We start from the raw sequence: 57,671 nt of genomic DNA, 5'->3' as shown, positions 1-57,671 counted from the left end.
TCATAATCGTAGCCGACGATGTAAAGCTTGGTGCCCAGCGCGATCAGGCTCGGGTCAACCGCGACCGTTCCAACTTTAAGGGAATTGCCAAAGTAGTCGAGCGCGCCCCATTTGCCGTTCTCAGAGGCAGCCGCCGTATACGCGGTAGCGGTAGCTTGTACCGTTTTGGCTACGTCATACGTCTTGCCGCCAGCGATCAGCTGTTGGTCGCTCGTCGATTCCATCATCTTCATTGCAGTAGCCGTTTTCTCCTTCGCCGTATCCGGCGTCGGAATGGCGAGCCTTGAGCCGACCGCAATATTGTTCGCATCTACCGAAGGATTCGCTTTAGCAATTTGTTGAACAGTCAAGCCGTAATACTGGGACAACGTCCAGAACGTTGTCGTCTTGGAAGCGATGTGCGTTGTCGCAGCATCAGCGGACGCCGCGGACCAAGCAATAGAGATGCCTGCTAGTGCGGCAACCGCCGTTCGCGCCCATTTTTTCATTGGCATGGTCATACGAATATTCAATTATGTGTTCCTCCTTGTGTTTGGCCTACGAGGTTAGTTGTCGGATTCGGATGAAGGAGTCACCCTACGCGTCTGCAGCTATTGCTTGCTTAATGCGATTCACCCCGAGGAACAACGCAGCGTCATGCTGCGTTTTACCATAAATCTCCCCCGCACGATTGGTTGTTTCGGCTCGCGTTAAACATTAACACAATGCGTCGCGCCCCGAAACCGGTAAATGATGGCTATTGCCGCCCCCGCGCTTCGCCTGCCCGTACAAATGCCGTTACAGGACCGATTGGCAATTGAATACAATGGCATAACATTTGCATGAATACTGCTTGATTGCATGCCCTCGATTGGAGGTGTTGTCTCATCACGATAAACGTCGTAATTATGGCCGGCGGCAAAGGCACCCGGTTCTGGCCAAGGAGCGTCCAAGCGATTCCGAAACAGTTTCTCTCCTTCGGCAGCGGACCGACGCTCATTCAGCAGACCTACGATCGTTTTCGCCAATTAGCCGCTGCTGATCAGCTATTCGTCGTTGCGCCGCTTGCCTACATGCCGCTCGTTTACGAGCAACTGCCCGCACTTTTGCCTGAGCAAGCCTTCATCGAGCCGGAGCAAAAGGATACGGCAGCCTGCATGGCCTACGTTGCCCACCGCATGCTTCTCCGCGGCGACGACAGGCCCATCGTCTTCGTTCCTGCTGACCAATGGATCGCGGACGAAGCCCGCTTCCTTGAGGCGATTCGTCATGCAGCGGAAGCTGCTCGCACCCCTCGCGCGATTGCAACGCTCGGCATCACGCCAACCCGGCCTGAAACCGGCTATGGCTACATCGAGCTGGCGCTAGAGGAGGACAGCGCAGACGACGACGCGCAAAGCGCGCACGAAGCGGCAAGCGACCTCCTCGCATCCCGCCCTGCCCGCCGAGTTGCCCGTTTTCTCGAAAAGCCCGACGCTCACAAGGCAGTCGAGCTGCTGCAGCAAACTCACGTGTACTGGAACAGCGGCATTTTTGTCTGGAAGCCTTCCTCTATCGCTTATCATATGGCGCACGCCGTTCCGGAGCTATGGCGGCAGCTTAGCCAATTTCCCGATGACATCGCTGCTGCCTACGCAGAAATGCCGAAGCTCTCGATCGACTACGCCGTGATGGAGAAAGCGAGCGAAATCCGCTGCGTGCCCGTCGACTGCGGCTGGGATGATATCGGCACCTGGGCAGCTTTCCGCCGCCACTTCCCGATGGATGCCCATGGCAACGTCACCCAAGGCTCTGTCCATCTGTACGAAAGCGAAGGCAATACCGTCTACTCCGAGACGGAGACGCTGCTTATCGGCGTCCAGGATCTCATTGTCGTGTCTACCCCTTTTGGATTGCTCGTGTGCCATCGCTCCGAGGAGCCGCGGCTCAAGCACTGGCTTACTACTATTGCGAGGTGATATTCGCGTTGAAAGCTTTAATTACCGGCATTAGCGGCTTTGTTGGCAGTCATATGGCAGAATATTTGCTGGCGGAGGGCGTTGACGTCGTCGGTACAATCCGGCAGCGGAGCCGCATGGACCACATTGCCCATATTCAGAAGGACATCCATCTGGTCGAATGCGAGCTGCGCGACCCGCTTTCGGTCGAACAGCTGATGGAGAAGGAGCGTCCGGACTATGTGTTCCATCTCGCCGCGCAGAGCTTCGTCCCAACGTCCTGGAACTCCCCGATCGATACCATCCATAACAATGTCGTTGGCCAAATTCATCTATTCGAGGCAATCCGTCGATTCAACCTTCCCACCAAGGTGCAAATCGCCTGCTCCAGCGAGGAATATGGCGAAGTGCATCCGCATGAGGTGCCGATTCGGGAAGAAAACCCGATCCGCCCGCTCAGCCCTTATGCGGTGAGTAAGGTCGCACAGGACTATTTGGGCTACCAATATTACCGCAGCTACGGCATTCCCGTCGTACGCACCCGCACGTTCAACCATACGGGCCCGCGCAGAGGAGAAAACTTCGTTACCTCTAACTTTGCCAAACAAATCGCCGAGATCGAGAAAGGACTTCGTCCCCCAGTTATTCATGTCGGCAATCTTGAGGCCAAACGGGATTTCACCGATGTCCGCGACGTCGTGCGCGCCTACTGGCTGGCGCTGGAGAAAGGAACGCCGGGCGAATGCTACAATATCGCCTCCGGAAGCTGCGTGACGATCGATGAGATGCTTCAGCTGCTGCTTTCGCTGTCATCCGTCAACGTAACCGTTGAGCAGGACCCTGCTCGCATGCGGCCATCCGACGTTGAAATCCTGCTAGGCGATGCCAGCAAATTTATGGCGCATACCGGCTGGAAGCCGGAAGTGCCTTTTGAACAAACGATGCAGGATCTGCTCGACTATTGGCGCGCCAAACTGTCCTAACCTCTCCCGTTTAGGAGCGTCCGCTAAGGAGGCATGAGACGACTATGACCAGCAGCACGGCACTAAGCCGGAGCAAACCGAGCCGAGCGCAACGAAGCGCAAGCCGTCGGCGCGGCAACTCGGGCACCCCAAAAAGGTTCACGTCAACCAAACGGCGACTAAAAAAATCGCGCACGAGCGTTACGGGCAAGCGGAGACGGCTGGCCTCGAAAAAGCTGTCCAAAAAAAGAGCCGCATGGCTGGCCAGAAAACGCCGGGCTGCGAAGCGGCAAAAACCAGCGCCCCCTGTCCATGTCCACCACTGGGACCGTTATGAGAGCGACCCGCATTACGGAACCTTCAATCCCGGCCATACCGAGGTTGATCCTCCCATTATCGACAAGCAGCCGCTCAGCCGCCCCGTGACGATCATTATTTTGACGTGGAACGGCCTTGATTACACGCGCAAATGCTTCGAGCATCTGGCACCGACGCTCGAGCCCGGCTTGGTGGATGTCATCGTATTCGATAATGGCAGCACCGACGGCACCGTTGAGTATTTGCGCTCGATCCCGTGGATTCGCCCTATTTTTAACCCGACGAACATCGGTTTTGTCGCGGGCAACCACGCCGCGCTGCCTTATGCGCGCCCCGACAGCGATATCGTGCTGCTCAACAACGATATTCTAACCGAGCAGGGCGACTGGCTGTCCAAGCTGCAGGAAACCGCCTATCGTTCGCGCGATATCGGCATTGTCGGCGCACGGCTGCGCGGGCCGGATGGCTCGCTGCACCATGCAGGCACGTACATTTTGCCGGATAATCTAAGCGGGCAGCAGATCGGCGGAGAAGAGCCTGACGTGCGCCAATATAACGGCGTGCGCGATGTTCAGGGCATCGTGTTCGCCTGCGCCTATTTGAAGAGAGAATTAATCCAGCGCATCGGCTTCCTCGATCAAGACTACTTCTCCTATTTCGAGGATACGGACTACTGCCTGAAGGCGATTATGGCCGGCTACCGCGTTATCAATGACGGCCGCGTCACCCTCCATCATTACCACAATACCTCCACACACGTGAACGGCGTGGATTTCTGGGACATGTACAATAAGTCGCGTGAGGTTTTCCGAGGCAAATGGCAAACCCTGCTGCAAATGAGATACGAACGGCCGCTTAACTGGCGTTCCGTTGTGCATCTGCCTTTGTACGGCTACACGGAGACATCCAAAAACTTAATGCTTGGCCTGGAGCGGCAGCATCTGAAGGTTAACTATGAATATGTATATGGCCTTGGCACGCCTATGCCGTTCGAAGAGCCGGACACCGGTCCCGACATGCGGATCAACCTGTTCAAGCAGCGGTCGCAATCGCCTGAGGCTGTCGAGATCGTCTACGGGCAAGGCGACGTTTTCTATAAAAACAGAGGCCGCTACAAAATCGGATATACGATGCTTGAGGTCGACGGCCTGCCGCATGATTGGGTCGCCCAAAGCAATAGCATGAATGAAGTATGGGTTCCCTCGCACTTCAATGCGCAGACGTTTCGCAACAGCGGCGTTACCGTCCCGATCCATGTGATGCCGCTGGGCGTTGACACCGATTATTTTCATCCCGGCATTCGAAGCAAACGGTTCTCGGATAAATTCACTTTCCTCTCCGTCTTCGAATGGGGGGAGCGCAAAGCGCCTGAGCTGCTGCTGGAGACGTTCTCCCAGCAATTCGCCCACCGAGACGACGTATTGCTCGTATGCAAAATCATTAACAACGATCCCAGCTTCGATGTTCCGACTGAGATCCGCAAGCTGAAGCTGGGGGCGGCCGCTGATCGCATTCTCGTCCTTCATAACGATAAAATTCCTTCCGCTTGGATGGGCAGCTTATACCGTTCAGCCGATTGCTTCGTTCTGCCTACGCGCGGAGAAGGCTGGGGGATGCCGATTATGGAAGCTATGGCATGCGGCCTGCCTGTCATTGCGACCAACTGGAGCGCGCAGACCGAGTTTATGAATGAATCGAACGCTTATCCGCTCCGTGTCGAGAGGCTCATTCCCGCCGAAGCGCGCTGCGTCTACTACCACGGCTTCAACTGGGCGCAGCCGGACGCCGAGCATCTCGCCCATTTGATGCAGCATGTCGTTGCTCATCGCGAAGAAGCTGCAGAGAGGGGACGGCGCGCGGCGTTCGATATGCAGTCACGGTTTACGTGGGACCATTCGGCAGCTCGGATGAAAGGCCGCCTCGCGGGACTATGAGGGCGCAGCGCCGAAAGCAGCAGCCGCTAGCTTCCTCAAGGAAAACGAAGGGTCGGGCAAAACGTTCTCGCGCCGGCGCTCCTGCCAGACGCGTTGGGCGCCATGCGGGCTTCAGGCGCAGCCAGCGCCTGCGTCGGCAGGCGCGTTTGCAGCGGAAGCCTGCTCCGGCTCTTCAGCAGACGGCAGAGCCGCAGGCTCCCCTTTATGAAGGGGCGCCCGGCGTTCAGCTTATCGGGTTCAGCCGTGCCGAATCCGGCGTCGGAGAAGCGTGCCGGCTGCAAGCCGCTTCACTGCTTGCAGCCAACGTCCCTACTTCGATCGTTTCCTGCGATGCGCTCTCCTTGAATCGTACAACCGATCTCTCCACCGTATCGCTTGAACAAACAGAGCCGCTGCACCGATGCTCCATCCTGCAATTTAATCCCGATATGCTTCCTCATGTATTCGCGAGGTACGGCCATCGCCTAGTCGAGCGTAAATATACGGTCGGCTATTGGCATTGGGAGCTCCATTCCATTCCAGACGAATGGGCGAATTATTGGCCTTACTTTCAAGAAATTTGGACGCCCTCCGCCTTCGTTCGAGAAGCCATCGCTGCCAAAAGCCCTCTACCGGTCATCACGATGCCTTATGGCTGCATGCCCGACGACGGCTTCCGTCCGGGGCGCTTCTATTACGGACTGCCGCAAGAGCCTTTCCTCTTCGTCACCATGTTCGATACGTACAGCTTCATTGAACGCAAAAACCCGATTGGCGCGCTGGAGGCGTTCCTGCAAGCGTTCGGCCGCCACGATCCTTCCGTCGGGCTGGTTATCAAGGTAAACAACGCGCATAACAGCAGCCTTGAGCTCGAACGGCTGAAGCAGCGGATGGTCGGCAGCAGCAACGTCTATTATATAGAAGCCGGGATGACCCGCAAGGAAACAGGCGGCTTGCTAGCGGCTTGCAACGCTTATGTATCGCTGCATCGGGCAGAAGGCTTTGGACTCGGCATTGCAGAAGCGATGGCGCGCGGGAAGCCCGCCATCTCTACGGATTGGTCCGGCAGCACGGAGCTGGTCCAGCCCAATACCGGCTGTCCGGTCCGCTACACGCTCACCCCGATTACACAAACGATCGGCCCCTATGAAGCCGGAAATTACTGGGCAGAGCCTGACATCGAACATGCAGCCGGTCATATGCGCAGGCTTGCAAGCGACCGTGCCGCATGCGAGCGGCTTGGCACAATGGCCGCCCATTCCTTGCATGCCCGCTTCCATCCGCTTAGCACTGGCCAAGCGATGAAGCAGCGTCTGCAAACGTTAGGCTTGTTATCCTAAAAAAAGAGTTAACCTTCAGCATACAGCGCATCGCGCTTGCTGAAGGTTAACTCTTTTGGCTTGGCTAACGTTAGCCTGTAAATTCTTGCACCCATTCGCCGTTGTAATAGGCAACGCCGATTTTTTTGAAATTTTGGCTTAGAATATTCGCTTTATGGCCCGCGCTGTTCATCCAGGCCGTCATAACCTCCTGCGGCGTACGCTGCCCCTTCGCGATATTCTCGCCTGCATACGAATAGCTTACGCCGTAGGCACGCATCATATCGAATGGAGAGCCGTACGTTGGCGACGTGTGGCTGAAGTAGTTGTTATTGTACATATCCTTCGCTTTATCCGTCGCGACCGTCGTCAACAAAGAATCCGTCGATAAAGCAGCCAAGCCGACCTTAGCCCGCTCCTGATTAACCAACGTTACAACCTGCTGCGCAAATGCGCTCGCATTGGTCGTTGTGCCTGCTCCCGTACTCGGTTTCGTCGTTGTGCCTGTTCCCGTGCTCGGTTTCGTCGTTGTGCCTGTTCCCGTGCTTGGTTTCGTCGTTGTGCCTGCTCCCGTGCTCGGCTTCGTCGTCGGGACGCTGCCTCCTCCGTACCAGATCTGATTCCAATCGAGCGTAATGCCGAATTGCGCGGCAATCTGCTGCAGCTGGCTCGGATTGCTGATTGTGATCGTTTTATATGAAGTCGTCACTGGCGTCGCCGCCGAAGCCGATTGGGCTGCTGCTCCAATTCCTGCGAATGTCATTCCTGCGATAAGGGCAACTGCTGCCGTTTTGCGAATCAATAGCATGTTTTTCATGTGAGTCCTCCCCGTGTTCGGTTTATTCGCCGTTCGAATGGAAGCCCATGGCATCCGTTCTCTTCGACGCCAACATCGTAACACGTGGGGACCCTTACGTTCACAGATCAGTTTTTGGAAAAGATTAGAGCATTCTCAGATGCTTTCTCATCTTTCTCAACCGATTCAGCCCTTGAAGGTACAATAAATATCGACGACTTCACGCCCGCTATGGAATAAGCTCATAAGCTGCTCGAAGGAAACTAAACGAGGAACGGTGTAATTAAAGTCAATAATATACAAATTAGGATACAATCCGCGCAGCGTATCATAGAGAATTTTCGGGTTTTCTTGAAAAATAACTTGCTGGGCGCCAGGATTGAATTCCACAATCAGATCGGGCTTAAACTTCCCGATCGTTCCGGCCATGCCATGCAGGGCTGGCACTTCAGCGCCTTCCACATCCAGCTTAATCAGATCCAGTCGCGAAAGCTTCCGTTCCTTGACCCAATCATCGATACGAACGCATTGCACCGTCTCTTGAATGCCGCGCTCCGCATGCTCCGTCGTAATATGCGACCAACCGCCGCCAAAATCAATATAAGAAAACTTCAGCTTCGTATTGCGATCATAAACGCCAAGCTGCACCGGCTCCACCGTGCGAATCCCATTCTGCTGCACGTTATAAGACAAATAATTAAAATTCACCGCTGAAGGCTCAAATGCATATACCCGCCCCTGCGGCGCATAGGTGCTCATGCCAAGCGAAATCGCCCCAATATTAGCGCCTATATCCAGGCAAATGCTATCTGGCTTCACGATATGGCGAAGCACATTCATAATATGAGGCTCATAATAACCGCTGCTTTTCTCGATGCCCGCCAGAATCATATCCGCCGCGTTCGAGCTGATCGCATAGGGATGCGGATAATTCGGCAGCCGAAGAATCGTCGTTTTCGTTTGCATAGGCTGCATGGAGGCCCTCCTTCATCCAGTTGAATTTATAGCTAGGTTACGGCAACAGCATGAAACGCGATCGGTCCGTTCAAAATGGCGCGTCTCCCGTCAGACATCACGTTCATCCAATAAGAATGCTCCCCGCTGAATGGCGCGATAAGCTCGCAGTCCATCTGCATGAGCGCATTCCAATGGCACATCTCCGAGCCTCGAAACACCTCTGCGCCGGTAGACGACCCTTCTCGAATAATAACCTCGAACTCTCCTAAATCGGCCGTCGCCGGCTTGCTCCATCCGATTTCAAAGGTAAGGCGGATACGCGTATTCCGCCGATGCGTCTTCAGCGTAAGCGTCGCGACCGGCACCTCCCAATCCGTGAGCAAGAAAGGGACGATCTGGCTTTTGTCCAGCTTGAATGCCGCCTCTTCCATCATCGTCTATGAAATCCTCCTATCATCCATCCATCTTCCGTTTGTTATTCCCTCTATCTTATGCTTGGTCAAGGCAGCCCGTACGGGCGAACAATCGCGAACATAGAATAGGGTATCTGCTAGATGGAAAGCGAGGACTTTCGAATGGAACTAAACGAAATATCCGGCCAATACGACGCGATATTCAGCCTTGGCTTGAACTGCCTGCCCGCCATCCAGCTTGAGCGCAATGGCATTCGGCCCTATACCGGCGTATTGGATTGGGTAGAGGTCATCCGTTTAACCGATGTGAATCGCATGATTAACAATCGATTCAGCGATTTTGGACTCCGCCACAACCTCGTTTATCACGGCACCGCAGGCTACTTCCTGCTGCTGCGCGACGTTGTGAACGGCATGATCATCGTGCACGACTTCCCCCTGAGCCGCAACAGCGCAGGCTATTGGCCGGATTACGATGCATTTCGCACGAAGATGGATCGGCGAATCGAACGGTTTTTGAACAAAATGGCGAGCTGCCGCCGTATCTTGTTCGTACGAACGGGCGGGATGCCCGACGAAGCGTTAGAGTTGGAGCAAGCGCTCAAAAGGATCGTTAAAGGCGAGTTTCATGTGCTGCTGGTCAACCATAACCCGGTGCCCACTCTAATCGAAGACCATTGGCCGCACAAGCATGTCTGCGCGGTTACGCTGCCGGAGCAGCCCGACATTTGGAATGCGAATGATGTTTATTGGAAGCTGCTGCTTCAGCATGTGCACTACACGGGATGACCCGCGCATCTCGACATGAGATGACAGCGTTATCTGACAACCCCTTGCCAAATATCCGCCGATAGACGCACGACACTACCCAAAGACCCCCTAGCCTTTCGGCGGATACCATAATCCTTATAATTCCTATATGTTTAATTTAAAAAATGACGGCATACTGAGGAGATATATCCCCATCTATCTAAACTATATACATATTTATGTCGATATTATGGTCTATACGGTGCGTACTGTACCGATTCTGCTTGCATCATGCAAACAATCGGACTTATGACCTATCTTCTTTCTCCCCAATAATTGGTACGATTGATGTTAATAACAGGACATAAAGGAGGGACATTCATAATCTTGTAATACCCGGGGAATGAAACTAAAGATAGGAATAGGAGTGAATGATCCGATGTACAGACAAGTAGAAGACCAGCATGACCTCGCCATGTTTAACAATGTGTGGGTCTCCGTATGGCAAGAAAAAGGATATGAATTGGAATATGCCCGTCATACGCTAGCCCGTTATGTCGTCATCACACCTGAAGGAGAATATGTAGGCACCTCGGAGGTTAAACCCTACCAGGCAGGCAACAGCTTCATCGATGAAATTGCGCCATTCGCCGATCATCCCGCCATTCTATCGAATCAAGGGAGAGTCGCTGAACTGGATAAATTCGCACTGCTCAAGCCGTTTCGCGGACTGCGTTACTCGGGCGAGCTCGTCTCGACGGCCGTCCATTGCGCGCAGCAGCTCGGACTTCGCTACTTCATCACGTTGCTTGAGCCCGTATTCGCCCGAGCACTCCGCGTCTCTTTCCGCCTCCCCATGGAGCAGATTGCAGACAAAACCTATTACAAAGGCGACTATGTCGTCCCGATCGTATTCGATATGGAGCAGGTTTACAATAATGCCCATCGCTACGATTGGCTATCCCTACCGACAAAAGCAGGCAATGTTTTGGCAGGCAAATAACCGTTCAATCCTAGACTAAGCAGAAGTCGAGGTTGAGAACATATGAATACAGAGCAACTCGTACTGGACAAGCGCAATCGACTTTTCGTCAAAATATTGTGGGGCTTGCTAGCCCTCGGGTTTGTTGGCGATCTTGCAGCCGGGCTTAGCTGGCATTTAATCGAGCTATTCGTCGGCGTTGGGCTTGTCACATGCGGCATTACAACGTTCATGACCTATCGGCGCATTCTCGTCTCCTACATCATGTATCTCGTGCCGATTGTCATGACATCGCTAGCATTCATTCTAATCGTCTCCGACCCTAATCCGGTCATCAGCACGTATTTTCTTGTCTATGTGAACATTGCTGTAATCACGCTCTACGCGAACTACAAACCGATCATTCTTGCAGGCGTGCTAGGAATGGGTGTCAGCACCTACGTTTTCATGGACGACACGCTGCGTTCAAAGCTGTTCAACCCTAGCGACTCGCTCCTGTACGTGTACATGTACCTCATCTTCGCGACAGTTGCGCTTGCGGTATCGGCCAACTTCAGCGCGAGGCTTCAGCGTCAAGTGACACGCGAGCAGCAGGAGGCGCTCGAAGCGAAGGAGCTCGCCGAGCAACTGGTCGATAAGCTGAAGCAATCGATTATGCTCTTGAACAAGTTCAGCAGCGAGCAGAAGGAAAATGTGCAGATTACGGGACAAATCTCGCGCGAGGTGACAACCACCTTCTCGGAGATGACACGTTCGATCGAGGAGCAGACGAATACCGTCCTTCTCATCAGCGAATCGATTCAGGATATCGAGCAATCGGTTCAAACCGTCGTCAATAGCGCATCGGAGCTTGCGCTGCGGTCGACGGATACCGCAACGCTTTCCACCGATGGCGCAGCCCAGATTGGGCGTTTAACCGAAGAAATGGGCGTCGTACATACCATCGTCCACGAGACCGTCGTTATGATGGATCAGCTCACCGCTCATAACGAACGTGTCAGCGACATTGTAAGCACGATCAACGACATCTCCGAGCAGACGAACCTGCTTGCCCTCAATGCAGCCATCGAGGCCGCTCGGGCCGGCGAGCATGGCAAAGGCTTTGCCGTTGTATCCGGCGAAGTCCGCAAGCTGGCAGACAACTCCCGTCGCGCAACGGATGAAGTGACCCAAATTCTCGGCGCCATCCGCTCCCAGATCGAGGTCGTCGGACAGCAGATTCATCTTGGCCAAACCGCCGTTTCGGCCAGCTATGAAGCCTCCCGGGAGGTCGAGGAGATCATCAGGAAGGTCGGCGAGAACTCCGACATCGTCAAGCAGCAATCCAATGCAATGAGCAGCTCCTCCACCGCGCTGCAGGATGAATACGGCCGCATGGCTTCACAGGTCGTCCAGATTGCAGCGACGACGGAAGAGAATATGGCTTCTGTCGAAGAGGTATCTGCCAGCATGGAGCATCAGGACGGCAAGATCGGCCAGATCGTGCACGGATATGCCGAGCTTGATGCGCTCGTGAACGAGTTAACGATTATGGCGGACAAGCGCGGAAAGTAGCGTAGGCTTGTTCGTTGATTGGAAGTAAGCAAAGGAAGGAGCCAAAGCTTATAGCTTTGGCTCCTTCCTTTTGCTTCTAATGGGCACTCACAGTAACCTTCTCTATTCTGTCGGCTGACGCACCAGAGTAAGATTAAGGAAGATAAACTTTCCCTATTCCGTCGGCTGACGCACCGGAGTGCGATTAGGGAAGATAAACCTTCCCTAATCCGTCGGCTGACGCACCGGAGTGCGATTAGGGAAGATAAACCTTCCCTAATCCGTCGGCTAACGCGCCAGAGTACAAATAGGGAAGAAAAACCTTCCCTATTCTCTCGGCTGACGCGCCGGAGTTCGATTAGGGAAGATAAACCTTCCCTATTATGTCCGCTAACGCGCCGGAGTTCGATTAGGGAAGATAAACCTTCCCTATTCCGTCCGCTAACGCGCCGGAGTTCAATTAGGGAAGATAAACTTTCCCTAATCCGTCGGCTAACGCGCCAGAGTACAAATAGGGAAGAAAAACCTTCCCTATTCTCTCGGCTGACGCGCCGGAGTTCGATTAGGGAAGATAAACCTTCCCTATTCCGTCCGCTGACGCGCCGGAGTTCGATTAGGGAAGATAAACCTTCCCTATTCCGTCCGCTAACGCGCCGGAGTTCAATTAGGGAAGATAAACCTTCCCTATTCCGTCCGCTAACGCGCCGGAGTACGAATAGGCCCCTTCTTTGTTAAAAGACTTGTTAAGTTCATTCTCCTGCTCTCCCAAGACGATCGTCGCAGATGATAACCTCCGAGCTGTCCTAAACAGCATACACTTCCTTGCTAACCTCAATTATCACGTAGGAGTCATCACTAATCTCAGCCCTATTCATTGAGATATACAATTTCATCTGCAAACTCCTCAATAATCGAAGTGCTGTGAGCGGGTATGATTAATATGTGATTATTCTGCTTTAAAACCGCACTGCAATGCTTTAATCTGGCTCGAATGATTTCTTTCACCGTGTCATCGAGCCAAGGGAAACAATAAATGCTTTTGCCAAAAGCCATTCCTATTGCAGTAGAAGCGTTCCAGCGTTCGTTGCTAATATACCTCATCTCTCGATCAAGCCGAGACTCTGATAGCTCAAATCGGTCAATCAATTGACTGGTGGTGGTATGGACGCTTGGCGGAGCACTCTCTAGCTGCTCTCGAATCGTCTTGTTTTCGGCTGTGCCTTCCCCTACATACCATCCGGCTTGTTGAAGTGTCATCGTGTCGCATCGGTTATTGTTAATAAAGATGTGCCCCCTATAGGACCTCACTCTTCCTGACAGCAAATAAGATAAGGCCCCTCCGCCCATGCCCTGCTCCCCTATAATGGCGTAGGTCTTTCCCTGCGTAAAAACATGCGAGAATAACCTAAGATGCTCAGCTATCGATTTAAAATTCATCATCCTGGGCTTACAAGATAGTGACACGTTTTGTAGTTCAACCGTTCTTATTTCATTCAACATGAGCGAAGTTCCGTCTCCTCCCTCTCTCAGTCGAACTGGCTATCTCCTTAAACTAATCTTCTCAAACTCTATATAAAACTTCGCACCTGAAGAAAACAACAATTCGTGGGAAAATAGCTTTTCACCGACTTCCAGCAGCTCTGAATATACACAGTCGTCGATGCCCAAATGATCAATTCCGGTGTCTGCTTCGTTAAATGTAACAACAAACTTACTCACTTTTCGATACTGAATTTGAATCGCTTTTCCCTTTTGAAAGCTGACTTCAATGTGGGTAGGGCGGTTTTGGTTCTCTCCATGTTGAATGACGATACCAGCGAATTTGGCGTCATGCAATCGATTATGATAGGCGATATCCCATATTGGCTTGGAAACTTTTCCTTTCAGCAGCTCCAGGCTCATGCAATAATTGTGCAGCGCTTGATTCCATTGCTCCTCGGTTTCTTTGGTCTCTTCGAATATCGATTGATGCAATAATTCGTCGGAGAAAAATCTCAAAAATTGACCTCCTTTATTTCAGCAGTCATCATATGCATCGCCTAGATATTCAAAATCATCTTCTGTCCAATATAAGCTCTTTCCTCCATTGTCTATTAAATGAATGATCAATTCGGTAAAAGATCTTGCGACAATATCACAATTACCTACCGATCCGTGTCTATCAAAGAAACTATCATAGCATCGACCTAGTCTACTTTTCCAAAGATCAATTGTAATATATTCACCACCGTACTCCCCAATAATATACCAATTGGACGAGAGATGATCATACGCACACAGTTCCCCTACAATGACTGGATTTGCAAGGACAAACTTTTCTGGGGGCACGATCCTAATACGAAAATCTGCCTCAGTAAAGAGTTCCACTCCTCCACACACTTCATAAAACTCTAGTAAATCTTGAGGAAGTTCATGCTTTTCATTTTGAAGTACTGGGAGGGTAGCGACTGGGTATACATTACAATCATCTCGTTTTTCTAGCTGTTCGATCAATTTCCGAATCATTACTTAACCTCCCATTTCATATGTTGGCTGTGTGGATTACCCCTTAATATTTCTGTCTCTAAATCCATATAACTTATGATTCGTACGAAAAGCATTTTCAGATATCAAATCATCGCTGTTAAATAGAAATGTCACTTTCCCATCATCACTGAAAAGGTTTAATCTACAGTAACCATACGGCCAATTAATTACGCATTCCCACAGATATTCATCTGCGCCATCTGTATGAAGAAGCGGCCATTCCCTTGTTAAAATTATCTTGGTACCATCACAGTTTTTGGCGTTTTTAGTGATACCATTCTGTTTAACATGATCATAAATAAAAACTTCGATTTTCCCTCCAATTAATTGATCAATTTTTAAATTTCCTATTCCCGCAACATATAGATCCTCCCCATCAGGCAGCGTGCTATCAAACTTCTCAACATGATCCCAGTAGGGGTCTAATAATAAGATCGCTCCCCATATACTAAACTCCAAACTTTTGGGAAGCTCATACTGACAATACAAATCAATAATTTCCGCTTCCATGAAGTTAATTCTATCGAAGTTATGTTTTGTTAAATCAATTGAAATGTTCATTTCCTCACCTCACATTTCCTAACTAATCGTGATTGTATATCATTTATTCGATTTTCCACGGAATATACCCCACAGTCGCTTTAAAGGGTTAATAGAACCTTTTGAATAACCCTTAATATTCTTATCGTTAAATCCATATAACTTCGGATTCATTATATAGTCATTAGCTGGCACCATATCCTCGGTATCGAATTGGAAAGTTACTTTTCCATCCTCACTAAACAGATTTAAAATACAAAAGCCATACGGCCATTGAATCACGCACTCCCACAGATATTCATCTAAACGATCTGTTTTTTCAAATGGCCATTCTCTTCTTAATCGCAACTCCGAACCATCACAGTTTTTGGCTGTGTCGGTTTGACCAGGTTTTTTTATATGATCATATACATAAACTTCCATTGTTCCGCCAACCAAATGATCGATTCGTAGCGTTCCATTGCCTGCAACGTACATATCCGTATCAGTCGGCAATGAGCTATCGAGCTTTTCAACATGATTCCAACGCGGCTCTAATAATAAAGTTGCTCCCCAAACTTTAAATTCCAGACTACTAGGGAGATTGTACGAACAAAAGAAATCGATAATGCGAGCTTCCGTGAAGTCAATTCTTCCGAAATTATGCTTAGTCAGATCAATGGTAACGTTCAGTTTCCCCACCTCACTAGTAGACGATATCGATTAACATAAAAAAGATGACTCCTTTCAAATTCAGAAGTCATCCCGTAGCTGCTAAGTATTATGACGGTTCAAAATACGCTTTCTTACTAAATCTCAGTATCCACCCATCTTCAGTGTAAAGTTCACCTGTCAAACCATCACTTAAGCTCTTGACTGATAGATTTTCCTGCTCCTTCTTCAGGACAAGATCAATGTCATCTGCTTGCTCAATTGTCCAAAGGAAATTATGAATCGTTGTATCCACCACTTGAGACAGTATAGCTAAAATCTTCTCTCTTTGAGGTTGATCAAAATTGTCTACAAGCTTATTATATAAAAGCTTAGCGCCAGCACTTTTTATCTTACCTTCAAACATCTGTTCCCAAAGCTCGATCGAAGCATCTCTAACTCCTGATATAAGAACTTGGCCCAAATGATCGATTATTGCTTTATTCATTGCTAACCTCCCAGCGCTCCAACAGTACATTCAATCCTCTAATAGACAATATCATTTTAAATAAATAAGATGACTCCTTTCAAATTCAGAAGTCATCTCGTAGATGCTACGAACTATTCTAAAATAGGTTACAATTCATGTAGTGGCTATGCCAAAATCATGTAAATGGTAAGCGTGGACAATGACAACAATTAAGATCAGCAAAACTTTTAGTTATTTCAAACTCTTTTAAGATCCCTAACTTTGCTTTCCCTTCTCTTTCAAAATTTATGTCCATACATAGTCCCATATCTATTATCTTTTTGAGGAGTGGACAATAATACTCACCATCATTCATCTACTTTACCACCTTCAACAAAGATTCTATCCCTTCATCAAAAAATTCTTTGCCGTATGTTGTAACTACCTTACCTGCCCTATTTAGAACCACCACAGCCTCTTTGGTCAAGTACAAATATGTGTTAGTCTTTGCTTGATCTAAGACTAGCAACGGATTTGCCACAGTTTGCTTCATCAATGCTTCTGTTACATTCCGTTGTGCGGCTCTCTGTAGGGCATGCTCTGTTAAGCCTGTGATTACTTGCCCAGGTGCACTAACAACAGTTCCTAATGAAGTCTCTGTTCCTAATGCTAATACTTGAGATGATGTTCTCAATGATGCAATTACTGCAGGGGCATAGAGTATTCCAATAGCTATGGCAGGAACAGCCAAACCCAACGTTAACCAATCTTCTGTAACCCCCCCAACTGTACCTTCAATAGAGGCTGATTTACCCGTAGTAAAGTTTGTCCTCTGTATCATCTCATATTTGCCACTTGCTAACCGAATAGCAACAGCATTATCATGAGCAACTTGCATAGCAGCTATATTATGATCCCTCTTAGCAATATTAAATTCCATCGTCCAGTAAGCGATTTTACTTCTGTCATCTGAACTAAGATTCATATCATCATTCTGAAGATGCCCCGTAGGATCAGTATACCTCAAGGGATTATTACTTACATACGTATAAAGATTCAGTGTAAGCGGATTCTTTATCTGCCCCTCATACGTATCCTCACTCATAAACCGCCCCACACTCGGGTCATACCATCTCGCCCTCAGATACTGCAAGGTTGTCGTACTATCCTGCATCTCCCCAGCGTACTTAAACGGCTGCGCAATGCTCTCCGTCTGCGAGGCAATGTTCCCGAATATGTCGTAGCTGTACTGGTTCAAACGGGTCATCCCGCTGCGATCCATAAGATCGGTCACGTCGCCGTGGCCGTTCGCCACATAATAAGCTTTGGTCTGGGTATCCTCTCTCGCAATAAGCCCCTGACCGCGAATGTAACGAGCCTTGAACGTTGCAACGCCGCTGACGACGGTTGCTTCCGCCTCAATCTGGTCGCCGTCCCAATAATACCGAGTCGTCTGACCATTCTCTGTACGCTCCCAGAGCTGACCATCCCCGTTATACCGATAAGTGACATTCGATCCGCTTGCTGTCGTAACGCTCGTTAACCGATCGCGTTTATCGAAGGCGGTGGTCTGATCTGGACGTTCAAAAGGATGGTTCGTCGACATGCTGGCGCGATTGCCGCGGGCATCGTAGGTGTAGGTTTCGTTATACTGGGACGATGTCTTAATCCGGCTTAGCTCATCGTAGCCAAAATTATTCGTAGTCCCATTCTCGGTTTTCGATTTGATATTTCCATTAGCGGTATACGTATATTGATAACTGTTTAATGCCGTGCCGTCGGCTTTGCGCTCGAGCAGCGTATTCAGGTTTTTGCCATCGTACGTATACGAGGACGTGACGCCATTGCGCTGGGTAATCTGTCGAAGCAGATTATCTCGATAGTAGTCGTACTTGGCATCGTAATCATTGGTAAAGTCGTTCGATGGCCCGACAGCGTCCAAGCGATTGCGCGCATCGTAATGATAATACGAGGTCGCCCCGAATGGATCGATCAGTGCTTGCCGGTTGCTGTTCTCGTCGTACGCATACTTCATGACTTTGTTATCTGGATAAGTTACGCTAGCAAGCAAGCCGTCAGCCAGATTGTAGGCGTAGCTGGTTGTTCCGGTCTGGTCCGTCAGGCTCGTTCTTTTGCCAGCCAAATCGTACCCGAAGGAGATCGTTTCTTCGCCTGCAATAGCATTCCAGCTTGCGTCAACGATTTCCTTCTTTTTCAATAAATTACGGCTATCATACGTGTACTTAAACCGTGATCCGTTGCGATCAATGAGCCTCGTTTGATTGTTGTTTGCATCATAGTAGAACTTCTCGATGTTGTTCTTGCCGTTAACTGGCGCTTCGGTATTCTGAATGAGACGCCCTAATTCATCGTACTTTTTGGTTGTAGTCGTGTTGTCCGGATTCGTGATGAGCGTCATATTACCCATTAAATCATAGGCATAGGATGTCGTTTGACTGGCTCCATTCACTACATTCGTAACGCTTCCTAGCTGCCCAAGCACATCGTACGCATAGGTGGTCGTGTTGGCAGGAGCAGCATTATCGGTTGACGTAAGCATATTACCTGCATTGTCGAAGCTATACGACATTAGCAGTGCGGGTTGTCCTCCGCTTTTAATCTCTTCTGTTTTGATCGTTCTGCCAAGCTGATCGTACGATTCTCTCAGCGAATAGCCTTCTGGATCCGTACTTGTTTTGGTATTGGTTATGTCATCGATGACGACAGTCGAGCTCGGCCCTCCATCTGGATAGGAGGTAAGATTCTGACGATTCCATTGATCGTAGCCATATTGAACTCGGTTGCCAACCGCATCCTCCGTCCAAGCCAAACGACCGCTAGCATCATACCCATACTTCGACTTCGCTTTGTACACATTATGGTCAATGAGGCCCGATTCTGTCTTCCAACCGAGCGGATTCCATTTGGTTACCGTTTTGATACCCGTTTGATCCGTAGCCGTCAGTTGATTTAGCGCGTCATTGTAGCTGATCGTAATCGTGCTGTTGTCTCCCGATTGCGTCGCCTTCAATACACGTCCCAAAGCGTCATAGGTATAGCTCGTTTGATTGGCATTGCCATCTGTGTATTTGAGGAGTCGGCCCGTTGCCATATCGTATTGATACTGCTTGATTACTGTCGACGAGTTGCCGTCACTATCATGGACCGATGTCGTCGTCTTCGTCGGATACGCATATTGATAGGTAGCAGCATATTCAATTACGGTTGTTGTATCATTCGGCGACCCATTCTTCGTTCTCACTTGTCCGACGTTGCCGGTCGCTGCATCGATATTCTCATAATAGGTTTCGCGCAGTGGGCTTCCCGCATAGCTGTTGCTATCACCGGCATAAACCTGCTCCAGTGTTACTGTTCCTAAAGCATTTCGTGTAAATACGGTATACTTCCATTTTTGCGTTCCGTTTATTTGGGTTGCGACCGACTGCAGCAAATGTGTGGAGGTATCGAATGTATTGCGGGTAACGGTTCCCATCGGGTCCGTTGCGTAAATAATATTCCCGTAATCATCGTAAAGCGCTGAATTAGTGGTAATGAACGTAGAAGATGACCCTGAGACAGAACGTGTCGTTTTCGTGTTGATGGGCACCGGCCATTTTCTAGCTCGATCGTAGGTGAATTCTGTCGTGTTCGTATAGGTTTTTGCTAGATACACGACCTTGGCCACGATAGATGTGTTATAGAACACTGGGGAATTCGAGCTATCGATATAGTCTTTGTCGTTCGTAAAGGTTGTCTTGATGGCACCGTCATCAATCTGGACCGAGAACGTCAAGTCTGCATCGTTGGAGCTGCCGATATCTCCGCTAGGGTACGTAATATCTTTATGATTCACATGACTAATTGAGCTGTCCGCTAACCGAATTTGATCTTCACGCGACTTCACGCGGTACACTTGGTTGACCGCATTATCTTGAATATATCGAGTGACGGGCGAATCCTCGTAGGTGTACACGCTCTTCGCGCCAGTCGGATAGGTAACGCCTGTAATTAAGGCATATGGATTATTCATGGAAGGCGTTGTTCCCAGCAGGTTAAACTGTGCGTTCTTGATGCTGTAATCGTAGGTTGTTGTTCTTCCCAGCTCATCAACAACCTGGCTTAGTAGCTCTTTGCCATTTTGATAGGTTTTGTAATAGGTGACGCTTCTCGAACCCGAGGTGAGCACAACCGATGTCGTATTGTAGACGATGTTGATCGTATTGCCAATCGAATCCGTTATTGCGCTTAATACAGAGCCGTAGTAGCCATCCATAACATAGCTAAACGTTATTTTGTTGTTATAGGCATCGGAGATCTGGATCATCTGACCATCCGCATTAAAGTATTGATTCGTATGCTGTATGGATTTGACCACATACGCAGATCCAACGCCGTTCACCGTAACGCTCGTATCTGCTGCAAAAGTGAGATCCTTCCATGGGTAGCCGACCAACGTGTTGGAAGCATCGATTTTGAATACGCCCGAGCCTGCTAAGTGAAGGTATTTATCTGTTCCTTTGATCTCAAGAAACGAAATATTCCAGCTCCACCCTTTCCCAATTGGAAACCGCTTCTCTTCAAGCGACGGTTCAAGCATATTGGAACTGCCGCCAATTCCCATTTGGGAGCTAATTCCCATTTGGTCAAATTGTGACGAGCCGCTATCATAGCTCCGTGACAATGTAAAACCAAGCCCATTACGCCCCGGAAGCGAGAGATCCGATTGCTGTAAGGAAAGTGCCCCGGACAGCGTGGAGATGTTTTCGTTGTCGAGCCGAACAGTGAAGGGCGCTTCATCCGGTTTGGTTTTTACATAGCTGTAATCAGGGACAGCGGTTTCGGAAGCCGCAGCCAAGCTCCTCGCTGCCACCTCACTTGAGATGCTGCTCTTCACTTGCTTCGAACGATTAATCGGCTGTGGCTTCACCTGTTGCAGGCTGTTGTCCAATGACCCGCCAGTTACCTTTTGCTGCTTTATTGCTTGCCTTACGTCCTCTATCGAATAGCCTTGATTAAGCACATTCTGGATGGCACGCTCTGAGAATGACGACGTTTGGCTTAACAGCTTCCTGGGTGTATCGGCCATCGCAACGGAATTGGAACGATCCATTCCGGTTGCCTGCGCATAGCTTGCCAAGCCTGTATATTGCATATCTGAAATCAGCATAGAGAGGATTACGGTCATGATCATCGACTTCATCAATAAATTACGCACAAGAAGATCCTCCTTCGAAATTAGCCGTTCGTTTTATGAAGTCGTTGTTGTTGTTTTAGAGATGATGTTCCCATTGCTGTCATACTGATAGATGGTTTGGAATTGCATGGTGGCTGGTGCGAGTATGAAGCTGTAAGGCACAGTTGTGCTGTTACTGCCTCCCACTCCAACAATTTTGATGTAGTACACATTTCCTGCTTTCACGTCGAACAACTCGTTCTCTGCGATTCCTGCGCTTTGAATGCCAGCTGTAATTAGCTTCATGGTTGAATCATAGATGTACACGTCATAATTCAATCCAGCCGGTACATTCAATACGAAACGATCAATTTCATTGGTGGTTGCCGTAAATTTATAGAAATCAATATCCGTGCTTGCGTTAATCAGCGAAGTGTAATTTTGGTTGTAATTAATCGGAAATGCTTGAGCGCTCGTATCATTAGGCTCGAATGCATTCGGGAGCGTTAGATTGTTACGATAGACATCACTCGACCACTCCATTCCATCTTTCACCAGAATTTTGAAGCTCCAATTGCCACTTGCCAGAGGGGTCGTTGTAAATGATGTGGCTCCTCCATTAAGCACGCCCGAGTTATACGCAACCGTCGCCCAGTTATTTTGGCTGCCGAGAATCTGATAATTCGACTGTGCCTGTCCATTCGCATCGCTATAGGTCCATGTGAACGTTAGTACATTGTCCGCCAACTGCTGTCCATCGCTATATGAAGTGATGACAGCTGTAGGAAGCGCATTCGTCTTGACATAGTAAAGCGGGGAAAATGCTGAGATAGCGCCTGCATTATCCTTCGTTCTGACTTTCCAGTTAAACGTTGTGTTTCTTGAAGGGTTAGCTACGGATACCGTATATGAGTTTAGCGAAGACACTACCCAATTCGAATCCACTACAAGTGTCGTACCATTATAAATCTGAACTTGATACGCGGTTTGGGTATCTCCAGCGTCTGGATCAGTGAATGACCAGCTAAGCGTTGCATTACCTGGAACAAGTACGGGCGTTGCAGAAGAAGTCGAGCCTGGGTTCAGACTTGCAGGGGCATTCGGCGCTTGGTTGTGCTTAATCGTAAATACACTATTCGATGCATCCCATGCTCCATACTGGACGCCATCGTAGGCTCTGACACGGACGAGGTTATTGGCAGAATTCGGTTTGGCTGAGAAGTCATAATTTAGTTGGATTTGACCTGCCGCAGTTAAAGCGATCAGATCTGCCCAGTTCGCCCCACCATCCTGCGAAAGCTGAACTTGATATTGCAATTGGGTTTGAACAGTGTCTGGGTCGGTAGCTGGGCTCCAGCTTATGTTGTACGTGGTGTCGATTGTTTCTCCTCCGTTGGGAGTTAGGATGGTCGGCTGAATGGGAGGGCTCTCGTAATTGACGATGAGCTGGGGGCGATAGGTTGGATCCGAATATTCTTTACTGTACACGTATTTCGTACTCTGGTACCCAAATAGTGTAAGCAATATCCCGTTATTAGCTGTCCCAGTGGTCCACGATTGTACGAATGGCTTTACGTCAACTTGCATCCATCCCGGTTTAGGATAACTGGACGGTAGCGTCGCGCCATACCACCCCGTACTATATGAAACCGGATGAGCAGAATCATAGGTTGGTCTCGTTTGAATCGTCATCGTATTCTCATTCCAAGGAGACGTAATTAAATAAGCCGAACCCATATAGGCGTTATCGTCATATCCATATTCAATATATAATTTCATGGTTGCGCTGCTAATCGTGCTATTTAAAGGGATGGACGAGGTATCGAATTGCGCGTAGATGCTATTCGCGTTGTAAACATAATCATTTGAACCTAGAGCGAGGGTAGATGTATACTGCGAAGAGCTGTTGCAAAATGCATCATAATCGCAAGTAGCATCCTGAGAGGCCACCTTAGTTAATACAGATGGATCGATAGTGACGGGATATTCTAATCCCGTTGGATCTACTTGAAGTTCGATGAGCTGCTTCCCATCCTGTACACGAATCGTTTGCTTAACATCTTTCTTAGTTCCAGCTGCATCGACTAGCCAAGGCGCTTGTAGGGTAAAGCTCGTTAAGTTGTTTAAATCGCCACTGGTGAGCTGGAATTGAAAGGTTGTTGGGGCTTGATTGTTTTTGAGAATAATCGTTTCTTTCAAGCCCGAGTCGAGGACTTCTAGCTGCAAATCCGTATTCGTCCACGCTTCGTTATAGTTAACTTTATTTCCATAAACAGAACCCGTAACTGAATTGGCTCCTAGTGGGGTAAAGGATAGCTTCTCTGCTCCCTTGCCGATGGAATACCCTTTGTTTATCTTTTTCGGAATTTTCACATCGAACGGAACCTGTGGCGCTCGATAGTCGGTGTTTGATTTATCGATCTTTTTCGCTTTGCGAAGCTCCTTATTCGTGTTCATGATCGTTTTCAGCTCCGCGGAAGAGGCCTGCGAGAGTGGGATGTTCATGTTATCAATATCAGCCTCATCTATTAGCCGAGTCTGTATCGGCTGCCACGTTCCTGCATCATCCATGTAGTTCTGATCACTTAATGTAATACTCGCTAAATAAGAGCCGTCTGATAATTGGTAGTGTCTGCTATTCGCATTGCGGAAGCCAGTAGCTTCCCTGACAACGGTTTTATGCTGAGCCTCGGCTTTCGCTACCACTTCCGCGGGGATTGCAAGTGTAGTGTCTGGTTCAGGGGCCACAGCTATAGAATCTGTTCCTGTAGACGGAGCACTTTCCCCAACGCTGGAAGTCTGTTGTTCTGGGACTACAGGATCTGAGACGATCGCAATGGTTGGCTTCTTGTCGGATACTCCAGCTTCGACTGACACAATCGGACAACACAATGCGAGCAATAAACCACTGAGCAGTACTCTCTTAATAAGCATTTGCATGGTTCTAATCCTCTTTTCATAAATTTATTTTAGAAAATCAATAAACATAAAATAAATCACAACATGCTATTTATTCACATGACATTATCCTCCACCTAACATTCAATCTATTAAATTACATTTGCGATATTATTATGAAATATTTCACCTCGCTGTTAAAGGGGGGGTATTTTGTAACATTTCCACTTTAAATGTCGCACTATCGCCTTTCATGACAAAAAGCCCGCTCTCGCAAGAGCGGGCTTCCTTCCCATATCCCCCTTCGAATCGATGACACCAAACCTACACCCGCTCCTCCCGATAATACGGAACGCCCAGCGCCTGCGGCTGGCCGGACGGCTTGCGCCGGTTTTTCCAGCCGAGGAGCATGAGCACGACTATTGTAATCACGTATGGCAGCATTTTGAGAAAATAGGGCGGGATCGCGTCCGTTATCGTCTGAATCCGATAGCCTAACGCTTCGCACGCCCCGAACAGGTACGCGCCGAGCAGCGCTCGAACCGGATTCCAGCGGGCGAAGATGACAAGCGCGACGGCAATCCAGCCCCGGCCGGCAGTCATACCCTCGATCCAGTTCGGCGAGAAGACGAGCACGAGATAAGCGCCCGCCATACCCATCAGCATCGCGCCGGCGATGACATGCCCGTACCGCACAAAAGCGACGCGAACGCCCATGGCATCCGCAGAGGAAGGACTGTCGCCTACTGCACGCAGGTTAAGCCCCCATGACGTGCGATAAATATAGAGCTGCAGCACTGCGACAAGCAGGAAGCTCGCCCAGACGAGTACGTTTTGCCCCGCGAATAAGTCGCCGAGGACGGGTATCGGTTCCAGCCACGGCAGCTCTATATTAGGTACCCCTGACGGGACGGGCAGTCCCGCAAACGGCTTTCCGAGAACCGCGCTGAGCCCTGTTCCGAACAGCGTGATCGCCATACCCGATACGGTTTGGTTCGCCTTCAACGTGACGCATAGCACCGCATGAAGCAGACCAAGCGAAGCGCCCACCGCCATAGAGGCGACAATGGCAAACTGCCAGCTGCCCGTTCGGGACAGCGCGATGATCGAGACGACCGCTCCCATCAGCATGACGCCTTCTGTACCGAGAAAAATAACGCCGCAGCGCTCCGAAAGAATGCCGCCAAGCGCCGCGAATAACAGCGGGGTGCCGGCAGACAGCGCAGCAACGAGCAGCGCCGTTGTGAAGTCCATGCTATTCCCCTCCCGTTCGAAGCCACTGCAGCCGATAGCCGCGCAGCTGCTCGCCGCCGATCAGAAACAGCAGTATCGAGCCTTGCAGAATGAGCGACATCGAGGACGGCAAGCCGATCATTTGGACGCTATAGCCCCCAACAATGACCGCGCCGCACAGTACGGATGAGACGATTAAGCCCCAAGGGTTCAGCTTCGCCAGCCAAGCAACGATAATGGCCGTATAGCCATAGCCCGGGGAAATCGCGTACATCAGGCGATGCGACACGCCTGACACTTCAGCCATGCCCGCTACACCCGCCAAGCCGCCACTGATGAGCATAACGAGCCAAATTTGCTTTGTCACGGAGATGCCGGATTGACGCGCCGCCTCCGGATTGGCGCCGAGCAGCCGCAGCTTATAGCCCCATGTCATCCGGCTCATGATAAGCGCATAGAGCAGCACCGCGCCGAGACCAAGAAACAGCCCGATGTGAAGCCGGCCTGAGCCGATCGTCGCCAGCTGCATCCAGGCCTCGAACACCGGCGTCCCCGGAAAATTGAACCCTTGCGGATCTTTCCACGGACCGAAGACGACATAGTTGAGCAGCAGCAGCGCAATGTAGTTGAGCATCAAGGAGGTGATCAGTTCATTGACTTGAAAATGGGTGCGCGGCACTGCCGCCATCAGCCCCCATATCCCGCCCGCGACTGCGCCAGCGATAAGCATCAGCGGCAGGTAGGACCAGTGCGGCAGGCCGGGCAAATACATCGTAACCGCCGTCGCCGCAATCGCGCCAACGACGAATTGTCCCTCCGCCCCTATGTTCCAGATTGAGATGCGGTAGGCGAACGAGACGCCGAGGCCGCATAGCAGCAGCGGAATCGCCTTAACCAGCGTCTCGCTAATGCCATTCATGGAGCCGAAAGCGCCGATGGCCATCGTGCGGAACACGGATACCGGATTGATGCCATTGATCGCGATGAACATGCCGCTGAACAGCAGCGCCAGCACAACTGACAGCACAGATACCCATATACCGGAGCTTGTCGTGGCTGCCGCACCTTGCTTTCTTACAACTACCCGATACTTGCCGCCAGGCAGCATGACCGCTTTGCCGTTCATCGGCCTCCGCCCCCTCTCCCGTTCGCCCCGCTACCTGCCATCGACAAGCCAATCTCCGTACGCGAAGCTTCGGCGGGATCAAACTCGCTCTGTGCGACGCCGTTATAGGCCACAACAATCCGGTCGGATAGCTTCAGCAGTTCGTCCAAATCCTCCGAAATGAGCAGCACCGCGCTTCCTTCGCTGCGCAGCTTCAACAGCCACTGATGAACGGCCTCGGCTGCGCCGACATCGAGTCCCTGCGTCGGATGAACCGCCACCATCAGCAGCGGTCGCTGCTGCAGCTCGCGGGCGAACAGCAGCTTCTGCTGGTTGCCGCCCGACAGCATCCGCACAGGTGCCCCGATCCCGGGCGTCCGCACGGCGAAGCGCTCCACGATCTCTTCCGCCCACGCCACATTAGCCCGCCGACGCAAAAATCCAGCAGTCGAACGCTGCGGGCTAGCATACGATTTCATGAGCAAATTGTCGGCAACGCTCAATGTGCCCGCCATGCCGGACTTCATCCGATTTTCCGGCACATGGGCGACGCCGCGCTTGATCATGCCCTGAATCGTCATCGCGTGCAGCCTCTCGCCATTGAACATCACGGTGCCGCCCGTCCGCTGCTGGCTTCCCGCGATAACCTCGGCAAGCTCCTTCTGTCCATTGCCGGCAACGCCTGCTACGCCTACGATTTCGCCGCGGCGCACGGTTAAATCGAAGCCTCGCAGCGCCAGCTCGCCATGATCGCCTAATGCGGTGATGGCCTCAAGCTTCAGCAGCGGCTTGCCGACCGCCGCCGTTCGCCGCTCTAGCTTCAGGCTGCTGCCTGCCGTCCCCCGCCCCATAATCCACTCCGCCAGCTGCTGCTCATTCGTATCGGAGGCGCGAACCGTTCGCACTAGCTGACCTTTGCGCATCACGGAAATCCGGTCGCATGACGCCATAACCTCACGCAGTTTGTGCGTCGTCAGAATAACGGTCTTGCCGTCCTTCTTCAGCTCGCCCAGCGTTTCCAGCAGACTCTCTGCCTCTAGCGGCGTCAGCACGGCTGTTGGCTCATCCAGCACAATTATGTCGCATTGCCTATATAAAGCTTTCATGATTTCGATGCGCTGCTGCTCGCCGACCGATAGCTGCCACACGGGCCGATCCAGCGGAAAGCTTAGCTTGTAACGCTCGCATAATGCTGCGATCTCCGCTGCTTTTCGCCGTTTCCAACCCCTGCCCCGCCAGATGGCACCAATTCCCCCATTCTGTCCGAGCACGATATTTTCCAGCGCCGTCATGGACGGTACCAGCCGAAAATGCTGATGCACCATGCCGATGCCGCAGGCTGCCGCATCCTTCGGCGAACGAATCCGCGCTTCCCTTCCGCTTAGCTTCACCGTCCCGCTGTCTGCCCTGTAGATGCCAAAAAGCACGCTCATCAGCGTGCTCTTGCCCGCGCCATTCTCCCCAAGCAGCGCGTGGATTTCCCCTTTCTCCACCAGCAGGTCCACGCCGCTTAGCGCGACGGTATCCCCGAAGCTTTTGCATATGCCCGTCAGCTCCACAGCCAAATTCCCGCTCCCCCGCTGTCCGTCTAGTTCAAGGGTAGCCGTCTGAACGATGCTTGCAGCGTTCGATTTGCCCACCATGAGACTCACCTCACCCGCGCCTCGCGATTTTACTGCTAGTATAGTAGCGGCACAGAGGCAGCTCAATACGCCGCCAGCTTTTTTATCGCTGCATACAAAAGAAACAAACGCCGTTGTGCATGCGCTACAAACTTGGGCAGCCCGCTCGCTGGCCTTTCGCCGATTCTGTCGAACAGCTAAAAGCTAAACATCTTCGGCAATAGCATGCACGGTTGTACCGCTTGCGGCGCGCCGCTATAATAGGACAAAACTAGAATAGCGATTAGAAGCTCGTAAACGAGGAGGAGCCACTTATGAAAAACCGTTATTTGGGCAAAAGCGGGCTGAAGGTATCTGCGCTTGGCCTTGGCACGAATGCATTCGGCAAACGAGCGGATGCCGCCGCATCCGCAGCCATCCTTCACTTGGCGCTTGACCGCGGCATTAACTTCATCGATACAGCCAACATCTATGCCGGAACCGAATCGGAGCGTATTATCGGAAACGCACTGAAGGGAAGAAGGCAGGAGGCCATACTGGCGACCAAAGCCGGGCTGCCCTGCGGACCGGGCGAGCATGACCGCGGCTCATCCCGCCATCATCTGATGCGCGAGCTGGAGAACAGCCTGCGGCGGCTGCAAACGGATTACGTCGATCTGTACCAAATCCATACGTTCGACCCGAACACGCCGCTGGAGGAAACGCTTCGCGCGCTGGACGACATGGTCCGTTCCGGCAAAGTCCGCTACATTGGCGCTTCCAATTATGCGGCATGGGAGCTCATGAAGGCGCTCGGCACGAGCGCACAGCTCGGCTTGAATCGCTACGTTGCAACCCAAACGAGCTATTCGTTAGCCGACCGAACGCCCGAGACCGAGCTTGTGCCGCTATGCCTCGACCAAGGCGTCGGCATCATCCCTTATTTCCCGCTTGCGGGCGGCATTCTCACCGGCAAATACGCTTCGACATCGGGGGCGGGAGCCGTGACGCCTGCTGGCTCGCGAGTAGATACAGATCCTAGCTTCGCGAGATTTCTGAGCGAAGAGCGGATCGCGCTTGGCGAGCAGGTCGCATCGCTCGCCGAAGAAGCTGGCTGCACGCCAGCGGTGCTGTCGATCAGCTGGCTGATGCAGCGCCCTGCCGTGGCGACGGTCATCGTCGGCGCGACCAGCGCGAAGCAGCTGGAAGCTAATCTCGCGAGCGTCGAGCTTCAGCTAAGCGAAGCCATGCTCCAGCAGCTCGACGAGCTGAGCGTTTCGTTCCGGCATGGCGAGCCGTTCGCCGTGTATCGGCTTAGTTGAAGATAAGCTTGGAGGAATGAAGCGTTCCTCTACCCGAGGCATAGTTGCTGATGAGGGGCTCAGCACGAGCGTCGGCTCGGTGTCCGTGCTGCTGGCGCCCCTGCCCAGCACGAAAAAACCTCTCCGACTGCCTTCGCTAAGCGCAAGGGCAATCGGGGAGGTTTTCTCGTTTTTCACAACCGCTTCATTACTTCAGCTTAATCACATACGTCACGACTCGGTTGCCCTTGTCATCATTAATGAATGTCGATGCGACCAGCTTCTTGCCAGATGGACTCCAAGCGACCGGATCGCTTGCATAAGGAACATCGATCGTAGCGAACGTCGTCTTGCCTGTCGAGGCATTGGCGACGACGATGCCCTTCACGCCGTTCTCGGCCTCATCAATGAGATTATACGCAAGCTTCGTGCCGTCAGGCGACCAGCTCACGCCGAAAATTTGCGTTCCTGTCGACAGCGTCTTCTTCACGTTACCTTTGAGATCCGTAATAACTAAGGTGCGTTCCGTATCGCCCGTCATCTTCACGATAGCCAGCTGGTTGCCGTCTGGCGATGGCATTACATTTTCGACTTTTGCGCTAATCGTCGACGTCTTGCCGCTCTTCGGCTGGTAGGCTTTCAACGTCAGCATGTCGGTGTAGTAAAGGACGCCTTGGCTCATAACAGGGTTCATCGCTCTGCCTGCATCCGATAACAGCTTCTCCGTATTGCGATCAGGATGCGCCGCAAATACCTGCCCCGGTATGCCCGCGAACACGACCGTATCGTCGCCATCCCATACGCCATCACGAATCGGGACGAGCTCCTCGCTCACCTGCTTCTTCTCGCCAGTCTTCAGGTTCAAAATATAAGCGTACGCCGACTCCTCGATATTCATCTTGTAGAACATGTAGGCTTTGCTTGGCGACAGCACGGCGAAGTTCGCATGCTTATTGTTCTCGTCCGCGACGAGAAGTCGTTCCTTGCCAGTATTCAAATCGTATGCAAACAGATTTAGCGGGTATCGCTTCTCGCCTTCCACCGTGATCGGCGGCCGCTCTTTGTTTTCCCGGGAAATAATGATCTCGGATTCTGTCAGCCAATCCATCCCCCGAACGCCCTCGAACTTGTCAATTCGATCCACCTCGACAGCTTCCTCCACCGGTTTCTTCTCCGGGGTTATGACGTTGATTTCCTTATCCGGCTTCTGAATGACGACGCGCTCCTCGCTTGCGGAAGAGCTGCAGCCCGCCAGCAAGCTGATTGCGATACCCGATGCCAGAAGCATCATCGCGCTTCGCCGACCGCCCATTGCTCCCCGAGTGAATTCCCGGTCCCTTTTCGTATGATGCAGCTTCATTGTGCATTCCTCCTGCTTATTGAACGTTATAAGCTGATTATAGGGAGCGGTTGTTTCCTCCTCGTCTCGCCATGTTTCCAAAATGTAAACTTATTGCGTCTTCCTTCAACATCTTAATCCAGCAAGGGCAGCTTAACGATGAACGTGACGCCGGAATCGGCATTATCCCCATTCGCTTCCCAGTCGATCGTCCCGCCTTGCCGGACAACGATCTCTTGCACGATGGACAATCCAAGCCCCGTTCCGCCGCTTTGCCTCGAACGATCGGGACTGACCGTATAGAACGGCTCGAACAGCTGCTCCCTCGCTTCCTCCGGAATGCCAATGCCGGTGTCTCGAATCCGAATAACAGCCTGCTTTTCCTCCGCTTGAAGGCTGATCTCCACCCTGCCGCCCGCTACATTGTATTTGATCGCATTGTCGATGAGATTCGTGAATAAATGGACGAGGCTGTCCCGATCCGCCCACACCGTCGCCTGCTGCAGCGTCCCGCTGCTAATTAGCTTAACTTCTGCCTTCGCCGCCAGCGCTTGCATCTGTTTCATGCGGTCGGCCAGCAGCTCATGCAGCTTCACGGGCTCCGCCGAATCGCTCCATTGCTCGTAGCGTTCCAGCGCCGACAGCTGCAGCACATGCTCGACCATGCCGTACAGCCGCTCGGATTCCCGGCGAATATGGCCCGAGGCTTCGCGAACCATTGCCTCGTCCTCCGCATACATAGCGAGCAGATCCGAATAGGCGAGCATCGAGGTCAGCGGGGTTTTGAATTCATGGCTAATGTTATTGATAAAATGTTTCTGCCGCCCGAAGTTTCGCTCGATCTCTTTGCTCATATAATAGATACCTTCGCTCAGACTGCCGATTTCATCACGCCGCTTAAGCGTCGGATTCGCTAGATAGCGCCCCGTCCGAATGGCGTCCGCCGCTTCCGTCAGCTTGCGGATCGCGCGTGCGAACCGCGTAAAATACGCCAAGCCAAGCAGCACGCTAACGAGCAGCGCTACCCCGCCGGCTTGCCAAATAAGCGTTCGGATGCTTGTCAGGAAAGCGCGGTCCGCAGATATCGAAGCGTTCACCTGTACGATGCCCAGTCGGCCATCCGGCCCTTGCAGCGGCGTGAAGTAACGAACCGTCGTGTCTGTTTTCTCATAGGCGGTCTGCCCGTCCATCGCAAAGGCCAGCGTATCTGCCACATTCGGAGCCGGGCTTGCGCCGCTCACCGGAACCGAGTTGCCGACCTCTTGGCCGTTGCGATCATATAATACGATCTGCGTGCCGAGCATCTGACCGATTTCGCTCGCAAGCGCGTCTCCCTGCCGTCGCATAAACGTAAGCGGCTCGGTTCGCTCGCCCGTCACATACGTCTGCCGCACGCGGATCTCCGCAAGCGCGCTGCGCTGAGCCAATTGCGATTCCAGGTCGCGCTGCTGCTTCCGTTCAATCCCTTCCAGCACAAGGAAGCTTAGCGCTGCAACAGTCAGAACAAGCAAGCCCGCCATGAACAGGCCAAGCTTCCACCGAATGCCGATTCTCATGTCCGGCTCGCCGTCCCCTTATAGCCGACGCCAAATACGGTCTGCAGCAGCGCGGCATGCTGCGCGCCTAATTTTTTGCGCAGCCGCTGCACATGGATGTCCACCGTACGCGTACCGCCCTCATAATCGATTCCCCACACGAGCTCCAGCAGCTCGTCGCGCGAGAATACGCGATCCGGCTTGCCGAGCAGCAGCGCCAGCAGATCAAACTCTTTGGGCGTCAGCTCGATCGCGGAACCGTCTGCCGTCACCGTTCGGCTATCCGTCCGAATGAGCAGCCCGCCGATTTCGATGCCTGCCGCAGGCTCCACAGCTTTGCCCGCTTCCAGCCTGCGCAGCAGCGCATTCGTTCTCGCCAGCAGCTCCCGGATGTCGAACGGCTTCGTCATATAATCATCCGCCCCGAGCTCAAGCCCCAGCACTTTATCCACAATATCGTTCTTAACCGTCAATAGAATTACGCCCGGACGCCCAGACGTCGGCAGCCTTCGGCAAACATCGAAGCCATTCAGCTTCGGCATCATCACATCGAGCAGCAGGACATGCGGTTGGAACGCCGCCACAGCCGCCAGCGCTTCCTCTCCATCAGACGCGACCTGTACCTCGAAGCCCTCGCGTTGAAGCGCATAAGCAATCGCGCTTGCGATGCCTGGCTCATCGTCCGCAACCAAAATTCGTTTACTCATCTTCATCCCCCTAGCAAAAAAACGACGCTGGCTGTCCGCTGACACGGGACCATCGTCGTCCATTGAATGTCACTTGCATGCCGCAAATCGGCTTTCTTGAATGAGCCGTTGTTACTCGTCCTCGAATTCTTCTCCATCATCCGGGAACGGGAAGTCCAGCTTATCCGCTTTAAGCAGATTGCATTCGCTGCATGCGCACACGCAGTTCATCGGCGAGGACAAGCCTCCCTTGGACTTCGGCATCACATGATCGATCGTGTCGCCATACTTCCCGCAATAGCGGCAAACATAGTTGTCGCGCTGCAGCACAAGCAGGCGGAAATCGCTTTTGGTATAAAGCTTATGAATGAGCCGCGGATGAACGATCCCCGCCGCGCCTTCCTTCACCATTCGAACCGCAATGTCCTTCTCGATTTCCGTATGCCATCGCTTGCCGGTCTCGCGACGGCCGCGAAGCCGAATCATGCCCGTTCCCTTATCGTTCAGAATAGCCGCATTGTAGGAGAATGGGCCGTGGAACGGTACGATCCGCTTATCCGGCGGACGAACGGGGATTGGCTTTGCTTCCGCTTCCCCCTGCGGCTCAGAACCTGAAGCTTCCTCGCGCTTTTTCTTCCGTCTGCGCCGTTTCCGCTTGCGTTTGCGCGGTGCCGCTTCCTCTTCTATTGCTTCGTCTAGGGAGTCGTCCGCCGTTTCGCTTTCCGCCGCATTATCCGAAAGTAGCGCTTCCCGCTCCAGCGCCGATGCCGGTTGTTCGCAGTCGTCCTCATTCGCCAGCGCAGACGTCGACACTTGCTGTTTTTTGTTCCGTTTTCGCCGCTTCCGCTTCTTCGGACGAATAGTGGATTCACTAGCCTGCTCTTCCTCGGATGCAACCGCTTCCGGTTCGTCAGACGATTCCATCGCTTCAAGCGAATCTGGGCTCACTGCCGCTAAGCTTGCCTGTTCCAGTTCGCTGCCGCTAACGCCCGCTTCCAGCTTCGCTTTCTTCCTGCCGCGCCCCCGTTTACGCTTCCGCTTGCGCTTTTTCGCTGGGACAGCCTCGTCCTCATGCTGATGGAGCGCGCTACCCGATTCCAGCAGCTGCGCCTGTTCGCCCACTTCCGCCGAATCCGTCTGCTCGTGCGCCGACTCCAGCATCGGTTCATTTATGTTCTGCTCATCTGCTGCCGCGCTAGAAACGGCTTTCGAGGCTTTCTTCTTGCCGCGTCCCCGCTTACGCTTGCGTTTACGTTTCTGCTTAGAAGGCGCCGCCTCCGGCACCTCACCGCCGGAACCTTTCGTCATCGACGAGCTGTCGCTCTCGTTTCGTTCATTAGAAACTTGCTCCGCTTCGCCGCCCAACTGCTGCTCCAACCCATCCTCAGCCGATGCTGCCGCTTCCCCCGCTTGCTGCCGATGAAGCGCATTCACCTTTTTGCGCGTTCGCAAACATGCACGGCACACGCCTCGTCTGGTGCTGCGCCCCGACCGCTTCGGATAAGCTTCAAGCGGCTTCTCGGCGCCGCAGCCTTCGCATTGTTTCATCTCCATGCCATTCCCGCTCCGTTCCCCATTGTGCAGCATCCGCCATCGACCCATGCAACCTTTTCTTCATGTTAACGAAAATCCGATGACATCGCAAGGAAGCGCTGGGAATGTTCCCCGTAAAGCAAGGAGAAACGTATTATTTCCATTTGATTTGTTCAAATCGGTTACTCTATCAACAGAAAAAGAACCATGCTGTAAGACTTGGTTCTTTTTAACGATGGATAAATATTTCGGTTATCGTACTGTTCGCTCAATCACATGCCACTGTTGTGCTAGTAAAATAGGCGGCATATATGTAGGCATTAACCAGTGAAATTCGCAATCATCTCCAAGTTGACCAAGCCAAAGCCTTCCTCGTTCATCGCGCTGCATCCGCCATCTGCCGCTAGCCACAGCACTGTTCTCTAGCTTCTCTATTGCTTCATCATAAGTAAACTCCGGTCCCTTGTTGCGTTCAACCTCAGAGAGGATATTTTCATAACGTTGTTTACGTTCTTGCTCCATCTCTTCCGTATATTCAGAGTCCCAGATCTCGGTAAATACAAAACCTTTAAGCTTTGCTTTCTGAACGGCTTGGACAATTCTTTCGGTTACAAATATTTTTGTTGCCGTCAGTTCAGGAACAATAAAGACATTCGTATCTGATGGGATTAAAGTCTCATGAAATACTATTTTCTTATATCCTAAGAATAACTCTTCTGAGATTGGCACCGATTTTTGTTTATCAACACAATCAAGCACTTTCGTTACATTGCCAAATTGGATTTCATATTCATCGTACTCCACCGGTAAAAACTCAACATCATTCATCATTAAATGCGAAAGGCATTCAAATGATTTGTTAGAGAACACCATCACTCCGCTACCAAAACTTGTAAAGTCTAAATATTTACCCTTTTTATATGTTTTAACTTTCATTGGTTCCCAAATGGAACTTACAGATAACCCATTTGCTAATTGATAGAAAGGATGGTTACCACTATAATCAGCACCATAAGTCAATTCTCTACTTTTCTCATGTGAATTCATTTCCCAAATTTTCATATCTTCCTCCATGTCGTCCTGCTTTGTACGCGAAGTTTATTAATAAGTACTTGTACCTGGAATTTGGGAAATTATTTCATAAATATTTTTACTACATCTTATATTAGGGTCGGCCTCCTCTTTTATCAAGATGTTTAGAAAACCATTGTCTCTATGTTGAATCACCCCTCATCCTCCCCTTATACTCATGGTAAAAGGAGGGATTTCCCCATGTCATTCACGCTTCAGCTCGGGCAGCAGGCACCGGACTTCTCGCTGCCTGCTACGGACGGTCTAACGTACTCGCTTGCGGATTTTGCCGATAGCGATACGCTCGTCGTCTTCTTCACCTGCAATCACTGTCCCTATGTCGTCGGCTCCGATGAAGTAACGCGCGCAACAGCAGAACGGTTCGCTTCCCGCGGCGTCCGCTTCGTCGGCATCAACAGCAACAGCAACAGCGTAGCGACGAAGCCGCTCGATGCGTTCGAGCATATGGAGACGCGCATGCGGACGAATAAGTTCCCATGGGTGTATGTCCGCGACGATTCGCAAGCGGTTGCCAAAGCGTACGGCGCGCTGCGCACGCCGCATTTTTACGTACTCGATCGCGATCGCAAGCTGATCTACACCGGACGCGGGGTCGATTATCCGCGCGACACAACCTTAATAACGGTAAATAACCTCGAGGACGCGCTTCACGAGCACCTGAGCGGGCGACCGATCACCGTACCGCTAACGAATCCGATCGGCTGCAACATCAAGTGGGACGGACAAGATGAGCATTGGATGCCGATCGAGGCCTGCGACCTCGTGCTTTAATGAAAGAACGTTAGCAGCTGTAAATAAAATGAGGGTGTCCCCTAAGCGTGAACTTGGGGACACCCTATTTTAATAACTAAAAGTGCTTTAACGGACCCAGCGGCCCTTATTTGCTCAAAATCAGCCGCATTTGCGCCCTAACGGACTCAGCGGCTCTTATTTGACCGAAATCGTCCCCACGTGGCACTAAAATGGCGAAATAAAGGCGATGAGGTCCGTTACATTTGCAACTGGCGCATTTGCAGCGCAATAACGGCTCTGCGGTCCGTCCCTCGTATTTAAGGGTTTATCTCACGAATGCTCTGCCATTCACAGGATTTCAACAACTTAGATGGCAGATACAGTGCAGAGTTGTAGGGGCGAGACTAGTCGATGGCACTTTCGGGTATGCGGGAACAGAAGTTACGCGTTTACGCACTTTCCATTGACGTTCTGCTGCACAACTCCACTAGTCCCTTGGAGGTTCACCCTCCCATGTCTCGACGGGTCATTGCCCTTACATTCCTTCGTTGTACCTGGCCAAGGCGTGGAGGCCGATCGCGTTTAGATGACGGGTCATATGCCCTAACGGACCACCATACTCGGTTTCTCTGCGCGTTCTTTGTCATTGAGTCCCGTGAACGGGACAGCATTCGTAAAGATATTCGATGTGTCAGATGCTGTTCGTTACTAAGCTGCTACGGCCTGAGGCATTTGGCCCTGGTACGTTTCTCCTCGCTGAATCATGCCAATTATGATGCGTGCTAACTTCCCCATAAGCTTGAAGATGGAGTACATCCTCGACATCCCCTTCGCTTGGTTTCTCGTATGCCAATACTTGAAATCCGGATGCTGTCGCACGAGGCCCAGCACCCCCAAATATAAATACTTGCGTAGCATACTGCTCCCTCGCTTAGAGAGTTTAATCTGCCCCTTGTGTTTCCCCGATGTTCGTTCCGCCAAATTCAGACCGGCTCGTCGCAGCAGCTGCCTGCCATGGGCGTAGTGGCGCAGATCGCCTGCGCAGCCGAGCAAAGAGGCAATCGTGATGGTACCCAAACCACGCAAACTATAAAGTTGCTGAACAAAAGGAACCTGTTCCAAAAGCGTTTCAAGTTCTTGCTTCATCTTCGTGAGTATAAGCTGCGTTTCTTCATAAACGTGCAGAAGACGCAAGATATCTTGTCGTGCTGCATCGTTTGTATTGGATTTTCCAATACTGCGTGCGGCAGCGCTTAGCAGCTCGACAGCCTTTGCCTTGCCGCTGGCTCCGGCTACGCGTCGCATTCCTTGGCTGCGCCATCCTTCCACTACTTCCTCCGCATTCAACTTTCGCAGTTCGGCAGGCAAGGCAAAAGCCTTCAGCGTAGCTAATGCGCGGACACCATCCCATTCCGGGAACACATGCCGGAACTCGGGAAAGTACAAGTCGATCCAGCGTACGATACGATTGCCCAGACTAGTAGATTGTCCCGACCAATATTCGCGTGCGCTCATCACGGCTTTGATTTGGTCAAACACAGGCTCTTGGGGTGAATAATCGGTGTAGTACCCTCGGCTGACCACATCGGCGATAACAAGTGCATCCTTGGGATCGTTTTTGGAGGGGCTGTTGTCGCGGTTTTCCTTATTACGATGGGTCGTAACGGGATTGACGAGTACGACTTCTAGACCCTGCTCCAGCAGCCAGTCGGCGAGATTGTGCCAGTAGTGACCCGTGGGTTCCATGCCAACAAGGAAAGAGGTTTTGCCGTGTTTGTCACCAACCGCCTGGATCCAAGTGAGTAGCTTTTCAAATCCTGTCTTTGTATTGGTAAAGGAGACGTGACGTGGTGTGAGCGTCCGCCCACGGAAATCTGTGATTTGTGCGGCATGTATATCTTTGGCGATGTCGATTCCTACAATGGCATGGTGATTGGTAATTCGTTCAATGCGTTGATTTGCAGCATCGTTTCGAGTAAACTTCATGTTAAGCGCCTCCTGATGGGTTTTTGGGTATCCGACCCCGTAACACCCCCATCATACGAGGCGCTCCTTTGTTTTGTCCAAGCTCAAATCTTAGACTCTACAGGAATGTTTAGAGATTCGACAAGTGTAATTCCCACCTGTGGAACGCGATTCATCCGATCCGAGATCCGATCCTTGACGGCGAGCGGTATGTCCTACGCCTTCACTGCCGCGCTAATCGCTTGGCCGAGATCCTCAAGAATATCATCGATCGCTTCGGTACCGATCGACAGGCGAATCAAGCCCGGCGAAACGCCTGCCGCTACCTGCTCCGCTTCGGACAGCTGTTGATGCGTTGTGCTGGCCGGGTGAATGATCAACGACTTGGAATCGCCTACGTTCGCCAAATGCGAGAACAACTGCACCGAATCGATCAGCTTGCGTCCCGCTTCCAGTCCGCCGCGAATGCCGAATGTCAGGATCGCGCCTTGGCCGCGGGATAAATATTTTTGGCCGAGCTCATAAGAAGGATGGCTCTCCAAGCCCGCATAGCTGACCCATTCAACCGATTCATGCGCTTCGAGGTACTTGGCAACCGCCAGCGCATTGGAGCTATGGCGTTCCATACGAAGATGGAGCGTTTCAAGCCCTTGCAGCAGCAAGAAGGAGTTGAATGGCGCAATCGCAGCGCCCAGGTCGCGGAGCAGCTGCACGCGCGCTTTAATAATATACGCAATCGGCCCTACGGCTTCCGTGTAGACGACGCCATGGTAGCTCGGGTCCGGCTCCGTCAGTCCAGGGAATTTATCGCTGGCTGCCCAATCGAACTTGCCGCTGTCGACGATGATGCCGCCGATGGACGTGCCATGGCCGCCGATGAATTTGGTCGCCGAATGAATGACGATGTCTGCGCCGAACTCGATCGGACGGAGCAAATAAGGGCTAGGGAACGTATTGTCGACGATGAGCGGAATGCCGTTCTCATGCGCGATCGCCGCTACCGCTTCGATATCCAGCACGTCGCCCTTCGGGTTGCCGATGGATTCGGCGAAGATGGCTTTCGTTTTCGGCGTGATCGCCGCACGGAAGTTTTCCGGATCGGAAGGATCGACGAAATTCACGTGAATGCCCAGCTTCGGAAGCGTCGTCGAGAACAGATTGTACGTGCCGCCGTAAAGGCTTGCTGCCGACACGATCTCATCGCCCGCCCCTGCAATATTAAAAATCGAATAGCTGATCGCCGCTTGACCGGACGCGACAGCAAGCGCAGCAGCGCCGCCCTCAAGCGCCGCGATCCGCTTCTCGAACACATCGCTAGTCGGATTCATAATGCGCGTATAGATGTTGCCGAATTCTTTTAGCCCGAACAGGTTTGCCGCATGCTCGGTGTCACGGAACCCATAGGAGGTCGTCTGATAGATCGGCACCGCCCGTGAGAATGTGGTTGGATCGATCTCTTGGCCTGCGTGTACCGCTTGCGTCTCGGGACGCCACTGTTTTTGCTCGTTCGACATGGTGAAAACCTCCTGATTTTTTTTTAAAACCAGCCGCCTGCTCATCCGCAAAATAAAAAACGAAACCGGTTCAAACCCCAATAGGCTATCATCGATTTCGTTTCCAGTTCGACCGGTAAACGGATTATACGGCTTGCGCGGAGCTTCCGCGAAAATACCTACCAATATTCTCCTGCATAAGCATTCGATCTGTCAAGCCCTCGCCGATGGCGTTTCCCCCTGCTTTAGAGCTATTCTATGCCTCCGTGCAGGGTGAAGTTCCATTTATTCCATAAATTCCGACCGGAGGACTTTAATTATTTGATGGTCACCTGCACGGTATAGCCGCCCGAGTTGTTCAGGAAGCCATCATCGCCCACAGTAGCCGCATCATTATAAGCCAGCAGCAGCTCGCCTGTTGCCGGCGCTTGCGCGGTAACATGCTTGCCGAGCATGAATGGCTCGCTCAGCGTTCCGTCCGCCTTGCGAATGACGCCCACGAGCGCACCGATCGGATAGCTGCTGAACACGGCGTTTCCATCCATTTTGACGCCAATATCCTCAAGCGTATTAATGTCGAGCTGCCTGCCGTCCGGATCCGTCAAATAATAATTGTGGGCGTTGTAATCGCCTGTGCCCACTGCTTCGATCTGGAGCGTGCCGCCCTGCTTGGCCGTTATGCCCGTGGCCGTCCAATTGCCTTTGAGCGGATTGCCCGCTGCCGGGACGAATACGGTCTTCGATTCGCCTGCAGGCGACGTTTTGGACGAGCCGTCGTCCGGCTTTGCTGCACCACTATCAGTCTTGGACGGGTCCTCTTCCTGCGATGGCTTATCCTGCGTACCCGCGTTTTCGACTGGCTTGCAGTTCGACTTTTCCCAGATCGGCCAGCGCTTCTCAGCCAGCGTATACGTAATATCATCGATAAAGAAAAACTTCGGAAAATCTAATACGGCATTCGCCTTCGCATACGTTTCCAGCTTGAAGTCATAGCAGCTTTGGGTCGGGTCTGTTACATTCAGATGAGCCCCTGCTTCTCCTGCCAGTCCAGCTTCTCCCTCTACGCCGCCTAACCCATAGTTAAACAATCCCAGCAAAATCCCTACGCCTGCCCCTGCATGGAGGCCAATCTCCGCATCGGCAGTCAGCTCAGAATCGACGTCAGCGTTAGTTACCTCATCCTTCAGCATAAATCCAGGCTTCGTATATTCTAAGCCGATCGTCCTGACTGCCTCTGCTTCCACTTTGAACGTCAAGCCGACCGTCATATCGCCTTCGATGACCAAATGAACCTCCACCACGACGCCCAACGGGCCGTATACGGGCACTGTCAATTTGCCAAGCGTAAGCTTATGAGGTTGATCATGCGTGCCGATTCGTTTCGCTTTTGCAACGACGCCTGCTCCCCCCGCAGCGCCGTTCGATTCGACGATAGCCGCTCCTCCCTTAATGCTTCCTTCGCCCCCGTCTACTGGGACGGAGATCGTCAGTTCATTTTCCAACGTATAGGACATCGAGCTGTTAAACCGCTTTAAGCCGAACAAGCCCCATTTGACATCAGAGTGGAATACCGGGTCGCGCATCGTCATGGACCCTTCCAGCTTAATGGGCTGATCGTCCAAGTCGATTTCCATGTCCTCGAATGAAATTTTAAGTCCGTTGTCCGTGCTCACATTCACCTTCACGCGGTCTGACAGTCCGAACGGCTGGCCCGCCTCAGCTTTCGGGGACGGAAGCGAGTAGGAGATTCCTTGGCCCACATATTGCGGATTAATCTCAAACTGGCTCGCCGTCATCGGCACGTCCTTCGTCACGTCAAGCTCACGCAGCACGTCCTCCAATTCCGGCTCTGTCGTCGCGAGCACGGTCTGATTGCCGTTCACGCTTACGCTTTCCACTCGTTTCGCTGCGCCGAAAGGGTAGGTCTTGGAAGGCGCCAACAGGATGATCTGTCCCGCCTTGATCGATTCCGCTTGCGCATTGCCGATCGTCACCTTGTTATCGCTTGCTAAATAGCCCGTAATAGGGGACGATTCCGTCTGCTCATTCACCTTATCCGAGTAAGTCACATAATCCTTATCATCCCGCTTAAAATCCATCAGCCGAACGATGACAGCCGCTGCTTCCGCTCGCGTCAGCTGGCCGCTAGGCTTGAATGTGCCATCCGGATACCCCGTGATGAGGCCTGCATTGGCGACAGCCGCTACCATCCCTTTCTTGCTCGCGAATGATGCGGCATCCTTGAAGGAAGCGTTGCTCGCATCATCAAGCTGAAGCGCATGCGCGAGCATCCCAGCCATCTCGACACGATTAATGATGCCCGCTGGCTGGAACTTGGCGCCGTAATCCTTTTGTGCGATCACATTGGCTTGCAAAGCTGACTGGATGAACGGCGCTGACCAGCGCCCTGTCGCAACGTCAGCGAACGGCTGATTCGTTACGTCCGCCAGCGCATATTTTTTCGCTCGAATGACAAGCGATAGAAACTCCTCTCGGCTTACAACCTTATCCGGCTTGTACGTGCCATCCTCATAGCCCGACACGATCCCTTGTGCGACCAGCTTCTCAATGCTGACTTTAGCCCAGTGCTTGCTAATATCCTTCAGCTCTGAAGCGGACGAGGTCGACGCCGCATAAGCCGATGCCCCTTTCATTGGAAAAGCCGATACTCCCGTCACCAACGTGACGGCAAGCATAAGCATAATGATTCTTTTCATTTCATCACCTCTCTATGAGTCTACTAGCCTATTATAGTGAGGGATATATACTCTTTCAACCCATTAATTAGGATGATAGTACTAGATTATTCCCCGTAAGCGCCTACTCGTCCGCTTCATAAGAAACTGCTCCAAGATTGTGGTAAAATACAGCTATAGAAATTAGAGAGGCGGCGACACAACGAATGGACTATGCTTTTGTCATTGCTCCCGGTACCTATACCGCCTTCGACAGCGAAGCGGACCAGATGGATATGTGCAAACAATGGGGACTCCTGTCGGAGAAGGCTGCCAAGCCGAAAACCTATGTATACAAAAAAAACGGCAAGCATCTGCCTTGCTCGATTGTCGGCTACGTAGACGCGATGACTGCCGTTATCGAATTGGACAACCAGCAGCGCCATTGCATTCACCCTTCTTATTTGAAAGAAATGCAGGCTGCCCAGTTCGGGCAGCGCAATACGACAGCCTCGGTTGAGGACGCTGGCGAAACGGCGGCAGAAGCGGAGAACACAGCGGGAGTCGCAGCAACGGAACCAGAGCAAGCTGCTGCTGCCGCAAATGATTCCATTGAAGCGGCTGCGGCTGTGCCAGCAGCGGAGAGCGCTCCTCAGCCAGTGTCGGCTGAGCCTGAGACTACATCGTCCACCGATGGCGAGCCTGCCCCGCTTCCCAAAACGAAGGAAAAGAAGGGCAGAGCGCCGAAGCTTCAGCTGCCTGAGGTGAAGGTCAAAATGACGGCGATCGTCAAGGAATTTACGACCGTGCCGAACCATTTTGCAGATGAGGATGACGAAGTCATCATCTATGAAGCGGCAGCCATTCTAGAGCCCCCGCTTGAAATCGGCGATGCATGGTCCAGCCATAGCGCGACGCTCAAGAAGCTGGAGCTCGAAGTCGGCGATGTGCTGACGTTCGAAGCCAAGATCGCTGCGAAAAAGCTGACGAAGCACCCTGTTCCGTACAAAATCAACAATCCGTCGAAGCTGCAGAAAACAACGCCTGAAGCGTAGCGCGGTCCGATTCCCGTAGCGCTTCTCGTTTCCTATCGTGCATCACAAGCGAGAAGATCGTCGATCGGATCACTTTGCTCCGTTCGTGCCGTTGCAATTTATACAATGGCAACCGCCTCCTCCATCTGGGATGAGGGAGGCGATTGCATTTTGTACAATGAGAAAAAGCCGAGTTGCATAGATCCAGCCTAAACAAGCTTGAAGCCGCTGCGCCATTGCAGAAAATGCAGGGCTGTTGATTAGCCAAAAAAAGGTAGCAAAAAGACCGCTCATTCGGTAATGTGTTTGTACCCCTACAAACATCCGAAACGAGGCGGTCTCATGAAAAATTCTACTTCATTATCAACGATTCTGCAATTGATGATACCCAATGAATCCCTGCTCCCTCTCCTGCAGGAGCTGGGCTATGTGGATGTTGCGCGTAAGTTTACGGTCTATGACCTCTTTTTGTTTTTAGCGGAAGCCGCCTTTCAACAGTGGAGCGGATATCGCGACGGCGAACAGCGCATGCGTTTCAGCGGACTGCGACCCGTCGATCATTCTACCCTATCCAAAAAGGCAAAAGACGTCCCATTTTCTCTTTTTAAACGTTTGTTGGAACTTATGATTGAACGTTGCAATCGTTCGACTCGACGTAAGTTAGGTATACCGCGAGAGCTACTGCTTGTAGATTCTACAAAAATAACGGTTGGCCATGGCAGGTTACCTTGGGCGCCGCTCAAGGGTGAACGTGCAGGCATCAAGCTGCATGTGTCTCTTATTGCTGACGAAAACCACCTTCACAAAGTAACCGAAACCACGGGAAATTCCCATGATTTTAAAAGCAGTGCTGAGGTGATCGACAATCGTTTTATCGTGGTGGCTGATCGAGCGTATGGCAAACATCGGCGATTCGATGAATACCTTGAGCAGCAGCAGTATTTTGTCATCAGGCTCCGTGACAATACGCGCTTTCAAGCAAAACAATCGAGAGAACGAAAACAGCCATTTGTGGAGCCGCTAGAACAAGATTTCACCTGCCAGTTAGGTCAAGGGCACCGTCTTTCCAAGCATCGATTTCGCGTGGTCATACTGAAGGACCCGAAGGGCAGGCCAGTAATTCTGGCTACCAATCTGCATTGGCATTCGGCAGAACGGATCGCAGACATTTACAAAAAACGATGGCAGATTGAAGTGTTCTTTCGATGGATCAAGCAACATCTGAATATTCCCACTCTGTTCGGTACGACGCCTAATGCCGTGTATGGACAGTTGTACACAGCGTTGCTTGTTTATGTGCTCCTGAAGTTTTTGTTCGACCAAGGAAATGCGGTGGTTCACTGGTATGCACGCATGACATTTGCCGACTTCGACCGTTTATTTACCCTCCAGGCCTTACCACCAGAATGGAGGGCCTTTTTGGAAAACATTCGTACATTGCTCTGACCAATAATTGGCTAATCAACAGCCCTGCAGAAAATGCAACCGCAGCTCCCACTGCCCAGTATTTCAACTGCTTTCATTGTATAAAATACAATCAGTCCACCATTGTGCAGCAAGCCTGATCACGGAGACGGGGTTGGGCGCTAGAGTCCGGTACGGAGTCGGAGCATACAAATCAAAAAAGGGGTTATCCCTAAGCCTACTGGCTTTTGGGATAACCCTTTTTTCGCGTTATGCACCACGCTCGCCCTAGAAACCTTACCTACCGCTCCACAGGTTAACGCGCTCTTGGATGTATTTGGTGTACTCTTCCTCGTACTTTTTCACGCCGTTTTTGTCGAGCTCCGCCAGGAATGCATCCCATTTTGCATCAAACTCAGACGGCTTGGACAGGATGATTTCTGGAATGCGCTTGCGAACAATAGGCGTCAGCTTGTTGTAAATGATGTTTGCATCGGAATCGCTCGGAACCGGCAAGTTCCATGCAGCGCCCCAAGGCTTCGCTGCGAATTCCTTCTCCGACGGATAGAAGTCTTTCCACGTCGTTTTTCCATAAGCAGCCAGCACTTTCTTGTCTTCTTCCGAATACGTTTTCTGAATTTGCTCAGGGAAGTTCGTCGTGAAGTAGTTACCCGTCGAGTCTTGAACGCCATCGCCGTAGTGCGGACCGTAGTTGTTGTACAGACCGATACCCGTCGTTTTTTTGAAGTTCGATGCATCATTCGTTTTTTGGTCTTGCACAGCTTGCGGAATGACACGTTTGCCGTTTTCTACGTTGTAATGTTTGCCTTCGATCCCCCAGTTAATGAGCACTTGGCCTTCCTCGGAAGCAAGGTAATCGAGCATCTGGATAATACGCTCAGGGTTTTTCGCGTCCTTGGAGATCATCAGTCCATATCCGCCCATGAAGCCCGTAGGTTCGAACGTATGGTCAACCGTTTTGTCGTCCATTTGAACGGAGTAGAAGCCGTATGTTGCTGCGTTTTTGCCTTCTTTCTTCAGCGAATCGATCGAAGATTGGAAGCCCCACTTCTGGTCGATTACGCCGACAACGCGGCCTTGTGCGATTTTTGCTTTGTATTGGTCTTCTTTTTGCACGAACGATTCCGGGTCAATGAGACCGATGTCGTTCATATGGTTCAGCCAGCGGAAATATTCTTTCTCTTCCGGACGGCGATAGTGGAACGTTGCTTGGTACGTTTTGGGATCGATATAGATTTCGCCGTCATCCGATGCGCCTGTAGCTTGGAAAGCCGGGTTCGTAACGGAGATCATGATGCGCCAGTCGTCTGCAAGTAGCGACAAGCCGAGCGTCTTCTTGCCGTCTGCCGTAGTCGGGTGCTTCGCTACATAATCAGCGATTACTTTCTCGTAGTCTTTTACCGTTTTGATTTGCGGGTAACCCGCTTCTTCTACTGCCTGGTGCTGCAAGCTGAATGCGCCGCCAGCATCAAAGTACGTGTTGCCTACACCGTCATAGGTTGGAACAACGTAGACCCCTTGATCATCGTTGCTCCATTTTAGACGGTTCCAATAGTCGCCGTATACTTTCTTCAGGTTAGGGCCGTATTGATCGATAAGATCGGTCAGATCAAGCACTGCGCCGGCATCTACGAATAAGTTCGAGCTGCCTTTAGCTGAAATAATGTCCGGATATTCGCCGCTCGCTGCAACGAGAGCGACTTTATTCGCATCGGTTGCGAAGTCCATTTTGAGCGTAACGCCTGTTTTCTCCGTAATCTTTTTGCCGACCTCATCCTGCATCTGGTTCCAATCCGGGCTCGGGTCAGCAGCTAGCATCGTATAAGTGATTGGCGATTTGTCCGTTGTTGGCGTTTCGGTCGTATTTTCTGCCGTATTCGTCTTGCCCGTTTCGTCCGCTGGTTTTTTCTCTTCCTCTTTGGACGAGCAAGCCGCGAGTGATCCGACGAGCATAACGCTTGCAAGCAACAAGCTTGTTCCCTTCAAGACCTTACCTTTCATTCAAGAACCCTCCCTAAGGTAATTCATCTATTGTATAACAGGTAACCTGTTGATACCAATGTGAGTGAAAGCGAGTCGAGCTAAACCGGCTTACGATTTAACCGCGCCGAGCGTCATTCCTTTAACAAAATAGCGCTGCAAGAACGGATAGATGACGAGAATCGGCAGCGACACGACGATGGTAATTGCCATTTTGATCGATTCCGGCGATACGCTCGTCACGAGATCCGTAATGTTCTTGCCCCGGATGTCCGACTGGTTGGTCGTCGATTGCAGCACCTTCGTCAGCTCATATTGCAGCGTCGTCAGGCTCGGCGTACCTCCGTTGTACAGATACGTATCGAACCAGGAATTCCACTGACCAACGGCAAGGAACAGCGCGATTGTCGCCAGTACCGGCTTGCAGAGCGGCAGGATAACCTGCCAATAAATTCTGAAGTCCGACGCGCCATCGATCTTCGCAGATTCCTGCAGCGCATAGGGCAGCCCGTCAATAAACGATCGGATGACGAATACGTTGAACGCGCTTACGAGACCTGGCAGAACGTACACGCCGAACGAGTTCATCAGGTGCAGGTCACGCATCAGGATGTACACCGGGATAAGGCCGCCGGATACATACATCGTCAAGGCCAAAAAGGTCGAGACGAACTTACGTGCCTGGAAGTCGGGACGAGCGAGGCAGTACGCTAACATCGAGCCGCTAAGCAAGCCGAGCAGCGTACCGATAACCGTCCGAAGCACCGAGTTCCAGAAGCCCGTAATCAAGCCTTGATAGGCAAAAATCGTTTCATAGTTCTTAAGCGTGAATTCACGCGGGAAGATCGTTAGTCCGCCTCGAATCGTATCATTCGAATCATTGAATGAGATCGCCAGCACGTTAAGAAACGGGTAAAGCGTTGCGACGAGTATGATACACATCACGAGGACGTTTGCTGCATCGAACAGCTTATCGCTGAGCGTCGCGTTGAAGTAGTTATTTTTGGACTTGCTCATGGATGACATCCTCCTTTACATGATGCTTTCTTTCGTCACACGCTTGAATATGCCGTTAGCTACGAACAGTAAGATGACGCTTACGACGGAGTTGAATATGCTGATCGCCGTACCGAACGAGAATCGATTGAGCGCCAATCCGTTATTCAGCGCATAGAGGTCCAATACCTCTGAGTAATCGATGACTCGCGGATTGCCGAGCAGGAACTGTTTCTCAAACCCGATTTGGATCAAGTGCCCGATCGACATAATCAGCAGTACCGAGATGGTTGTCCGAATGCCTGGCAGCGTGATATGCCAAATCTGACGCCAGCGACCTGCACCGTCTACGCGTGCAGCCTCATACTGCTCGGGATCAATCCCCGTAATCGCTGCGAGATAAATAATCGTGTTCCAGCCCATTTCCTTCCAAATATCGGATGAAGTGACGATCGTCCAGAAGTATTTGCCTTCGCCCATGAATACGATCGGCTTATCGATGATATGAAGCCAGACGAGCAAGTCGTTGATGACGCCGCCGTCGATCGATAGCATTTTTGTAACGATGCCCGCTACGACGACCCATGATACGAAGTGGGGAAGATAGGATATCGTCTGCACGAATCGCTTGAACACTTGATTGCGCAATTCGTTTAGCAATACGGCGAATAAGATCGGTATCGTGAACCCTGCAATCAAACTCATAAAGCTCATCGCAAGCGTGTTGCGCATAACCAGATAAAATCGATCATCGTTGAATAAGTCCACGAAGTGTTTGAAGCCTACCCAATCCTGGTCCCAGAATGATCGCGCTGGTCTATACTTCTGAAACGCCATCGTCCAGCCCCAGATCGGCAAATAACTGAATACGAATACCCAAATGACGAATGGAATGGTCATGAAATACAAATACTTTTGCTGCACCATCCTGAACCAGAAGCCTTTATTTTTCGCTCCTGCAGGCTTCTTCTCGTTCAGTGTTATCGCTTCCATGCTAGCCCTCCTTCTCTATATTTCTCATGTTACTCGATTGTGTTGAGGGCTCCCACCCGATAGATTCGTGCAAAAATCATATACAATTTCGACAGAATCTATGGACTGCATTATTATGGCATACGTCCCATCCGACTATCCTGTAAGCGATTTCATTAGCTTGTAACCTAATGGTACACCATGGTCCGCTCCTAAACCTACCCGACAAATGCGGCATGAAATACCGTACAAATTAGAGATTCCATACATGCAAAAAAACCGCCTCAACATTCGATTATGAATGTCGAAGCGGCTGCGCAATACAACCATCGGTTAGCCTAAGAAGGGCGACCCTTGAACGTCGACGGCGATGCCCCTTCATATTTCTTGAATTTCGTATGAAAATAATCGACGCTTGCATAGCCAACCTTTTCTGCCGCTTGATGCACTTTAAGCCCTTGCGCCAGCAGCTCCTTCGCGTTCTCTATCCGAACCTTATCCAGGTACGTATTGAAGTAATCGCCCGTATGCGTCTTAAACAGCTTGCCCAAGTAACCGCTGTTGTAATTGAACAATTCGGCCATCGTCTCCAGCTTCAGGTTTTCGCTATAGTTGCGGCGAATGAACTCTTCCATCTGCTTGACGATCGTCTCGGGGCTTCGCTCTGCTGCGTAACGCACCGTCTCCTCCATCGTTCGGTTCAAATATGCAACGAGCGCCGACAAGCTTTTCTGGCGAAAAATATCCGAAATCGCAGGCGCGAAAGCTTGTACAGACGTATAAGTTTTCGGATTCGCGAGCGCGAGCTTACCGAACGCTGCCGACATCATTTGCGCAAAATACGACTTCACGGCCTCCTCATCTAATCGGGCGTCTTTCATCGACTGGGCAACTGCCATAACCGTACGCTCAGCGCTATCCTTGCTCCCGATATCGAGCGCATAGAATAGCTGGTCTGCATGCTCCTCTAGCGAAAGTTTCTGCAGGCCGCCATTGTCCTGATGCTTCAGGTCAAACTGGCGGCTGCCATCTGCTGCATACGCGATGCCTGAACCAAGCACGAACCGCCGTTTCAGCCCTTCCAGCGCTGTCTCATAGGAATGATGAATCTGCTGGAAGGAAGCTGCTGCTTCCCCAACGGAAATAAATACGGTAAAACCATCGCCGTCATCCGGCTGGATCGGCAGCTTGCGATCAATGCCAGTTCCTTCTTCATGACGAAGCAGTACGCCCACATAGGGCTCGATTCCGAACACGAAGCCTTCGTTGTTCACCTTTAGCTCCCTGCTCCATTTGCGCTTCAACAGCCCGATGCGCCCGGGATCGCCATCCTCATCAATGTCCGGCTCCGCCAGCGCGACTTGAAACCCGTCCCAATCCACATTCAACCGCTCAGCAATTGAATGCCAAAGCGCTTCATCCAACGGCTCGCCAATCGTTCCCGTAACGACCGACTTCATAATTTGTTCGCTTCGCCAAGCCATGTCCGCTTCCTGACGGCGCTGCCGCTCCTTCTCCGTAATGAGGCTGTCGCGAATCCGCTCCAGATTCTCGCATAGCTCGCCTTCATCGACCGGCTTGAGCATGTATCCATCTACGCGATAACCAATCGCCTGCCGCGCATAGTCGAAGTCCGAATAACCGCTAAGTATGAGAATATGGCATTGCCCGTCTTTCTCCCTAAGGCGTTCAATAAGCTCTAGCCCGGTCATGCCTGGCATCCGTATATCAACGAGCATCAAATCGGGCTTCAGGATGCTCGCTTTCTCAAGCGCATCACGTCCATTGGCAGCCGTCCCGCACACCTCAAACCCATAGCTTTCCCATTCGATTAGGGTTGTCATCCCTTCCCGAATCGCTGGCTCATCATCTACGATTAACACTTTATACAAAGGTATCCCTCCCCGCAGGCAGCTTCAGCCCGATATAAGTCCCGTTCTCCGGATCGCTCTCAAGCGTCATCCCATAAGCTTCTCCATAGGTTAACACTAATCGCTGATGGACGTTTCGCATGCCGATGCGATAACCTTCGCGGTCCTCCATATCTTCTAGAGAAGCAAGCAATTGCTGCTTACGCTGCTCGTCCATCCCTTGTCCATTGTCCTTGATCTCGATTTGCAAAGTCTCCCCATCATCCGACACGGAGGTTCGAATACGGACGTAGCCGCCTTCCTCTTTACACTCCAAGCCATGGACTACTGCATTCTCCACCAATGGCTGTACAATTAACGGCGGTACCCGCATTGACAACGATAAAGGGTCAATATCAAGCTCGAACGATAGCCTATCGCCGAATCGGAATCGTTGAATTTCCAGATAGCATCGTACGATTTCGATTTCGTCGCTCAATAAAATGCTGGAGCCGCCGATTTCGAGGTTTTTGCGCATCAGCGTGCCGAGCAGCTTAACGGTCTGGGCGATTTCCGTCTGCTTATTTATATGAGCTTTCATCCGAATGGACTCCAGCGCGTTAAACAAAAAATGCGGGTTAATCTGGCTGGCCATCATGCGAAGCTTTATTTCCTTCTGCTTGATCTCCAGCAAGTTTTTTTGGCGGTTTGATTCCTGCACCTCCTCCATTAAATCTCGGATGCTATGCATCATCCCGTTGAATTGCCGCGACAATTGGCCAACCTCGTCATTCCCGTCAATACGCAATGATACATTCAAGTTGCCGGTCGTCACCTTATTCATTTCTCTGCTTAGCACAAGCAAGCGATTGGACAGCAGCTTTGAAACTAAGGAAATAATAATGACAGCAATCAAGAAACCGACGGACATAATGATGAATCCAAGCATACCGATTCGATTCGCATCCTTCACGATGCCGTCTATGTGAATAACCGATACGATTCTTAGCCCGTTGCGGCTTGAGGATGGATGCAGCGATTCTACGACGACCTTCGACCGCTTGCCTTCGACAACCGTATCATAGGTCCCATCCTTATAGGAGCCCAGCACTTTCCAAATATTAGCGTCCGCCAGTTTCAAGCCTTCCTCCGATGGGCGCGTCGATGCGACCACATAGTTATTCTCGTCCATAATCATCGTATCGAATGGCTCATTCATAAGCATAGATGCCAGTTCCGTTCGATTAAGCGAAATAATCAAGACGCCGCTGGTCCGGTATGTTAGAAAATCGACGCGCCGAACCAAGCTTAAGTATTTGGAGCCGCCCGTCGTTTCATCGTCAAAATAAAACCATTGGGCAAGCGAGTTATCAAGCGCGGACTCGTACCAAAATTGCTTCTGTACCGCCGCATTCGGCTGCATAAACTCCCAGTTGTTCAGAAGCGTCGGGTTATCCATATAGAACCGAATGCTCTTTATTTCCGTGTGCAAACTCATCGCGCTGTGGAATGCCGTAAAATCCCGATAGTCGCGAAAAACGTCGACCGGGCTCGTAAACTGCGTATTCACAACCCGCTTAAGCTGCTCATCATACATCAAATTATTCGAGACGTCTATCGGAATGGTCAGCAGATCCGAGGTTCGTTGTTTGATCCGATCCACATTGTTCAGCGATTGCGATACCGCATCATCCAGCGCCTTCTCGCGAAACTGCGTCGTTAGAATGAGGCCAACGATCAGAACCGGAACTGCAACCACCAGCACTAGTGATAGAAACAGCTTGGTTCGAATTTTCATATTGTTCAACCATTTAGACAATGGAGGCATGCGCATACGAGTAACCTGCCTATTCGAATTCGGATTAAGATGCTCAGTGAAGTTTGCGGAACTGCTCGGGCGTCATGCCCTCCGCTTTACCGAATACTGCGATAAAATGGCTAACGTCCCGGTAACCGACTTGCTGTGCGATTTGGGTAATTGACAAGCGCTCTGGCCCGCTTATCAGCTCCTTGGCCTTCGTCAGCCGCAGCCTGATTAAATATGTATACGCTGTCATACCAAAAGCTCTTCGAAACAGTACATTCAAATAACGTGCGCTAACGCCAAGATGCTCCGCCATCTCAGGCAGCCCTAACGCTGGATCATCGTAATGGCGATCCAGCCATTGCAGCAGCGGATTGAGCTTCTCCATATGCTGGAACAGCGATGCGCCGGTTCGGATTTGACCATGCTTTTTTAATAAAATGAGAAACCGATAAAGCCCGCTTGAAGCATCCAGCCCCGACCGATCGCCCGCCTGCTGCATCGCATTGAGCATCCCTTCAAGATGTGCGCCTAGCTCATTGCCTTCCTCCCACCGAAACCATTCGGAATGGCGGAACCCTAGCAGCGTAACAAACGCAGCCGCCTGAGGCCCCTCGAACGTAATGTACACGGTTGACCATTGCTCTTCACCTGACGGGGCATAGTAATGCTTTACATGCGGAAAGAGCAAGATGCCCGTATTAACCGGCAGCGCAAGCTTCTGGCCAGCCACCTCTATGACGCCTTCGCCGTTTGTCGTTTGAAGCCAATGAAAGCACGGATAACCTTCGGCGCGATCGAACGTTTCTTGGGTTGGATTATAGCCAATGCTCTCGACAACAATAGGCAGAGACGGCTCTGCCCCCGCGAACAAAAAATGCCGCTTTTGTTTTTCAGATCGATTCATCGGGACCCCTCCGCTGCCTAGCATATCATATTTGGCTGCACAACTCCTACACGATAAGAGCCTTACAGAAACGGACGCGTTTCCCTATTTGATTTAATTAATATGTTAACTACGGTTAAATAATATTAATTCTTTTAATACTAAAAACGATTATTTTTACGAATGCAGCTCATTTTTTTAGAAGTACTGTTCAATTCTTCGCTTTATGTATATATTGAATTATAGCCATACACCTCATCGTTAGTTTAACTCGAATGTTAATTGATAACCTATAAATAGCTGCCTAATAAACGGAGGAATTCTCATGATCAAAGCAAGCGCTGATACCAAGCACTTGCCGCTTTTCGAAGCGCTGGCTAGTGAGGTAAGACTAAACATCCTCAAGCTTCTGGCCATTAAACCGATGAACAACAAAGATATTGCAGAACAGCTGCATTTAAGCGGCGCAATCGTTACGATGCATATCCGTAAGCTGCAGCAAGCCGGCCTTGTCCATTCCGAAATGGTTCGGATAAACAGCGGCACTCACAAACTCAATTCGCTTGCAGCTACATCAATTGAAATTGCGCTTCCACAGCTGGAAGAAAACATGCGGGCCATGCATGAAGTCTCCGTTCCGATTGGCCACTATACAGCCTTTGAAGTTCATCCTACATGCGGGCTCGCTACGACCTCGCAATTTATCGGGCATTTTGATGACCCGCGTTATTTCCTATCTCCCGAACGCATGCACGCACACATCCTATGGTTCGGCAAGGGCTACATTGAATACAAAATTCCGAATTACTTGCTGCCCTCTCAGCAGCTCACCGAAATCGAAATTTCGATGGAGCTGTCGTCTGAAGCGCCGGGCATCAATCCCAATTGGCCTTCCGATATTCGCTTCGAATTGAATCACACCAGCTTAGGCTATTGGACAAGCCCCGGAGACTCTGGCAGCGGCCGTGGCTCTTTAACGCCGGAATGGTGGCCAGATAACATTAATCAATACGGTTTTCTTAAAGTGCTTCGCATCAATGAGGAAGGAACCTTCATAGACGGCTTGAAAATATCGGATAACGGCATCCAAGCGCTCGTGCTGGAACGCAATCAATGGACATTTCGGATCGCTGTCGATGAGGATGCAGCCCACGTTGGCGGCTTAACCCTATTCGGCAAAGATTTCGGCAACTATAATCAGGATATTGTGTTCCGAACCTACTATACGCCGAACTAATCATCTCGTTCTTGCGCTTGCGCATGACTAACTATCGAACGCCGCATTCGTTGTGCAGGCACTTGTTCGATTCGCGTCTTCTGCCTTGCATGTGTTACCATCGGTTTATCGATTACATTCAAGGAGGAGCCCCATGTTATTCATCGATAATCGCGGAATTACGGATCCAACTATCAATTTAGCTCTGGAGGAGTTTGTCCTCAAGCAGCTTCCCATGACCGACAGCTACCTCTTGTTTTATATCAATGAGCCATCAATCATCATCGGCAAAAACCAGAACACCATCGAAGAAATCAACGCCGATTATGTGGAAGAGCGCGGCATCCATGTCGTGCGCCGGTTATCGGGAGGAGGTGCCGTCTATCATGATACGGGCAACCTCAACTTCAGCTTCTTGACCAAGGATGATGGACAATCCTTTCATAATTTTCGCAAGTTCACGCAGCCTATTATCGACGCGCTTCAAAGCTTCGGCGTGAATGCAGCGCTCACAGGGCGTAACGATATCCAGATCGGCGAACGCAAAGTGTCCGGCAATGCCATGTTTGCCACGCGCGGCAGACTGTTCAGCCATGGAACGCTGCTATTCCAATCGGAGATGGACCATGTGGCCTCAGCCCTGAAGGTTAAACCTATCAAGGTCGCTTCTAAAGCGACCAAATCCGTCCGTTCACGCGTCGCGAACATCACGGAGTTTCTCCATCAGCCTATGACAATCGAGCAATTTCGAGCTGAGCTCCTCAAGCATATTTTTGGCACCGAAGTGTCCCAAGTTCCTCAATATGCGCTCACAGAAGCGGATTGGCAAGCTGTCCATGAGCTGGCCGAATCCCGCTATCGCAACTGGGAATGGAACTACGGGCGTTCGCCCAAATGCAACATTCAGAATGCTTACAAGTTCCCGGCCGGTATACTCGATGTCCGACTGGATGTCGAGGATGGCCTCATCACCAGCCTACGCATATTCGGTGACTACTTCGGCGTTGGCGATGTTGCAGAAGTCGAGCAGCAGCTGAAAGGGACTCGTTATGAGGAAGCTTCCTTGGCAGCCGCACTTGCATCGATCGACACTGCTCACTACTTTGGAAATGTAACGCAGCAGCAATTGATTGACCTTCTCCTGCTCAGAGAGCAACCGGAAGTGAACGCAAACTAATTGCATCTCTTCACAAAACAAAGCGGCTAAACGTTTGGCGATTTCCCACCAAGCGCTTAGCCGCTTATCCTGTGCGAACTGAAAGTCAGCCGCTTGCCTCTAATCTATTGCCCCTGCTGCCAAGTACAAATAACATTGTACCGATCCAACCGCAGATCGATGCCGCTACGAGCAGTCCTGTCAACGAAACCGACTCCGATAAGCCAGCACTCAGAAGAGGCCCGATCGTCCCCCTAAATCCGAATAACATCAGATGCAGTCCAAACACAGTCGCTTCACGCCCAGGCACTAATCTGAAAATAAACGACAAAATCCCAATATCCCAAATCGCTTCGCCCATCCCTTGAATCCCGTTGCCGAGAATTACAGCACTATACGTTCCCCATAGCCCGTACAGCATTGGAACAATCGCATAAGCACAAATTCCGACCATTAGCGTGTAGCGGATATCAAAGCGATCAATCATCCATCCAGCAATCAAATAGGTCAGTAAAAGCGCAATATAATAAGCGATTCTAGCAAACGCAATCTGTACATTCGTTAAGGCGAGCTCATCCACCTGTATGATCTGATAGAGCGGGTTTGCTAGCATATTTCCGAATCCAGCAAACGTAGTTGCCAGCAAAAATACGGCCAATATCCGATTTTCTCTAACCAGTTTCCATTGATCTTTAATCGAAAACGTAGCCGCTGGTTTGCTTCTTTCTTGTGCATCAGCATGCGAAGGCGCCTGCTTCGGCAGCCGAATCGTACTAAACAAAATGATAGACACCGTTCCAAACAATGCTGCTGCTAACAACGGTCCCTTAGGTCCTACTGCGTCAGACCAGCTTCCAACTATATATGCCAGTGGAATCATTAATGCCCCCATTGCTACCCGCACATAACCCATTAGACGCCCTCTAACCTGTCCTGGATACATGCGAGAAATGAGCGTAACATATGCTGGAGCCTGAATACCCATTAACAATTGAAACGTGATCGCCGTCATAACATAAACAGCTGGATGAGGCATCAGTGCAGGTAAAATAAGCAGCATCCTGCCTATCGCATTCGGTATAAAAAAGAATGGCCTTGGCTTGCCCGTACGTTCGATCAAGCTCGCCCATAGCGGGGAAAAGATTAACCCAATCGCTGGCGCCGCCGACAATAACCCTACCTGCAGATTCGACGCACCTTCACGAATCGCAAAAGGCATAAAAAATTGGTTCAATACCACGTTAAATAACGCAAAAATCATCGATGCTCCAAAATCAATCCGAGCGTTGTACCAAACACGTGTCGTCATGGCCAAGCCGAACTTAACAACGTTGTCATGACGTCGACTCGACTGCTGTTGTCCCATTATGATCGGTTCCTCTCTCCGGGCAAGTGACATCCATGCCATTAATATCATGATCTCTCGTAAGTGTAGTCCTGCTCCCTCACACGGTCAATAGTAGATAATGACTATCGTTTATGTGATTGTGGCAATTAAAAAAAGCCGCCATAATGGCGACTTGTCATATACGATATTGGTTGCGGAGACAGGATTTGAACCTGTGACCTTCGGGTTATGAGCCCGACGAGCTACCGAACTGCTCCACCCCGCGTCAGAAATGGTGACCCGTAGGGGATTCGAACCCCTGTTACCTCCGTGAAAGGGAGGTGTCTTAACCCCTTGACCAACGGGCCGAGAATTGAAAGGTTGCACCTTCAAAACTGGATGCGAATGATGAGTCCTTAGCTTAGTCTTGCTCACGAAGTTGCGATTTTGGCATTCGCCAAAACGCTTAGGATAAGCCCTCGACCTATTAGTACTCGTCAGCTGCACGCATTGCTGCGCTTCCACCTCGAGCCTATCAACCTGGTCGTCTTCCAGGGGTCTTACATACTGGGAAATCTCATCTTGAGGGGGGCTTCGCGCTTAGATGCTTTCAGCGCTTATCCCGTCCGCACTTGGCTAC

44 protein-coding genes, 2 tRNA genes, 1 rRNA gene and 1 riboswitch (1 of these 48 running past the window's edge) are annotated in these 57,671 nt (G+C 51.2%); of the genes, 13 read left to right on the top strand and 34 right to left on the bottom strand.

The window, feature by feature from the left end; all coding sequences use genetic code 11:
• Window positions 1-512: the 5' portion of a 3D domain-containing protein gene (locus tag PAECUDRAFT_RS22505; RefSeq protein ID WP_006040468.1), read on the bottom strand. 151 nt of this gene lie to the left of the window's left edge; the window shows 512 of its 663 coding nt (coding positions 1-512); the start codon lies at window positions 510-512; its stop codon lies off the left edge, out of view.
• A 7-nt stretch (window positions 513-519) separates the two neighbouring features.
• Window positions 520-695, bottom strand: a riboswitch (cyclic di-AMP (ydaO/yuaA leader).
• A 192-nt stretch (window positions 696-887) separates the two neighbouring features.
• Here PAECUDRAFT_RS22505 and PAECUDRAFT_RS22500 point away from each other — a divergent pair.
• The 4 genes from PAECUDRAFT_RS22500 (at window position 888) to PAECUDRAFT_RS22485 (ending at window position 6,449) form a co-directional block, all read left to right on the top strand.
• Window positions 888-1,937 carry a mannose-1-phosphate guanylyltransferase gene (locus tag PAECUDRAFT_RS22500; RefSeq protein WP_006040467.1) on the top strand — a complete coding sequence of 350 codons (1,050 nt, stop codon included), beginning with the start codon at window positions 888-890 and terminating at the stop codon, window positions 1,935-1,937.
• An 8-nt stretch (window positions 1,938-1,945) separates the two neighbouring features.
• Window positions 1,946-2,899 carry a GDP-mannose 4,6-dehydratase gene (locus PAECUDRAFT_RS22495; protein WP_040714023.1) on the top strand — a complete coding sequence of 318 codons (954 nt, stop codon included), beginning with the start codon at window positions 1,946-1,948 and terminating at the stop codon, window positions 2,897-2,899.
• A 44-nt stretch (window positions 2,900-2,943) separates the two neighbouring features.
• The gene (locus PAECUDRAFT_RS22490; RefSeq protein WP_006040465.1) at window positions 2,944-5,130 is read left to right on the top strand and encodes a glycosyltransferase; all 2,187 of its coding nucleotides are present in this window, start codon (window positions 2,944-2,946) and stop codon (window positions 5,128-5,130) included.
• A gap of 146 nt (window positions 5,131-5,276) precedes the next feature.
• On the top strand, window positions 5,277-6,449 hold the full coding sequence (locus PAECUDRAFT_RS22485) for a glycosyltransferase family 4 protein (RefSeq protein ID WP_158306269.1): 1,173 nt from the start codon (window positions 5,277-5,279) through the stop codon (window positions 6,447-6,449).
• A gap of 70 nt (window positions 6,450-6,519) precedes the next feature.
• Here the strand turns inward: PAECUDRAFT_RS22485 and PAECUDRAFT_RS22480 are convergent, their stop codons facing one another.
• The 3 genes from PAECUDRAFT_RS22480 to PAECUDRAFT_RS22470 all read right to left on the bottom strand — a co-directional run bounded on the left by PAECUDRAFT_RS22480 (window position 6,520) and on the right by PAECUDRAFT_RS22470 (window position 8,615).
• Window positions 6,520-7,245 (bottom strand): CAP domain-containing protein, encoded by a 726-nt coding sequence (locus PAECUDRAFT_RS22480; RefSeq protein WP_006040463.1) that lies wholly within the window; start codon window positions 7,243-7,245, stop codon window positions 6,520-6,522.
• 165 nt (window positions 7,246-7,410) lie between these two features.
• The gene (locus PAECUDRAFT_RS22475) at window positions 7,411-8,199 is read right to left on the bottom strand and encodes an FkbM family methyltransferase (RefSeq protein WP_006040462.1); all 789 of its coding nucleotides are present in this window, start codon (window positions 8,197-8,199) and stop codon (window positions 7,411-7,413) included.
• Between the two features lie 32 nt (window positions 8,200-8,231).
• Entirely contained in the window at window positions 8,232-8,615 is a 384-nt protein-coding gene (locus PAECUDRAFT_RS22470) for a hypothetical protein (protein WP_006040461.1), read from the bottom strand.
• 141 nt (window positions 8,616-8,756) lie between these two features.
• Between PAECUDRAFT_RS22470 and PAECUDRAFT_RS22465 the strand changes: the two genes are divergently transcribed.
• From PAECUDRAFT_RS22465 to PAECUDRAFT_RS22455, 3 genes are all read left to right on the top strand, one after another.
• Window positions 8,757-9,383: a DUF1796 family putative cysteine peptidase gene (locus PAECUDRAFT_RS22465; RefSeq protein ID WP_006040460.1), complete on the top strand. Its 627-nt coding sequence runs from the start codon at window positions 8,757-8,759 to the stop codon at window positions 9,381-9,383.
• Window positions 9,384-9,783: 400 nt separating this feature from the next.
• Complete coding sequence (locus tag PAECUDRAFT_RS22460; RefSeq protein ID WP_006040459.1) at window positions 9,784-10,347, top strand: GNAT family N-acetyltransferase; 564 nt, start codon at window positions 9,784-9,786, stop codon at window positions 10,345-10,347.
• A 42-nt stretch (window positions 10,348-10,389) separates the two neighbouring features.
• Window positions 10,390-11,880: a methyl-accepting chemotaxis protein gene (locus tag PAECUDRAFT_RS22455; protein ID WP_006040458.1), complete on the top strand. Its 1,491-nt coding sequence runs from the start codon at window positions 10,390-10,392 to the stop codon at window positions 11,878-11,880.
• An 846-nt stretch (window positions 11,881-12,726) separates the two neighbouring features.
• On the opposite strand, the gene PAECUDRAFT_RS22450 is transcribed toward PAECUDRAFT_RS22455, so the two are convergent.
• The 12 genes from PAECUDRAFT_RS22450 to PAECUDRAFT_RS22395 form a co-directional block, all read right to left on the bottom strand.
• Complete coding sequence (locus tag PAECUDRAFT_RS22450) at window positions 12,727-13,359, bottom strand: P-loop NTPase family protein (RefSeq protein WP_006040456.1); 633 nt, start codon at window positions 13,357-13,359, stop codon at window positions 12,727-12,729.
• Window positions 13,360-13,398: 39 nt separating this feature from the next.
• Window positions 13,399-13,857, bottom strand: a complete 459-nt coding sequence (locus PAECUDRAFT_RS22445) for a hypothetical protein (protein WP_006040455.1) — start codon at window positions 13,855-13,857, stop codon at window positions 13,399-13,401.
• Between the two features lie 18 nt (window positions 13,858-13,875).
• Window positions 13,876-14,364, bottom strand: a complete 489-nt coding sequence (locus PAECUDRAFT_RS22440) for an SMI1/KNR4 family protein (protein ID WP_006040454.1) — start codon at window positions 14,362-14,364, stop codon at window positions 13,876-13,878.
• Between the two features lie 36 nt (window positions 14,365-14,400).
• The gene (locus PAECUDRAFT_RS22435) at window positions 14,401-14,946 is read right to left on the bottom strand and encodes a hypothetical protein (RefSeq protein WP_006040453.1); all 546 of its coding nucleotides are present in this window, start codon (window positions 14,944-14,946) and stop codon (window positions 14,401-14,403) included.
• A 39-nt stretch (window positions 14,947-14,985) separates the two neighbouring features.
• A complete protein-coding gene (locus tag PAECUDRAFT_RS22430; RefSeq protein WP_006040452.1) occupies window positions 14,986-15,606 on the bottom strand; it encodes a hypothetical protein in 621 nt (206 codons plus the stop codon).
• A 79-nt stretch (window positions 15,607-15,685) separates the two neighbouring features.
• A complete protein-coding gene (locus tag PAECUDRAFT_RS22425) occupies window positions 15,686-16,063 on the bottom strand; it encodes a hypothetical protein (RefSeq protein WP_006040451.1) in 378 nt (125 codons plus the stop codon).
• 157 nt (window positions 16,064-16,220) lie between these two features.
• Window positions 16,221-16,400 (bottom strand): hypothetical protein, encoded by a 180-nt coding sequence (locus PAECUDRAFT_RS22420; RefSeq protein ID WP_006040450.1) that lies wholly within the window; start codon window positions 16,398-16,400, stop codon window positions 16,221-16,223.
• Window positions 16,401-21,239 (bottom strand): RHS repeat-associated core domain-containing protein, encoded by a 4,839-nt coding sequence (locus PAECUDRAFT_RS22415; protein WP_006040449.1) that lies wholly within the window; start codon window positions 21,237-21,239, stop codon window positions 16,401-16,403.
• Between the two features lie 33 nt (window positions 21,240-21,272).
• Window positions 21,273-24,137: a DNRLRE domain-containing protein gene (locus PAECUDRAFT_RS22410; RefSeq protein ID WP_006040448.1), complete on the bottom strand. Its 2,865-nt coding sequence runs from the start codon at window positions 24,135-24,137 to the stop codon at window positions 21,273-21,275.
• 282 nt (window positions 24,138-24,419) lie between these two features.
• Entirely contained in the window at window positions 24,420-25,349 is a 930-nt protein-coding gene (locus PAECUDRAFT_RS22405; RefSeq protein ID WP_006040447.1) for an ABC transporter permease, read from the bottom strand.
• 1 nt (window position 25,350) lies between these two features.
• A complete protein-coding gene (locus PAECUDRAFT_RS22400) occupies window positions 25,351-26,454 on the bottom strand; it encodes an ABC transporter permease (RefSeq protein ID WP_006040446.1) in 1,104 nt (367 codons plus the stop codon).
• Window positions 26,451-28,076, bottom strand: coding sequence for an ABC transporter ATP-binding protein (locus PAECUDRAFT_RS22395; RefSeq protein ID WP_006040445.1), 1,626 nt, complete (start codon window positions 28,074-28,076; stop codon window positions 26,451-26,453). The genes PAECUDRAFT_RS22400 and PAECUDRAFT_RS22395 overlap by 4 nt, the downstream gene beginning before the upstream one ends.
• Before the next feature lie 293 nt (window positions 28,077-28,369).
• Between PAECUDRAFT_RS22395 and PAECUDRAFT_RS22390 the strand changes: the two genes are divergently transcribed.
• Complete coding sequence (locus tag PAECUDRAFT_RS22390; protein WP_006040444.1) at window positions 28,370-29,356, top strand: aldo/keto reductase; 987 nt, start codon at window positions 28,370-28,372, stop codon at window positions 29,354-29,356.
• A gap of 187 nt (window positions 29,357-29,543) precedes the next feature.
• Here the strand turns inward: PAECUDRAFT_RS22390 and PAECUDRAFT_RS25040 are convergent, their stop codons facing one another.
• The 5 genes from PAECUDRAFT_RS25040 to PAECUDRAFT_RS22365 all read right to left on the bottom strand — a co-directional run bounded on the left by PAECUDRAFT_RS25040 (window position 29,544) and on the right by PAECUDRAFT_RS22365 (window position 35,490).
• A complete protein-coding gene (locus PAECUDRAFT_RS25040) occupies window positions 29,544-30,695 on the bottom strand; it encodes an LpqB family beta-propeller domain-containing protein (RefSeq protein ID WP_006040443.1) in 1,152 nt (383 codons plus the stop codon).
• A 113-nt stretch (window positions 30,696-30,808) separates the two neighbouring features.
• Entirely contained in the window at window positions 30,809-32,230 is a 1,422-nt protein-coding gene (locus PAECUDRAFT_RS22380; RefSeq protein ID WP_006040442.1) for a sensor histidine kinase, read from the bottom strand.
• The gene (locus PAECUDRAFT_RS22375) at window positions 32,227-32,916 is read right to left on the bottom strand and encodes a response regulator transcription factor (protein ID WP_006040441.1); all 690 of its coding nucleotides are present in this window, start codon (window positions 32,914-32,916) and stop codon (window positions 32,227-32,229) included. The genes PAECUDRAFT_RS22380 and PAECUDRAFT_RS22375 overlap by 4 nt, the downstream gene beginning before the upstream one ends.
• Window positions 32,917-33,027: 111 nt before the next feature.
• Window positions 33,028-34,449 (bottom strand): HNH endonuclease, encoded by a 1,422-nt coding sequence (locus tag PAECUDRAFT_RS25035; RefSeq protein ID WP_006040440.1) that lies wholly within the window; start codon window positions 34,447-34,449, stop codon window positions 33,028-33,030.
• Window positions 34,450-34,680: 231 nt separating this feature from the next.
• Entirely contained in the window at window positions 34,681-35,490 is an 810-nt protein-coding gene (locus tag PAECUDRAFT_RS22365; protein ID WP_006040439.1) for an imm11 family protein, read from the bottom strand.
• A gap of 210 nt (window positions 35,491-35,700) precedes the next feature.
• On the opposite strand from PAECUDRAFT_RS22365, the gene PAECUDRAFT_RS22360 reads away from it, so the two are divergent.
• A complete protein-coding gene (locus PAECUDRAFT_RS22360) occupies window positions 35,701-36,291 on the top strand; it encodes a thioredoxin family protein (protein WP_006040438.1) in 591 nt (196 codons plus the stop codon).
• Between the two features lie 669 nt (window positions 36,292-36,960).
• On the opposite strand, the gene PAECUDRAFT_RS22355 is transcribed toward PAECUDRAFT_RS22360, so the two are convergent.
• From PAECUDRAFT_RS22355 to PAECUDRAFT_RS22345, 3 genes are all read right to left on the bottom strand, one after another.
• Window positions 36,961-38,238, bottom strand: a complete 1,278-nt coding sequence (locus tag PAECUDRAFT_RS22355; protein WP_006040437.1) for an IS110 family RNA-guided transposase — start codon at window positions 38,236-38,238, stop codon at window positions 36,961-36,963.
• A 194-nt stretch (window positions 38,239-38,432) separates the two neighbouring features.
• On the bottom strand, window positions 38,433-39,731 hold the full coding sequence (locus PAECUDRAFT_RS22350) for a homocysteine synthase (RefSeq protein ID WP_006040436.1): 1,299 nt from the start codon (window positions 39,729-39,731) through the stop codon (window positions 38,433-38,435).
• A 296-nt stretch (window positions 39,732-40,027) separates the two neighbouring features.
• On the bottom strand, window positions 40,028-42,427 hold the full coding sequence (locus PAECUDRAFT_RS22345; RefSeq protein WP_006040435.1) for an S-layer homology domain-containing protein: 2,400 nt from the start codon (window positions 42,425-42,427) through the stop codon (window positions 40,028-40,030).
• A gap of 185 nt (window positions 42,428-42,612) precedes the next feature.
• On the opposite strand from PAECUDRAFT_RS22345, the gene PAECUDRAFT_RS22340 reads away from it, so the two are divergent.
• On the top strand, window positions 42,613-43,440 hold the full coding sequence (locus PAECUDRAFT_RS22340; RefSeq protein ID WP_006040434.1) for a hypothetical protein: 828 nt from the start codon (window positions 42,613-42,615) through the stop codon (window positions 43,438-43,440).
• Window positions 43,441-43,761: 321 nt separating this feature from the next.
• Entirely contained in the window at window positions 43,762-44,865 is a 1,104-nt protein-coding gene (locus PAECUDRAFT_RS22335) for an IS4 family transposase (RefSeq protein WP_006040433.1), read from the top strand.
• A gap of 255 nt (window positions 44,866-45,120) precedes the next feature.
• Here the strand turns inward: PAECUDRAFT_RS22335 and PAECUDRAFT_RS22330 are convergent, their stop codons facing one another.
• From PAECUDRAFT_RS22330 to PAECUDRAFT_RS22305, 6 genes are all read right to left on the bottom strand, one after another.
• A complete protein-coding gene (locus PAECUDRAFT_RS22330; protein WP_006040432.1) occupies window positions 45,121-46,845 on the bottom strand; it encodes an ABC transporter substrate-binding protein in 1,725 nt (574 codons plus the stop codon).
• A 90-nt stretch (window positions 46,846-46,935) separates the two neighbouring features.
• Window positions 46,936-47,841, bottom strand: coding sequence for a carbohydrate ABC transporter permease (locus tag PAECUDRAFT_RS22325; RefSeq protein ID WP_006040431.1), 906 nt, complete (start codon window positions 47,839-47,841; stop codon window positions 46,936-46,938).
• A gap of 15 nt (window positions 47,842-47,856) precedes the next feature.
• The gene (locus PAECUDRAFT_RS22320) at window positions 47,857-48,813 is read right to left on the bottom strand and encodes an ABC transporter permease (RefSeq protein WP_006040430.1); all 957 of its coding nucleotides are present in this window, start codon (window positions 48,811-48,813) and stop codon (window positions 47,857-47,859) included.
• Between the two features lie 317 nt (window positions 48,814-49,130).
• Window positions 49,131-50,675 carry a response regulator transcription factor gene (locus tag PAECUDRAFT_RS26000; protein ID WP_233516807.1) on the bottom strand — a complete coding sequence of 515 codons (1,545 nt, stop codon included), beginning with the start codon at window positions 50,673-50,675 and terminating at the stop codon, window positions 49,131-49,133.
• A gap of 1 nt (window position 50,676) precedes the next feature.
• Complete coding sequence (locus PAECUDRAFT_RS22310; RefSeq protein WP_233516806.1) at window positions 50,677-52,440, bottom strand: sensor histidine kinase; 1,764 nt, start codon at window positions 52,438-52,440, stop codon at window positions 50,677-50,679.
• 73 nt (window positions 52,441-52,513) lie between these two features.
• The gene (locus PAECUDRAFT_RS22305) at window positions 52,514-53,353 is read right to left on the bottom strand and encodes a helix-turn-helix transcriptional regulator (protein ID WP_006040427.1); all 840 of its coding nucleotides are present in this window, start codon (window positions 53,351-53,353) and stop codon (window positions 52,514-52,516) included.
• 304 nt (window positions 53,354-53,657) lie between these two features.
• Between PAECUDRAFT_RS22305 and PAECUDRAFT_RS22300 the strand changes: the two genes are divergently transcribed.
• Both PAECUDRAFT_RS22300 and PAECUDRAFT_RS22295 read left to right on the top strand, forming a co-directional pair.
• Window positions 53,658-54,569 (top strand): ArsR/SmtB family transcription factor, encoded by a 912-nt coding sequence (locus PAECUDRAFT_RS22300; protein WP_006040426.1) that lies wholly within the window; start codon window positions 53,658-53,660, stop codon window positions 54,567-54,569.
• A gap of 133 nt (window positions 54,570-54,702) precedes the next feature.
• Window positions 54,703-55,725 carry a lipoate--protein ligase gene (locus PAECUDRAFT_RS22295; protein ID WP_006040425.1) on the top strand — a complete coding sequence of 341 codons (1,023 nt, stop codon included), beginning with the start codon at window positions 54,703-54,705 and terminating at the stop codon, window positions 55,723-55,725.
• Window positions 55,726-55,810: 85 nt separating this feature from the next.
• Here PAECUDRAFT_RS22295 and PAECUDRAFT_RS22290 read toward each other — a convergent pair whose 3' ends face one another.
• The 4 genes from PAECUDRAFT_RS22290 to PAECUDRAFT_RS22275 all read right to left on the bottom strand — a co-directional run.
• The gene (locus PAECUDRAFT_RS22290; protein ID WP_006040424.1) at window positions 55,811-57,070 is read right to left on the bottom strand and encodes an MFS transporter; all 1,260 of its coding nucleotides are present in this window, start codon (window positions 57,068-57,070) and stop codon (window positions 55,811-55,813) included.
• A gap of 170 nt (window positions 57,071-57,240) precedes the next feature.
• A tRNA-Met gene (locus tag PAECUDRAFT_RS22285) sits at window positions 57,241-57,317 on the bottom strand.
• 7 nt (window positions 57,318-57,324) lie between these two features.
• Window positions 57,325-57,399, bottom strand: a tRNA-Glu gene (locus tag PAECUDRAFT_RS22280).
• Between the two features lie 99 nt (window positions 57,400-57,498).
• Window positions 57,499-57,671, bottom strand: a 23S ribosomal RNA gene (locus tag PAECUDRAFT_RS22275); the annotation flags it as partial.

The organism is Paenibacillus curdlanolyticus YK9 (genome assembly GCF_000179615.1).
GTDB classification, from domain to species: Bacteria; Bacillota; Bacilli; order Paenibacillales; family Paenibacillaceae; genus Paenibacillus_T; species Paenibacillus_T curdlanolyticus.
The sequence above is the reverse complement of the archived record's forward strand: the minus strand, read 5'-3'. Positions and strand labels throughout refer to the sequence as shown.

What these genes read in the sequence shown, in the direction of transcription:
- PAECUDRAFT_RS22420 (WP_006040450.1), bottom strand. Translation starts at nt 16,400, where the DNA reads ATGAATGATGGTGAGTATTATTGTCCACTCCTCAAAAAGATAATAGAT.
- PAECUDRAFT_RS25035 (WP_006040440.1), bottom strand. Translation starts at nt 34,449, where the DNA reads ATGGAGATGAAACAATGCGAAGGCTGCGGCGCCGAGAAGCCGCTTGAA.
- PAECUDRAFT_RS22410 (WP_006040448.1), bottom strand. Translation starts at nt 24,137, where the DNA reads ATGCAAATGCTTATTAAGAGAGTACTGCTCAGTGGTTTATTGCTCGCA.
- PAECUDRAFT_RS22320 (WP_006040430.1), bottom strand. Translation starts at nt 48,813, where the DNA reads ATGGAAGCGATAACACTGAACGAGAAGAAGCCTGCAGGAGCGAAAAAT.
- PAECUDRAFT_RS25040 (WP_006040443.1), bottom strand. Translation starts at nt 30,695, where the DNA reads ATGAAGCTGCATCATACGAAAAGGGACCGGGAATTCACTCGGGGAGCA.
- PAECUDRAFT_RS22290 (WP_006040424.1), bottom strand. Translation starts at nt 57,070, where the DNA reads ATGGGACAACAGCAGTCGAGTCGACGTCATGACAACGTTGTTAAGTTC.
- PAECUDRAFT_RS22460 (WP_006040459.1), top strand. Translation starts at nt 9,784, where the DNA reads ATGTACAGACAAGTAGAAGACCAGCATGACCTCGCCATGTTTAACAAT.
- PAECUDRAFT_RS22300 (WP_006040426.1), top strand. Translation starts at nt 53,658, where the DNA reads ATGATCAAAGCAAGCGCTGATACCAAGCACTTGCCGCTTTTCGAAGCG.
- PAECUDRAFT_RS22340 (WP_006040434.1), top strand. Translation starts at nt 42,613, where the DNA reads ATGGACTATGCTTTTGTCATTGCTCCCGGTACCTATACCGCCTTCGAC.
- PAECUDRAFT_RS22490 (WP_006040465.1), top strand. Translation starts at nt 2,944, where the DNA reads ATGACCAGCAGCACGGCACTAAGCCGGAGCAAACCGAGCCGAGCGCAA.
- PAECUDRAFT_RS22475 (WP_006040462.1), bottom strand. Translation starts at nt 8,199, where the DNA reads ATGCAGCCTATGCAAACGAAAACGACGATTCTTCGGCTGCCGAATTAT.
- PAECUDRAFT_RS22365 (WP_006040439.1), bottom strand. Translation starts at nt 35,490, where the DNA reads ATGAAAATTTGGGAAATGAATTCACATGAGAAAAGTAGAGAATTGACT.
- PAECUDRAFT_RS22500 (WP_006040467.1), top strand. Translation starts at nt 888, where the DNA reads ATGGCCGGCGGCAAAGGCACCCGGTTCTGGCCAAGGAGCGTCCAAGCG.
- PAECUDRAFT_RS22405 (WP_006040447.1), bottom strand. Translation starts at nt 25,349, where the DNA reads ATGGACTTCACAACGGCGCTGCTCGTTGCTGCGCTGTCTGCCGGCACC.
- PAECUDRAFT_RS22390 (WP_006040444.1), top strand. Translation starts at nt 28,370, where the DNA reads ATGAAAAACCGTTATTTGGGCAAAAGCGGGCTGAAGGTATCTGCGCTT.
- PAECUDRAFT_RS22330 (WP_006040432.1), bottom strand. Translation starts at nt 46,845, where the DNA reads ATGAAAGGTAAGGTCTTGAAGGGAACAAGCTTGTTGCTTGCAAGCGTT.
- PAECUDRAFT_RS22295 (WP_006040425.1), top strand. Translation starts at nt 54,703, where the DNA reads ATGTTATTCATCGATAATCGCGGAATTACGGATCCAACTATCAATTTA.
- PAECUDRAFT_RS22480 (WP_006040463.1), bottom strand. Translation starts at nt 7,245, where the DNA reads ATGAAAAACATGCTATTGATTCGCAAAACGGCAGCAGTTGCCCTTATC.
- PAECUDRAFT_RS22355 (WP_006040437.1), bottom strand. Translation starts at nt 38,238, where the DNA reads ATGAAGTTTACTCGAAACGATGCTGCAAATCAACGCATTGAACGAATT.
- PAECUDRAFT_RS22335 (WP_006040433.1), top strand. Translation starts at nt 43,762, where the DNA reads ATGAAAAATTCTACTTCATTATCAACGATTCTGCAATTGATGATACCC.
- PAECUDRAFT_RS22345 (WP_006040435.1), bottom strand. Translation starts at nt 42,427, where the DNA reads ATGAAAAGAATCATTATGCTTATGCTTGCCGTCACGTTGGTGACGGGA.
- PAECUDRAFT_RS22450 (WP_006040456.1), bottom strand. Translation starts at nt 13,359, where the DNA reads ATGTTGAATGAAATAAGAACGGTTGAACTACAAAACGTGTCACTATCT.
- PAECUDRAFT_RS22395 (WP_006040445.1), bottom strand. Translation starts at nt 28,076, where the DNA reads ATGGTGGGCAAATCGAACGCTGCAAGCATCGTTCAGACGGCTACCCTT.
- PAECUDRAFT_RS22325 (WP_006040431.1), bottom strand. Translation starts at nt 47,841, where the DNA reads ATGAGCAAGTCCAAAAATAACTACTTCAACGCGACGCTCAGCGATAAG.
- PAECUDRAFT_RS22455 (WP_006040458.1), top strand. Translation starts at nt 10,390, where the DNA reads ATGAATACAGAGCAACTCGTACTGGACAAGCGCAATCGACTTTTCGTC.
- PAECUDRAFT_RS22400 (WP_006040446.1), bottom strand. Translation starts at nt 26,454, where the DNA reads ATGAACGGCAAAGCGGTCATGCTGCCTGGCGGCAAGTATCGGGTAGTT.
- PAECUDRAFT_RS22380 (WP_006040442.1), bottom strand. Translation starts at nt 32,230, where the DNA reads ATGAGAATCGGCATTCGGTGGAAGCTTGGCCTGTTCATGGCGGGCTTG.
- PAECUDRAFT_RS22375 (WP_006040441.1), bottom strand. Translation starts at nt 32,916, where the DNA reads ATGAGTAAACGAATTTTGGTTGCGGACGATGAGCCAGGCATCGCAAGC.
- PAECUDRAFT_RS22465 (WP_006040460.1), top strand. Translation starts at nt 8,757, where the DNA reads ATGGAACTAAACGAAATATCCGGCCAATACGACGCGATATTCAGCCTT.
- PAECUDRAFT_RS22310 (WP_233516806.1), bottom strand. Translation starts at nt 52,440, where the DNA reads ATGAAAATTCGAACCAAGCTGTTTCTATCACTAGTGCTGGTGGTTGCA.
- PAECUDRAFT_RS22440 (WP_006040454.1), bottom strand. Translation starts at nt 14,364, where the DNA reads ATGATTCGGAAATTGATCGAACAGCTAGAAAAACGAGATGATTGTAAT.
- PAECUDRAFT_RS22425 (WP_006040451.1), bottom strand. Translation starts at nt 16,063, where the DNA reads ATGAATAAAGCAATAATCGATCATTTGGGCCAAGTTCTTATATCAGGA.
- PAECUDRAFT_RS22350 (WP_006040436.1), bottom strand. Translation starts at nt 39,731, where the DNA reads ATGTCGAACGAGCAAAAACAGTGGCGTCCCGAGACGCAAGCGGTACAC.
- PAECUDRAFT_RS22435 (WP_006040453.1), bottom strand. Translation starts at nt 14,946, where the DNA reads ATGAACATTTCAATTGATTTAACAAAACATAACTTCGATAGAATTAAC.
- PAECUDRAFT_RS22360 (WP_006040438.1), top strand. Translation starts at nt 35,701, where the DNA reads ATGTCATTCACGCTTCAGCTCGGGCAGCAGGCACCGGACTTCTCGCTG.
- PAECUDRAFT_RS22470 (WP_006040461.1), bottom strand. Translation starts at nt 8,615, where the DNA reads ATGATGGAAGAGGCGGCATTCAAGCTGGACAAAAGCCAGATCGTCCCT.
- PAECUDRAFT_RS22305 (WP_006040427.1), bottom strand. Translation starts at nt 53,353, where the DNA reads ATGAATCGATCTGAAAAACAAAAGCGGCATTTTTTGTTCGCGGGGGCA.